Origin of the sequence: Pseudomonas faucium (assembly GCF_021602585.1) — a bacterium.
Taxonomy (GTDB): domain Bacteria; phylum Pseudomonadota; class Gammaproteobacteria; order Pseudomonadales; family Pseudomonadaceae; genus Aquipseudomonas; species Aquipseudomonas faucium.
The window spans coordinates 115,344-173,014 of record NZ_BQIP01000011.1 but is presented as its reverse complement, the minus strand read 5'-3'; the positions used below and the strand labels follow the sequence as shown (position 1 = coordinate 173,014).

At 65.2% G+C, this 57,671-nt stretch carries 44 protein-coding genes (2 of these 44 cut by a window edge); 18 read left to right on the top strand and 26 right to left on the bottom strand.

What is annotated here, in order from left to right; all coding sequences use genetic code 11:
• The 5 genes in view from L6D75_RS15360 to L6D75_RS15340 are tightly spaced (at most 36 nt apart) and all read right to left on the bottom strand, a layout consistent with a single transcriptional unit that may run on beyond the window.
• A protein-coding gene (locus L6D75_RS15360; RefSeq protein ID WP_176517703.1) for a pyridoxal phosphate-dependent aminotransferase crosses the window boundary here: on the bottom strand, positions 1 to 749 show its 5' portion. 442 nt of this gene lie to the left of the window's left edge; 749 of the gene's 1,191 nt are visible here — the first part of the coding sequence; the start codon lies at positions 747 to 749; its stop codon lies off the left edge, out of view.
• 28 nt (positions 750 to 777) lie between these two features.
• The gene (locus tag L6D75_RS15355) at positions 778 to 2,385 is read right to left on the bottom strand and encodes a 5-guanidino-2-oxopentanoate decarboxylase (protein WP_176517702.1); all 1,608 of its coding nucleotides are present in this window, start codon (positions 2,383 to 2,385) and stop codon (positions 778 to 780) included.
• Positions 2,378 to 4,495: an acetate--CoA ligase family protein gene (locus tag L6D75_RS15350; protein WP_176517701.1), complete on the bottom strand. Its 2,118-nt coding sequence runs from the start codon at positions 4,493 to 4,495 to the stop codon at positions 2,378 to 2,380. Before L6D75_RS15350 ends, L6D75_RS15355 begins: the two co-directional genes overlap by 8 nt.
• Positions 4,496 to 4,508: 13 nt before the next feature.
• Positions 4,509 to 5,669 (bottom strand): acyl-CoA dehydrogenase family protein, encoded by a 1,161-nt coding sequence (locus tag L6D75_RS15345; protein WP_176517700.1) that lies wholly within the window; start codon positions 5,667 to 5,669, stop codon positions 4,509 to 4,511.
• Between the two features lie 36 nt (positions 5,670 to 5,705).
• Positions 5,706 to 6,497, bottom strand: coding sequence for an enoyl-CoA hydratase/isomerase family protein (locus L6D75_RS15340; protein ID WP_176517699.1), 792 nt, complete (start codon positions 6,495 to 6,497; stop codon positions 5,706 to 5,708).
• Between the two features lie 713 nt (positions 6,498 to 7,210).
• Between L6D75_RS15340 and L6D75_RS15335 the strand changes: the two genes are divergently transcribed.
• Together L6D75_RS15335 and L6D75_RS15330 are read left to right on the top strand one after the other, a co-directional pair.
• Positions 7,211 to 9,247: a lipase family protein gene (locus tag L6D75_RS15335; protein ID WP_176517698.1), complete on the top strand. Its 2,037-nt coding sequence runs from the start codon at positions 7,211 to 7,213 to the stop codon at positions 9,245 to 9,247.
• A gap of 25 nt (positions 9,248 to 9,272) precedes the next feature.
• Positions 9,273 to 10,046: a hypothetical protein gene (locus tag L6D75_RS15330; RefSeq protein ID WP_176517697.1), complete on the top strand. Its 774-nt coding sequence runs from the start codon at positions 9,273 to 9,275 to the stop codon at positions 10,044 to 10,046.
• Positions 10,047 to 10,980: 934 nt separating this feature from the next.
• On the opposite strand, the gene L6D75_RS15325 is transcribed toward L6D75_RS15330, so the two are convergent.
• From L6D75_RS15325 to L6D75_RS15305, 5 genes are all read right to left on the bottom strand, one after another.
• Positions 10,981 to 12,393, bottom strand: coding sequence for an amino acid permease (locus L6D75_RS15325; protein ID WP_176517696.1), 1,413 nt, complete (start codon positions 12,391 to 12,393; stop codon positions 10,981 to 10,983).
• Positions 12,394 to 12,514: 121 nt separating this feature from the next.
• Positions 12,515 to 14,767 carry an ATP-binding protein gene (locus L6D75_RS15320; RefSeq protein ID WP_176517695.1) on the bottom strand — a complete coding sequence of 751 codons (2,253 nt, stop codon included), beginning with the start codon at positions 14,765 to 14,767 and terminating at the stop codon, positions 12,515 to 12,517.
• Entirely contained in the window at positions 14,764 to 15,528 is a 765-nt protein-coding gene (locus L6D75_RS15315; protein WP_176517694.1) for a substrate-binding periplasmic protein, read from the bottom strand. The genes L6D75_RS15320 and L6D75_RS15315 overlap by 4 nt, the downstream gene beginning before the upstream one ends.
• Complete coding sequence (locus L6D75_RS15310; RefSeq protein WP_176517693.1) at positions 15,525 to 16,241, bottom strand: response regulator; 717 nt, start codon at positions 16,239 to 16,241, stop codon at positions 15,525 to 15,527. Before L6D75_RS15310 ends, L6D75_RS15315 begins: the two co-directional genes overlap by 4 nt.
• 76 nt (positions 16,242 to 16,317) lie before the next feature.
• The gene (locus L6D75_RS15305) at positions 16,318 to 16,965 is read right to left on the bottom strand and encodes a TetR family transcriptional regulator C-terminal domain-containing protein (RefSeq protein WP_176517692.1); all 648 of its coding nucleotides are present in this window, start codon (positions 16,963 to 16,965) and stop codon (positions 16,318 to 16,320) included.
• Positions 16,966 to 17,081: 116 nt separating this feature from the next.
• Between L6D75_RS15305 and L6D75_RS15300 the strand changes: the two genes are divergently transcribed.
• The 3 genes from L6D75_RS15300 (at position 17,082) to L6D75_RS15290 (ending at position 23,228) form a co-directional block, all read left to right on the top strand.
• Entirely contained in the window at positions 17,082 to 17,828 is a 747-nt protein-coding gene (locus tag L6D75_RS15300; RefSeq protein WP_176517691.1) for an enoyl-CoA hydratase-related protein, read from the top strand.
• A 354-nt stretch (positions 17,829 to 18,182) separates the two neighbouring features.
• Complete coding sequence (locus tag L6D75_RS15295) at positions 18,183 to 21,653, top strand: hypothetical protein (RefSeq protein ID WP_176517690.1); 3,471 nt, start codon at positions 18,183 to 18,185, stop codon at positions 21,651 to 21,653.
• 54 nt (positions 21,654 to 21,707) lie between these two features.
• Positions 21,708 to 23,228, top strand: a complete 1,521-nt coding sequence (locus L6D75_RS15290) for a DUF2235 domain-containing protein (RefSeq protein WP_176517689.1) — start codon at positions 21,708 to 21,710, stop codon at positions 23,226 to 23,228.
• A 5-nt stretch (positions 23,229 to 23,233) separates the two neighbouring features.
• On the opposite strand, the gene L6D75_RS15285 is transcribed toward L6D75_RS15290, so the two are convergent.
• From L6D75_RS15285 to L6D75_RS15275, 3 genes are all read right to left on the bottom strand, one after another.
• Positions 23,234 to 24,004 carry an N-acetylmuramidase domain-containing protein gene (locus L6D75_RS15285; RefSeq protein ID WP_176517688.1) on the bottom strand — a complete coding sequence of 257 codons (771 nt, stop codon included), beginning with the start codon at positions 24,002 to 24,004 and terminating at the stop codon, positions 23,234 to 23,236.
• 147 nt (positions 24,005 to 24,151) lie between these two features.
• Positions 24,152 to 25,753 (bottom strand): GMC family oxidoreductase, encoded by a 1,602-nt coding sequence (locus tag L6D75_RS15280; protein ID WP_176517687.1) that lies wholly within the window; start codon positions 25,751 to 25,753, stop codon positions 24,152 to 24,154.
• 17 nt (positions 25,754 to 25,770) lie between these two features.
• Positions 25,771 to 26,661 carry a sugar phosphate isomerase/epimerase family protein gene (locus L6D75_RS15275; protein ID WP_176517686.1) on the bottom strand — a complete coding sequence of 297 codons (891 nt, stop codon included), beginning with the start codon at positions 26,659 to 26,661 and terminating at the stop codon, positions 25,771 to 25,773.
• A gap of 211 nt (positions 26,662 to 26,872) precedes the next feature.
• Between L6D75_RS15275 and L6D75_RS15270 the strand changes: the two genes are divergently transcribed.
• Complete coding sequence (locus tag L6D75_RS15270; protein WP_176517685.1) at positions 26,873 to 27,685, top strand: helix-turn-helix transcriptional regulator; 813 nt, start codon at positions 26,873 to 26,875, stop codon at positions 27,683 to 27,685.
• Positions 27,686 to 27,876: 191 nt separating this feature from the next.
• On the top strand, positions 27,877 to 29,184 hold the full coding sequence (gene hisD, locus L6D75_RS15265; protein ID WP_176517684.1) for a histidinol dehydrogenase: 1,308 nt from the start codon (positions 27,877 to 27,879) through the stop codon (positions 29,182 to 29,184).
• A 60-nt stretch (positions 29,185 to 29,244) separates the two neighbouring features.
• Here hisD and L6D75_RS15260 read toward each other — a convergent pair whose 3' ends face one another.
• Entirely contained in the window at positions 29,245 to 30,399 is a 1,155-nt protein-coding gene (locus tag L6D75_RS15260) for an MFS transporter (protein ID WP_176516504.1), read from the bottom strand.
• A 145-nt stretch (positions 30,400 to 30,544) separates the two neighbouring features.
• Complete coding sequence (locus L6D75_RS15255; RefSeq protein WP_176516506.1) at positions 30,545 to 31,618, bottom strand: LacI family DNA-binding transcriptional regulator; 1,074 nt, start codon at positions 31,616 to 31,618, stop codon at positions 30,545 to 30,547.
• A 465-nt stretch (positions 31,619 to 32,083) separates the two neighbouring features.
• Between L6D75_RS15255 and L6D75_RS15250 the strand changes: the two genes are divergently transcribed.
• The 6 genes from L6D75_RS15250 (at position 32,084) to L6D75_RS15225 (ending at position 39,720) form a co-directional block, all read left to right on the top strand.
• Positions 32,084 to 32,743, top strand: coding sequence for a ThuA domain-containing protein (locus tag L6D75_RS15250; protein ID WP_176516508.1), 660 nt, complete (start codon positions 32,084 to 32,086; stop codon positions 32,741 to 32,743).
• A gap of 56 nt (positions 32,744 to 32,799) precedes the next feature.
• Positions 32,800 to 34,587, top strand: a complete 1,788-nt coding sequence (locus L6D75_RS15245) for a thiamine pyrophosphate-binding protein (protein ID WP_176516510.1) — start codon at positions 32,800 to 32,802, stop codon at positions 34,585 to 34,587.
• Positions 34,588 to 34,609: 22 nt separating this feature from the next.
• On the top strand, positions 34,610 to 36,202 hold the full coding sequence (locus L6D75_RS15240) for a GMC oxidoreductase (RefSeq protein WP_176516512.1): 1,593 nt from the start codon (positions 34,610 to 34,612) through the stop codon (positions 36,200 to 36,202).
• A gap of 53 nt (positions 36,203 to 36,255) precedes the next feature.
• A complete protein-coding gene (locus tag L6D75_RS15235; RefSeq protein WP_176516514.1) occupies positions 36,256 to 37,503 on the top strand; it encodes an MFS transporter in 1,248 nt (415 codons plus the stop codon).
• A 235-nt stretch (positions 37,504 to 37,738) separates the two neighbouring features.
• Positions 37,739 to 38,527 carry a formate/nitrite transporter family protein gene (locus tag L6D75_RS15230; RefSeq protein ID WP_176516516.1) on the top strand — a complete coding sequence of 263 codons (789 nt, stop codon included), beginning with the start codon at positions 37,739 to 37,741 and terminating at the stop codon, positions 38,525 to 38,527.
• 239 nt (positions 38,528 to 38,766) lie between these two features.
• The gene (locus L6D75_RS15225) at positions 38,767 to 39,720 is read left to right on the top strand and encodes a Dyp-type peroxidase (protein WP_176516517.1); all 954 of its coding nucleotides are present in this window, start codon (positions 38,767 to 38,769) and stop codon (positions 39,718 to 39,720) included.
• Positions 39,721 to 39,726: 6 nt separating this feature from the next.
• On the opposite strand, the gene L6D75_RS15220 is transcribed toward L6D75_RS15225, so the two are convergent.
• The 9 genes from L6D75_RS15220 to L6D75_RS15180 form a co-directional block, all read right to left on the bottom strand.
• A complete protein-coding gene (locus tag L6D75_RS15220; RefSeq protein WP_176516519.1) occupies positions 39,727 to 41,085 on the bottom strand; it encodes a carbohydrate porin in 1,359 nt (452 codons plus the stop codon).
• Positions 41,086 to 41,189: 104 nt separating this feature from the next.
• On the bottom strand, positions 41,190 to 42,131 hold the full coding sequence (locus L6D75_RS15215) for an electron transfer flavoprotein subunit alpha/FixB family protein (protein ID WP_176516521.1): 942 nt from the start codon (positions 42,129 to 42,131) through the stop codon (positions 41,190 to 41,192).
• A complete protein-coding gene (locus L6D75_RS15210) occupies positions 42,132 to 42,881 on the bottom strand; it encodes an electron transfer flavoprotein subunit beta/FixA family protein (RefSeq protein ID WP_176516523.1) in 750 nt (249 codons plus the stop codon).
• Positions 42,882 to 42,907: 26 nt separating this feature from the next.
• Positions 42,908 to 43,855, bottom strand: coding sequence for an ABC transporter permease (locus L6D75_RS15205; RefSeq protein WP_176516525.1), 948 nt, complete (start codon positions 43,853 to 43,855; stop codon positions 42,908 to 42,910).
• Positions 43,856 to 43,865: 10 nt separating this feature from the next.
• The gene (locus L6D75_RS15200; RefSeq protein WP_176516527.1) at positions 43,866 to 45,368 is read right to left on the bottom strand and encodes a sugar ABC transporter ATP-binding protein; all 1,503 of its coding nucleotides are present in this window, start codon (positions 45,366 to 45,368) and stop codon (positions 43,866 to 43,868) included.
• Between the two features lie 11 nt (positions 45,369 to 45,379).
• The gene (locus tag L6D75_RS15195) at positions 45,380 to 46,324 is read right to left on the bottom strand and encodes an ABC transporter permease (RefSeq protein WP_176516529.1); all 945 of its coding nucleotides are present in this window, start codon (positions 46,322 to 46,324) and stop codon (positions 45,380 to 45,382) included.
• A gap of 82 nt (positions 46,325 to 46,406) precedes the next feature.
• Complete coding sequence (locus L6D75_RS15190; protein WP_176516531.1) at positions 46,407 to 47,510, bottom strand: sugar ABC transporter substrate-binding protein; 1,104 nt, start codon at positions 47,508 to 47,510, stop codon at positions 46,407 to 46,409.
• A gap of 185 nt (positions 47,511 to 47,695) precedes the next feature.
• Entirely contained in the window at positions 47,696 to 49,348 is a 1,653-nt protein-coding gene (locus tag L6D75_RS15185) for a GMC family oxidoreductase (RefSeq protein WP_176516533.1), read from the bottom strand.
• Between the two features lie 38 nt (positions 49,349 to 49,386).
• Positions 49,387 to 50,904 (bottom strand): aldehyde dehydrogenase family protein, encoded by a 1,518-nt coding sequence (locus L6D75_RS15180; protein WP_176516536.1) that lies wholly within the window; start codon positions 50,902 to 50,904, stop codon positions 49,387 to 49,389.
• A gap of 224 nt (positions 50,905 to 51,128) precedes the next feature.
• Between L6D75_RS15180 and L6D75_RS15175 the strand changes: the two genes are divergently transcribed.
• Entirely contained in the window at positions 51,129 to 51,785 is a 657-nt protein-coding gene (locus L6D75_RS15175) for a TetR/AcrR family transcriptional regulator (RefSeq protein WP_176516539.1), read from the top strand.
• Positions 51,786 to 51,844: 59 nt separating this feature from the next.
• Here the strand turns inward: L6D75_RS15175 and L6D75_RS15170 are convergent, their stop codons facing one another.
• Positions 51,845 to 53,356: a CoA-transferase gene (locus tag L6D75_RS15170; protein ID WP_176516541.1), complete on the bottom strand. Its 1,512-nt coding sequence runs from the start codon at positions 53,354 to 53,356 to the stop codon at positions 51,845 to 51,847.
• 188 nt (positions 53,357 to 53,544) lie between these two features.
• On the opposite strand from L6D75_RS15170, the gene L6D75_RS15165 reads away from it, so the two are divergent.
• The 4 genes from L6D75_RS15165 (at position 53,545) to L6D75_RS15150 (ending at position 57,570) form a co-directional block, all read left to right on the top strand.
• Complete coding sequence (locus L6D75_RS15165) at positions 53,545 to 54,690, top strand: acyl-CoA dehydrogenase family protein (RefSeq protein WP_176516543.1); 1,146 nt, start codon at positions 53,545 to 53,547, stop codon at positions 54,688 to 54,690.
• The gene (locus L6D75_RS15160) at positions 54,687 to 55,457 is read left to right on the top strand and encodes a 3-ketoacyl-ACP reductase (protein WP_176516546.1); all 771 of its coding nucleotides are present in this window, start codon (positions 54,687 to 54,689) and stop codon (positions 55,455 to 55,457) included. Before L6D75_RS15165 ends, L6D75_RS15160 begins: the two co-directional genes overlap by 4 nt.
• 14 nt (positions 55,458 to 55,471) lie before the next feature.
• The gene (locus L6D75_RS15155) at positions 55,472 to 56,647 is read left to right on the top strand and encodes a dihydrodipicolinate synthase family protein (RefSeq protein WP_176516548.1); all 1,176 of its coding nucleotides are present in this window, start codon (positions 55,472 to 55,474) and stop codon (positions 56,645 to 56,647) included.
• Positions 56,648 to 56,712: 65 nt separating this feature from the next.
• The gene (locus L6D75_RS15150; RefSeq protein WP_176516550.1) at positions 56,713 to 57,570 is read left to right on the top strand and encodes a sugar phosphate isomerase/epimerase family protein; all 858 of its coding nucleotides are present in this window, start codon (positions 56,713 to 56,715) and stop codon (positions 57,568 to 57,570) included.
• Between the two features lie 80 nt (positions 57,571 to 57,650).
• Here the strand turns inward: L6D75_RS15150 and L6D75_RS15145 are convergent, their stop codons facing one another.
• A protein-coding gene (locus L6D75_RS15145) for a 5-oxoprolinase subunit C family protein (RefSeq protein WP_176516552.1) crosses the window boundary here: on the bottom strand, positions 57,651 to 57,671 show its 3' end. Its footprint extends 951 nt past the window's final position; only the last 21 of its 972 coding nucleotides appear in the window; the start codon falls outside the window, past its right edge — the gene reads right to left on this strand; the stop codon is at positions 57,651 to 57,653.

The window sequence follows — 57,671 nt, the reverse complement described above, 5'->3', positions numbered from 1 at the left end:
ACCACCCAGCCGACCCGCCAGCCAGTCATGGCGTGCGACTTGGACAGGCTGTTGAGCGTCGCCGTGCGCTCGGCCATGCCCGGCAGGCTGGCCGGGCTGATGTGCTCGCCGTCGAACAGCAGCTCGCTGTACACCTCGTCGCTGATCAGCCACAGGTCATGGGCGATGCACAGCTCGGCCAGGGCCTCCCAGGTGCTGCGCGGCAGGCTGGCGCCGGAGGGGTTGTGCGGGCTGTTCAGCGCCAGGGCGCGGGTGCGCGGGGTGATGCGCGCGGCAACGTCTTCGGCCTGCACGCGAAAACCATGCTCCGAGCGCACCGGCACCGGCACCACCTTGGCGCCGCAGGCACCGAACACTGCCTCGTAGGTGACGTACATCGGCTCGGCGACGATCACCTCATCGCCCGGCTCCAGCACGCACTGCGCGACGCAGAACAGCGCGCACTGGGCGCCGGCCAGCACCGTCACCTGGTCGGCCGTCACCGCCTGGCCGCTGCGCTGCTGATGGCGACGGGCGATGGCCTCGCGCAGGCTGCGCTTGCCGCGCACGTCGGCGTAGTGGGTGTGGCCGGCCTGCAGGCTGTCCACCGCCGCCTGGACGATCGGCGCCGGGGTGTCGAAGTCTGGGTCGCCGACCGACAGCAACAGCACGTCGCGGCCCTGTTCGAGCATGGCCAGGGCGCGGTAGTGGATCTCCCAGGCGGCCGCGCCGTCGCCGGCGATACGTTGGGTCAAAGAAGAAAAGCGCATGGCTAGTATCCTGTTGTGCGGGATGGGCTCAGCGCGCGCAGGCGTGCTTGAGCTCGATCAGGGTCACGCCGTTGCGGGCGAAGCCGCCGCGCAAGTCCCGTTGCAGTTCGTCGAGGCTCTGCGGCTGGGCCACCGTGCAGCCGAATGCGCGGGCCAGGCCTGCGAAGTCCGGGTTGCGCGGCAGCACGCCGATGGGCTCGATGTCCAGGTTGAGCATGTCGTCGCGGATCTGGCCGAGTGCGTCGTTGTTCCACAGCAGCACCACCAGCGGGCGGTCCAGCTCCTCGACGGCGGTGGCCAGCTCCTGCGCGGTGTAGAGGAAGCCGCCGTCGCCCACCAGCACCAGGCCCGGGCGGTCGTCGCTGCCGAACATCCCGCCGATACCGGCCGGCAGGCCGTAGCCGAGGGTGCCGTAGCCGGTCGGGTGCAGCCAGCTGCGCGGCGCGCGGCTGTTGAACACGTAGTTGCCGGTGTAGGCCAGCTGGGTCATGTCGGTGCTGATGAAGGCATTGTCCGGCAGCGCTGCCGCGATGCGCGCGAGGATCGCCTGGTGGATCGACTGCAACGGGCCGTGGCTTGCCTTCACCGCAGTGCGCAGGCGCGCCACGGCGGCACTGGCCTGGGTGGCATCGCGCGAGGAATCGGGCAGGTGCTCGAGCAGCGCTGCCACGGTCTGCTTGGCATCGCCCTGCAACGCCACCGCGCAGGGGTAGAAGTCGTTGAACTTGCGCGGGTCGATGTCCACCCGCAGCAACTCGCCGTTCAGCGGCAAACGCTCGCGCCAGAAGTCGGTGTCGGCCATCTCGGTGCCGACCGCCAGCACCACATCGGCCTCGGCGATCAACTCCCAGCCCGGCTCCACGCACAGAGTGGAGCCGGCATTGAGTGGCGAGTCCAGCGGCGCCAGCCCTTTGCCAGCGACGCTGGTGAAGAACGCCGCGGCCAGGCGCTTGCTCAACAGTTGCAGCTCGGCAGCCGCCTGCAACGCGCCACCGCCGGCGATGATCATCGGGCGCTTGGCCGCCGCCAGCTTGCTGGCGGCCAGCTCCAGGCTCTCGGTATTGGCCGGGCCGCGACCGGGGCGGCGCACCACTTCATGGCTCCAGTCCCGCGCCACCGGCGCTGCCAGCACGTCCAGCGGCACCGAGATGTGCACCGGGCGCGGGCGTTCGCTGTCGAACACGGCGTAGGCACGGGCGACCAGCTCGGGCAGGTCCTCGGCCTTCAGGGCCACGGCCGAGAAGGCGGTGATCGGCGCGGTCATGGCGCGCTGGTCCTGGGTTTCGTGCAGGCAGCCCCAGCCTTTGCCCAGGCTCGCGGTGTGGTTGACGCTGGAAATCACCAGCATCGGGATCGAGTCGGCATAGGCCTGGCCGATGGCGGTGGCCGCGTTGGTCACGCCGGGGCCGGTGATGATGAAACACACCCCCGGCTTGCCGCTGACCCGCGCATAACCATCGGCCATGAAGCCTGCGCCCTGCTCGTGGCGGGTGAGCACGTGGCGGATGCCGCTGCCGGGCAGGCCGCGGTAGAGCTCCAGGGTGTGCACGCCGGGGATGCCGAACACGGTGTCGACGCCGTAGTTGGCCAACAGGCGCACCAGCGCCTGGCCGCCCGTCAATGTGGGGTTAGTCATGTTCATGTCCTTGCACCTGGCCGAGACGGATCAAGGCATCGACCGCGGTGGTGCCGCTGGCACCGACCATCAATGGGTTCACATCCAGCTCCAGGAGCTGGCTGGCGTTTTCGCAGGCGTAGTCGGCCACCGCGCGGATGGCGCTGACCAGGGCGTCCAGGTCGGCCGCAGGCTTGCCACGAAAGCCCTGCAGCAAGGCCGCGCTGCGCAGGCCGAGCACGGCGTTGCGGATGGCGCCGTCGGTGGTCGGCAGCAGCAGGCTCTTGCTGTCCTTGAGCAGCTCGACGAGGATGCCGCCCGCACCGATCACCAGCGCCAGGCCGAAGTCCGCCTCGCGCTTGATGCCGACGATCAGCTCGGCCAAGGGCGCGCCGGCCATGGGCTCGAGCAGCACCTGGTCGAAGCCGACGCCCGGGGCGTAGGCGCCGATGCGTGCGCGCATCTGCCCCAGGGCGGCGCCGAGGGCGGCCTCGTCACCCAGGTTCAGCGCCACGGCGCCGGCCTCGGTCTTGTGCGGCAACTGCGCGCTGACCGCCTTGAGCACCAGCGGGAAACCGACCTTGCGGGCATCGGCGAGGGCGTGCTGCGGGCTGCTCAGCACGCCCTCCGGAACCGGCAGGCCGAAGCCGCGCAGGGCCTGTTTCGATTCCCATTCGTTGAGCAGCGTGCCGTCGCCTGCAAGCGCCTGCGGGCACAGCGGCACCAGCGCCGACTCGCCCAGGGCCAGCAAGGCCTGGCGCTGCTGCGCGTAGCGGGCCACTCGGCCCCAGGCGGCCAGGCCATCCTCCACCCCTTGCAGCGCCGGCACGCCGGCAGCATGCAAGCGCTCGCGGGCGCTGGCCGGCAGCAGCTCGGGGAAGGCCGAGGTAACGAAGCCGGTCTTGCCATGGCGCTGGAGCGCGGCGCAGTACAGCTCCAGCAGCAGGTCGCATTCCTTGCGCTCGCCCGTGAATTCGGCCGGGTAGTCCAGCACCAGCATCGCCGCGTCGGCGTCGCTGCGCAGGGCGCTGTCGAGCATGCGTTGCTTGGCCGGGCCGTCGCCCCAGATCGCGGTGGTGAAGTCCAGCGGGTTGACCAGGTTGGCGTAGGCCGGCAGCACCTGGGCCAGTTCCTCGACCTGGCTGCCGTCCAGGGCCGGCAGGCGCAGGTGGTTGCTTTCCGAATAGTCGGCGATCAGCCCGGCATCGCCGCCCGAGCAGGCCAGCGCGATCAGGCTGTCGCCCTTGGGCAGGTTGCCGCAGGCGGCGGCCTTGAGGGTTTCGACGAAGCTCACCGGGCCGCTGACGCGGATCACCCCCAGGCGTTCGAACAAGCTGTCGTACAGGGCATCGGAGCCGGACAGCGAGCTGGTGTGGCTCAGCGCAAGCTCGGCGCCGATCTGCGACACACCGGTTTTCAGCGCGATGATCGGGATGCCCTTCTCCAAAGCCTTGTGGGCGGCGCGGGCGAAGCCTGGCACGTTCTTCAGGCCTTCCAGGTGCAGGCCGATGGCGGTGACGCGTGGCTCGTCGAGCAACACGTCCATCAGTTCGGCGATGCCCAGCTGCGCCTGGTTGCCGACCGAGGCCATGTAGGCCACCGGCAGCGAGCGGTCGCTCATCGACAGGTTGTAGGCAAAGTTGCCGCTCTGGGTCAGCACCGCAACGCCCTTCTCCACCGCCTTGCCGCCGTGGGCCACGGGCCACAGGGCCGCACTGTGCAGGTAGTCGAGCAGGCCGTAGCAGTTGGGCCCGAGCAGCGCCATGTCGCCGGCGGCGGCGAGCAGCTGCTGTTGCAGGGCCTGGCCCTGGGCGCCGCTTTCGGCGAAGCCCGAGGCGTAGCAGATCGCCCCGCCCGCGCCTTTGGCGGCGAGCTCGCCGACACAGGCCAGGGTCAGTTCGCGGTTGGTGGCGATGAACACCGCATCCGGCGCGCAGGGCAGCTCGGCCACGCTGCCCACGCACGGCACGCCGTCGATGCTGGCGTGCTGCGGGTTCACCAGCCACATCTGGCCGGCGTAGCCGCCGTCGGCGCAGCGCTTGAGCGCGCGGGCCATGCTGCGCCCACCGATGAAGGCCAGGTGCCGGGGCGCCAGCAGGCGTTTGAGGTTGTCACGAATGGCTTGCGACATGGCGATTCTCCGGTCAGCGCAACAGCGGGCGCAGCAGTTCGCGGGAGATGATGTGCCGCTGGATCTCCGAGGTGCCTTCCCAGATCCGCTCGATCCGCGCGTTGCGCCAGATGCGCTCGACCGGGCCTTCGTCCATCAGGCCCATGCCGCCGTAGATCTGCACCGCCTCGTCGGCGACCTTGCCCAGCACTTCACTGGCGAACAACTTGGCCATGCCGGCCTCGCCGTCGGTCATGCTGCCCTGGTCCATCTTCCAGGCGGTGTGCAGGGTCAGCAGTTCGGCGGCGCGAATCTGCGTGGCCATGTCGGCGAGCTTGAACGACACACCCTGGTAGGTGCCGATCGGCTGGCCGAACTGCTTGCGGTCGGCCGCCCATTGCAGCGACGCATCCAGCGCGCGCTGGGCCTGGCCGACGCAGTTGGCGGCGACCATCACCCGGCCTGCGGTGAGCCAGGCGTTGGCCACTTCCCAGCCCTTGCCGACTTCGCCGAGCACCTTGCTGGCCGGCACCTTGCAGTCGTCGAAGAACAGCTCGTAGGTGTGGTAGCCGCGGTTGCTCACGCATTTGGGGCCGCGGCGGATGGTCATGCCCGGGGTGCCGCGGTCGACCAGCAAGGCGGTGACGGCGTTGCGCTTCTTGCCGTTGTGCTCGTAGGTGTCGGTGACGGCGAAGACGATGGCGAAATCGGCGTGCCCGGCATGGCTGATGAAGTGCTTGCTGCCGTTGATGACGAAGTCGTCGCCTTCGCGCACGGCGCGGGTCTTGATCGAGTTGGCATCGGAGCCTGCGCCCGGCTCGGTCAGGGCGAAGCAGTCGGTCTTCTCGCCGCGGATGCACGGCAGCAGGTAGTCCTCGACCTGCTGGCCGGTGCAGGCCATGAGGATTTTCGACGGCCGCGCGACGAACACGTGCAGGGCCCAGGAAACTTTCGACAGCTCGCGCTCGATCAGTGCCTGGGACAGGTAGTCGAGGCCGCCGCCCCCCACTTCCTCGGGCATGTTGAAGGCATAGAAGCCGGCGGCGATGGCCTTGCCACGGATCTGCGCGGCGAGCTCCGGGGACACTTCATCGGCGCGGTCCACGGCTTCTTCATGGGGCAACAGCTCCTTGGCGACGAAGCTGCGTACGGCATCCACCAACATTTCTTGTTCTTGGGTCAGTTGGAAATTCATGGCCTGTTCCTGGGTAACCGGGGAATGAGTGAGTGCTTACTTGCCGGTGAAGCGTGGTGCGCGTTTTTCGCTGGCCGCGCGCAGGGCTTCGGCGCCATCGTCGCTGCGCCCGCAGAGCAGGCCGGCGGCGAGCTCTGCGCTGAGCTGTTCGCCGAGGCTGCGCGCGGCGCCCTCGCGGATCAGCCGTTTGGTCTGGGTGAAGGCGAAGGTCGGCCCCTGGGCCAGGCGTGCGGCAAGCTCGGCGGTGGCGCCGGGCAACTGCTCGTCGGCGACCACTTCACCGACCAGGCCGGCGGCCAGTGCGCGCTCGGCGCCCCAGAGCTCGTCGAGGAACAGCAGGCGCTTGGCCTGCTCGCTGCCGATCAGGCGTGGCAAGTGCCAGCTGGCGCCGGCATCCGGCGAGTAGGCCATGCTGGTGTAGCCGGCCTTGAAGCGCGCCGACTGGGCGGCCAGGCGCAGGTCGCAGCACAGCGACAGGTCCATGCCGGCGCCGACGGCGGTGCCGTTGATGGCGGCGATGGTGGGTTTGTCCAGATTGTGCAGGCACTGCATCAAGGCGTGGGCGGTTTCGGTCCAGCCATAGGTTTCCAGGGCGCCACGGGCTTCGGCCTCGGCCCATTCGGCAAGGTCGGCGCCGGCGCAGAAGCTGCGGCCGCTGCCGGTCAGCACCACCACGCGCACGGCCGGGTCGCTGTTGTACGCCTCGAGGGTGGCGTGCAGCGTCTTCAGGGTGGGGATGTCCAGCGCGTTGCGCTGCTCGGGGCGGTTCAGGGTGATCCAGGCGACGCCGGCTTCAACCTGCGTGAGTAGGGACGACGGAGCGGTCATGACGGGCCTCGAATTATTGTGATTGGGGGTAAGACCTGAGGCTCATGCTAAACGAGTGTTCAGTAAGGAGGCAATTGCCGGGGTGGTTGGCGTGTAACAGCCGAGAAATCTATTTATCTCATTGTTTTATATGGATTTATTTTGCGATTCAGCGATGCGTCGGCGGGCGCTGTTACAACTTTGTACAACTGCCCATGAGCGCCCTGCCTGTGGGAGCGGGCTTGCCCCGCGAAGGGGCCCGCCCGGATCATGTAAATATTTGTAGGAGAAATTTCAGCTAAATGTAGGAAACATCTATATTCCCCCGGAAGGCTGGCCTGTTCAGAAAATGTGCGCCAAGTTCAAAACTTCATTGCAGTGGAGTTTTGAAAAATGCCCAGGGCATCGTTGACCCCAGCCTGTACAAACCCGTCTTCGACAGCACTCAAAGTAAGCTCGGCGCCCATGTGCGCCTACTGGTGTTGCCAGCCCTGCAGATTGAGCCTCAACGAACCGTGCTCGGCGCTTTCATTGGCTTTGATAGTTCTGCGCACCCCTGATAGTCGTCCTGATTATCACCTCAGCGGAACAGCACACTTCCTTCATGGAATGAGAATCTTCTCTCGAAAGTACGTGATCGAGCAGTCAATTTCGCCATAACCCCACCCTTTGGCGACGCACTTAAAACTTCACCCTGCGCTTAATACCAACGCTTTGGAATAGATAATAAATTTATGAATGAATTCCTTCATCGCACGGACACGCTGGGCTCGAGCAAAGTGGTTATTTGTGGCAAACAGAAAACACACTGGCTGGAGTTTCAGCTGCTCGACGAACGGGGCGAACCGCTGGTGAACATACCCTATCGCGCCGAAAATGACGCCACGCGCGCCGCCTGCGCACCTGTATACACCGGGGTAAGCGATGCCCAAGGCGTGATTCGCCTGGAGGGTCTGCATCCGATCCGCATCAGCCTGAAGTTGTCGGCCGACCCCTTGGCTGAGCAATTGTCGACAAGGCGCCTGCGTGCTGAAAGACCCGAGCCTGCACGGCCTGCAATTGGCAACCCTACACCGCTGCATGGGCCTCAGCGTTCAGGGTTTTCACCGATTGAAGACGAGGCGCAGGCGGCAGGGCATGGTTACCACCACCTGCGTATTGGGCAACTGTGCGATCAGTTGCCTAATTTCGACCCTCCGCTGGCGAATCCGGATTCACCGCCGGCTTTCCACTTCCCGGATCCGGACTATGAAGGTTTTAGCGTTTGCTACGAGGACTTGAACCGCCGTCATGTGCTGGAGGTATGTCCGTTACGTGCATGGTCTCTAGTGCTTCACCATCAGCGTGATTACAGCCTCGCGAACGCTTACAACTTAGGTTTGATGAGTATCTTGTCTTACAGTAAGTCGCCCGGTTTAGATAAGGGATCGGTCAAGGAGTTCTTCGAACGGCAATGCACGGATCTTTCACGTACACCGCGGGTATGGGATAACGGCCAAGCTTGGCCCTGCCTGGTGACAGATGTTCCCTTCGATGAGCGCTACGCCGTGGCTGAGTTGTTGGACACCAGCAGAGCTGAGCCACCGGAAGGTCATACTCAGCTGTTTTACGCTATCAGTGCAACTCAGGTACTGGTAGCTTGGCGGGGTACTGAGACAGATGGGGTTGGCGATTTAATTACCGATCTGTCCTTTCGGCCGGTTCAACCGCAGGTTACAGGTAGTTGCGAACCAAGTGTGCCTTGCCCCGAATTGACGGATCAAGGTCGTGTACACCTAGGATTTCGTGATGGATTCCAGCTAGCAAGCAGACTGTACCCCAGAGAATTGGGGAGGCTGATCCCGCAGGGTGCAAGAGATAGGCAACTATTTATATGTGGCCACAGTTTGGGGGGTGCACTGGGACTGATCCACGCAGCCTCACTCAGACACCTTAACCCTCTGCTGCACACCTATGGAATGCCGCGCACCTTTACAATCAAGGCTGTTTGGAGCTTAAGTGGTCTACTCCACTTTCGCCACGTCAACGACTCCGATCTAGTCCCGCGCGTTCCGCCGGAAGCGGACTTGGACAGTCATTTGTATAAATTATACGGCCCGCTGGGGACCACGTTGGGTTTTGCCTGGTCGATAATAAAATTATCTGCTAGCGCAGTGGTCAAACACGGCGATCCTTTTAGCCATCACGGCGAGATTGCATTGTTTTATGTGGCTGATCAGCATATCCAGCGCAGAGGATCGCAGTATCCGGCCTATCTAAACAAGGAGGGGTTGGGTGCGCCCTACCACACAACCATCTCGCACAGACTTCAAGAAAAAGCCAAGCTTTATCTAGTGCCTAGCCTAGATGAGGCGGACAGTTTGAACGCTGAAAAGGCACAGAAGCGCCTGATCAACTCTTTGGACAAGGACGGCAAGGACAGATTTTTCAAACCCTATGGCAACGCGAGCATAGGAGTGCGAGTAAGTATCACCAATCACTTCATGTCAGAGTATCAACCCTATCTACATAACCAACTGCTGGAATCGATCAACCCGCAACGGGTGCAGGCGCGACAGCTACAGCGGAAAAAATTCGAAAAGCAAATGGAAGATAATAGTGCGCGAATACCTGCGGATGAATTATCCCGTAATCGCAGATTTCTCGATATGCACAATCGTCTGGAACTGGCTTTGCAGGTAACACGAAGAACTGAGGATGGAGAGGATGCTCTACAGCGCTTCAACCTTGTAACGGACCCAGAAGCCTACTATGAAAAACTTTACTCATAGACATTGAAGCGCGAGTGAAAAAAAGATGATCAGGAAAGACTATATTATGCTTTCATGCATGTTTGTGAGCACTTATGGCTGCGCTACGGATCGAAGCCTTGTTCCGAATCTGAGTGGGGAACAAATTACGGTAACTGTTAAAGTACCTGAAGCGCTGATCGCAGAAGAGATGCAGATCGTGTATCGATCGAAGCTATGCACGTTTACTGACTATACAGCCAGCGGAGTGCCTTATAAGCGTGACGGGTACAAAAGCACAAACATTCAACCTGTGCGTCATGGGCTGACAGATCTGTATGAAGCTAAGTTGGCAATAGACGGTGGCGGTGCGTGTCAATGGCGCCTGAGCAATGTCACCTTCGGTGTGATGTATAAAGACCCCACCCAGTTTGGCGATGGCGTTGTTTACGGCACAGGCGGTGGGATAGTCGTTATTTTTGATCACAATGATTCGGGGCGCGGCGGCGCGGATAGAAAAGTTGAAGGCGATCTGATTATGCGCAAAGACTACTACCCTTGGACGCACGAAAGCTTTATCGGGGGCTACGAGAAAAGTGTGAGCTTGACCGGAGATGGCCATATATATAGCAAATACCAGGCAACGCAGGCACGAAAGGTATATTTCGAACCCGTCCTGCATTCTGCTTTTATTGCGCGCTCCGTGGGACCGAAGGTAAAGCGCGAAGGCAATCGAACCCTTTACTACTATCCCGACGGCAGTAGCTCCCCGGAGCCTCAATTTAGGCCGAGCTTTCGAAAATTACAGTCCATCCGCCTAGCTGCTGAAGCGAAAGAATGAGCGTGCTCTCCTTTTAGCTTCTTGGCACTGCTGCAGGTCTATTCGGTTGCACCTCACAGTGACTATGAGAATACCCGTGTGAGAGCCGGCGATAGAGCCGAGCCGGATGCACAGCTGCCGGAGTGGTGAATGTCGCTTTTGATTAATCGCGGTGCTCGGAAATCATTTCCGGAGTTGACGAAATCACCATCACACATATCGAAACACTCATTCTGCGCCCTCTGCCATTAAACATCGACTCATCATCCATAGCTTGTGAACCCCGCACCTCACAAAACCAAGAGGATTCGGGGCAGATGAATGATTTTTCTTACATTTAAAGCAGATACCTCCTGCACGTACACCCTAAAAAACATAGTCAACGACACAGCACTATCCCTACGTAGGAAATTACTGAGCCGCATTCCCACAAAAAAGAACTTCGACTAAACAACTTAAAAACCTACCCCCTTCATTCAAACAATTGACACCCGCTTCTCAAACCCCTAAACCTCTAGACACCCGCAAATACTGGGCAATCACAAAACCAGGAGTCATGATGAAAAACCAATATGGTACCCGCCCCAAAAAGCTCTCTTCCGAAACCAACTTCAATAGGGCGCCGGAGTTTTTCGAAACAAGAAATCCTACTCGGCGATGGCCGCACCCGAACTCTACAGAGCGAACCAGTGAAAACACTTAGAACTTACAACTACGAAATACTCAATTTCGATACTGACCCTCTGACCCCCCATTTGAACAGACCGTCAACAGCTATCGAACAAAAAACAATAGAAGCCTTGGGACAAATTAACAAAACCAAATCCACACCACTCAGCACAGCACACTGGAGAACACTTACTTCACTCTTTTCCTCAATGAAGCCAAGCAAGCTGCGTAGACCCTGAGCCCCGCCCCAACAAAAAACGCGGCCCTCAGGCCGCGTTCATTCGCTTCACGCCACCGGCATATCCGGCTCCAGCCCTACCCCCTGGCGCTTACGCTGCACCACGAAGTACGCCACATAACACAGCGCAATAAACCCAAAGCCCCAGTACAACGAAGGCCGCTGGGTCTCATCCATCGCCAGAAACACGAACAGCGAACTGCACAGGGTAATACACAGCAACGGCACCAGCGGATACAGCGGTGCCCGGTACTTCAGCTCACTCAACTGCCCGCCGTCACGCAGGAACTGCTGGCGGAAGCGGTACTGCGCCAGGGCAATCACGATCCAGGTCACCGTGCCCGACATCCCGCTCACTGCCATCAGCACCATGAACAAGGTGTCGGCGGCGACGAAGCTGGTCATCAGCGACACCAGCGCAAAGCACAGGGTGATGAACAGCGCCCGCAGCGGCACGCCGCGGCTGCTCAGCGGCGACAGGCTGCGGGGCGCCATGCCGGTCTTGGACATGGCCCAGAGGATGCGGGTGGAGGCATAGAGGCCGGAGTTGCCCACCGAGAGAATCGCGGTGAGGATCACGAAGTTCATCAGGTCCGCGGCAAAGGGAATGCCGACCATGTCGAACACCTGCACGAACGGGCTTTCCATCAGCCCGGCCTGCTGCCACGGCACGATCGCCGACAGCACCACGATCGCCAGCACATAGAAGATCAGCACGCGGAACACCACGTTGCGCACCGCGCGCGGGATGCTTTTTTCCGGCTGGTCGGTCTCGCCCGCCGCCACGCCCATGATCTCGCAGCCCTGGAAGGCGTAGACCACGGTCATCATCACCGCGAACACGGCCGACAGGCCATTGGGGAACAGCGACTCGCCGATCAGGTTGCTCATCATCGGCGCCGGCGCCCCGCTGGTCAGCGGGATCGCGCCGAAGATCACCAGCACGCCGACGATGATGAAGCCCAGGATCGCCGCCACCTTGATGCCGGCAAACCAGTACTCCGCCTCGCCGAAGGCGCGGGTGGCCAGGGCGTTGATGCCGAACAGCACGGCGACGAACAGCGCCGACCAGTACCAGATCGGCACCCCGGGGAACCAGCGCTCCATCAGCATGCCGGCAGCGGTGAACTCCAGGCCCACGGTGGTGGCCCAGCTCATCCAGTACACCCAACCGATCATGAAGCCCGTGGCCGGGCCGATGAATTTCGTCGCGTGGGCCTGGAACGAGCCGGACACCGGCATCTGCACCGACAACTCGCCCAGGCAGACCATGACCAGGTACATCAGGAAACCGGCCACCAGGTAGGCCAGGATCGCGCCCACCGGCCCGCCCTGGTTGATGGTCACGCCCGAGCCCATGAACAGCCCGGTGCCGATCACGCCACCGAGCGAGAGCATGAAGATGTGCCGGCTCTTCAATGCCCGTGTGAGGTGGATACCTTCAGCTTTACGGCCTTTCATTATTATTATCTCCAATAAGCGTCGAAGACCGCGTGCCGCGGTTGAGGCGATTATTGGAAAGCGATGTAAGGCGCGGTTGATCGTAAAGATCGAAGATGTAAAAAGTCGTAAGGTTTTTGTCTCAGGCCGCCAGCAGTTGCGCCAGGCTGTCTTCGGCGCGCAAGAGCTGCTCGCGCAGCGCCCCGGCCATGGCCCGCACCGCGGCCTTGTCGCGTGCCAGGGCGCTTTCTTCCAGTTGCCGCAAGCTCGCTGCCAGGCCGCACAAGCCCAGGGAATCGCTGCTGCCGGCCAGGCGGTGGGCCAGGTGCATGACCTCGGTGCAGTCCCCCGCCTCCACCGCTTCGAGCAACGGCTGGCGGTGTTGCGCCAGGGCGTCGCGCAAACCGGCCAGCAGGCCCTGCAGCTTCTGCTCGCCCAGCAGCGTGCGGTGCGTGCCGAGCAGTGCGTGGTCGAGCCAGGCAGAAGTGGCAGGCTGCTGCGCCTGGCCCTGCCCGGCCAGGGCCAGGCGCAGGTTGGCCAGCTTCAGCGGCTTGCCCAGCACGCCTTGCATGCCGGCATCCAGGTAGGCGCGCACCAGCCCCGGCTGGACGCTGGCGGTCAGCGCCAGGATGCGCGTGGCGCGGTTGGGCGTGGCGCCAGCGCGCACCTGCCGGCACAGCTCCACGCCACTGCTGCCCGGCAGGTGCACATCCAGCAGCAGCAGGTCGAAGCGCCGCTGGGCGCACAGCTGCAGGCCCTGCTCGGCATCCTCGGCCAGCCACACCCGGTGCCCGTCACGCTCCAGCAGCCCGCGCACCACGTCGCGGTTCAAGGCCACGTCTTCCACCACCAGGATGTCCAGCGGCGCCACGTTGGCAGCCGTATCGGCCACGGCCTGCAACCCTTGCCCCGTTTCGAGCTCAAGCTCGAACCAGAAGCAGCTGCCCTGCCCTTCGCGGCTGCGCACGCCAATCTGCCCGCCCATCTGCTCCACCAGGTGCTTGCTGATGGCCAGGCCCAAACCGGTGCCGCCGTAGCGCCGGGCCACGGCCTCGCTGGCCTGGACGAAGCGGTCGAAGATCTTCGGCTGCATCGCCTCGCAGATGCCGATGCCATCGTCGGTGACGCTCACCCGCAGCTGCTGGCGACCGGGCGCCTGGCGCAGCACCTGGACCTCGACCAGGATCTCGCCGCCCTCGGTGAACTTGATGGCATTGGCCAGCAGGTTGCTCAGCACCTGGCGCAGGTACTGCTCGGCGCCATGCTGGTGGCCGGCCAGCTGCGGGTCGATGCGGCACAGCACCAGGCTGTCGTTGGCCAGCGCACGGGGTTCGAGCAGGGTCAGCACCTCGTCACACAGCTGGCGCAGGGAAAACGCCACGGCCTCCGGGCGGCTTTCGCCTTCTTCGAGGCGGGCGAAGTAAAGCACTTCGTTGAGGATGCCCAGCAGCCCTTCGCCGGCCTTGTACAGCGCCTCCAGGCGGGTGCGGTCCTGCGCCGCCAGCCCGGCGCCGCGCAGCAGCTCGGCCATGCCGAGGATGCCGTTCAAAGGCGTGCGCAATTCATGGCTCATGGTGGCCAGGAAGCGCGACTTGGCAAGGTTGGCGGCCTCGGCGTCGTCCTTGGCACGCATCAGGCTCGCGGTGCGGCGCTCGACCTGCTTCTGCAGCTCGTCACGCTTGCCCTGCAGGGCCAGGCGGTCGCGCTCGCGGCGCTCGATGTCGCTGAGGATCGCCCGGCGCATGTCATCCAGCGCCAGCGCCACGCTGTCGATCTCGTCCGGGTGCGGCGAGCGGCGCTTGCGCAGGCGCAAGGGCTCGTGCCACTGGCCGGCCCCTATGCGCCGGGCAAAGTCGGCCATCACCTGCAGGTGGCGGGTGACCAGGCGGTAGAACAACCCGGACAGCGCAAGGGCCAGGCCGCAGAGGAACACGCTCATCCACAGCAGGCTGGTCAGCCCCGTGGCGAACAGGCGCCGATGCACCGCGCCCAGGTCGATGCTCACTTCCAGCTCGCCCAGGTGGCGCACCGGGCCTGAGGGCGGCTGGTAATCCAGGGCGAAGCGCTCGACCCGCAGCGGCCCCTGCGGCGCCGCATCACCCTGCTGCAAGGTGAAGTCGGGGCTGTTCAGGCGCACCCGTGCCACATCGGAGAAATCCACCAGCCCGCGCAGCTGCACGTTGAGCTGCTCCTGGTTCAAGTCCCACAGGCTGCGCTCCAGGCTCTCCAGGTAACCGGCACGGATCAGCGCCATGCGCGCATCGATCTCGCGCATCTCGCGGCGGTATTCGAAATACAGCTGCACGCTGCTGGCCAGCACCGTGAAACACAGGCTGAACAGCAGGATGAACAGCAGCAGCCGGCGCAGCAGGCCCCCCGGTTGCAGGCGGCTCATGGCTGGCTGACCATGTCGCGGTAGGTGACCTCGCTCTCGTGCAGCCAGCGCTCGAGCTCGCCGGCATCGGTCATCTGCTGCAGTTGCTGGTCGATCTCGGCCATGCGCCTGCTCAGTGGCGAGCGGCGCGACACCGCCACGCGCAGGTAGTCGACGCTGAGCGCCGGCGGCAGCGCGACGATGTCGCCGGCGCCGGCCAGGTGCTCGACGAACAGCTGGCCGGTGCGCCGCTCCTGGATCACGAAGTCGATGCGCCCGCGCATCAGCTTGCCGAAATTCTGCCCGCTATCCGACACCCACTCGATGTTCTGGTGCTGCGCCACGAAACGGTCGAACTCGGGGCCGTAGCTTTCGCCGAACAGCAGCCCGCCGCGGTAATGGGCCAGGTCTTCGAGCTTGTCGAACTTCAGCGGCCGCTGGCGGTTGGCGAACACCGCCACCTCCTCACGCAGCACCGGCACCCGGGAAAACAGCATGGTCTGGGCGCGCTGCTCGGAGGTGTAGGCCAGCACCACATCCACCCGCCCTTCGGCGGCATCGAGCAGGCAGCGCTGCCAGTTGCCCAGCACCACCATTTCGACCTGGTAGCCCAGCCGCCCGAACAGCTCGCGCACGACCGTCGGCGCCAGGCCGCGCGGCTGCCTGCCGTCGCTCCAGGACACCGGCGGGTAGACCGGGTAGTCGCAGTAGCGAATGCTTTCGCCGGCCTGCAGCGCTGCGCTTGCCAGCAACGCCAGCAGGCCGAGCAGGTAGCGGTTCACGCCGCCACGCTGGCGGTGAACAGGTAGCCGGCGCCGTGGATGGTGATGATCAGTTCAGGCTCGGCGGGGTCGTCGTGCAGCTTGCGCCGCAAGCGGCCGACCAGCACGTCGATGGAGCGGTCGTTGGGCACCCACTCGCGGTTGCGGATCTGGTCCATCAGCTGGTCGCGGCTCAGGGTATGGCCGCTGTTGCGCAGGAACACGCTGAGCAGCTGGAATTCGCCGTGGGTCAGCAGGGTTTCGCCGCCTTGCGCATCGACCAGGCGGCGGCGGTCGCAGTCCAGCGACCAGTCGCCGAACTGCTTGAGCGAGGCATTGGCCGGCGCGGCCGGGCGCGTGCCCTGGGCGTGGCGCACGCGGCGGATCAGGTTCTTGGCGCGCGACACCAGCTCGCGGGGGTTGAGCGGTTTGCTGACGTAGTCGTCGGCGCCGCATTCCAGGCCGACGATGCGGTCGATCTCGTCGTTGCGCCCGGTGATCAGGATGATCCCCACTTCCGAGCGCACCCGCAGCTCGCGGGTCAGGGTCAGGCCGTCCTTGCCGGGCAGGCGGATGTCCAGCATCACCAGTTCCACCGGCTGCTCGGCCAGCAGCGTTTCGGCCTGCTCGGCGGTGGCGGCGCAGTGCACGACGTAGCCTTCCTGGGCGAGGTAGGCCTGGAGCAAGTCACGAATCAGCGGATCGTCGTCGACGATCAGTACGCGAGAGGTCATTGCGTAGGGTCCTGAGTCGCCCGAAGGCGCGTTTCTTATTAGAGTGGGCCAAGACTAGCGACTGCTGAACGGCCGATCAACAGGCCTCGATGGGGGTGGTGAAGCGTTGCCGACCACCGGCCTGCAGGCCATCGACCCAGGCCTCGCAGATCTGCACGCCCTGGGCCGGGGTGAAGGTGCCCGGGTTCAGCCCCGACTCCAGCCACAGGCCGTCGAGCAGCGCGCTGAGGCTGATGGCGGCGAGGTCGGCGTCGAACTGCGCCCAGCCCTCCTCCCGCGCCAGCTCACTGAGCAAGGTGCGCAGCTCGCGGCGGTACTCGCCATAGGAATGGTCGTGCACCTGGTTGATCGCTTCGGCGGTCTTCACCGCGCCCCAGAACGCCAGCCAGGCGTCGAGCAGCTGCGGGTCGAGCAGCTCGGCACTGAACGAGCCACGGAAGAATGCCGACAGCCGTTCGCGGGCGTTGGGCGCCACCTGGGCCATGGCCTCGCGCAGCAGTTGCATGACCCGCCCGGTGACTGCCATGTAGGCCTCGGCCACCAGCTCGTCCTTGCCCGAGTAGTGGTGGCTGATCAGCCCCACCGACACACCGGCCTCGGCGGAGATCTTGCGGATCGAGGCGCCCTGGAAGCCATGGCGCTTGAGGCAAGCCAAGGTGGCCTCGACCAGATTGGCCTTGCGCAGTTCGGGCAGCATGCGGCTGAAGCGGGCTTCCTGGGTCATCTGTCGTCCTCAAGCTCGGCTAGTCCAGTTGAACGACTGTACAGTAAGTCGCGTAAAACGCGATACTCCGGCGACACCTGCTTCAGCATCCACGACAAGAACAACAGAGGTTCCTGATGACCGACCTGATCCAGCACCATTACGACGAAGGCCTTCTGACCCTGCGCCTGAACCGCCCAGACAAGCTCAATGCCCTGACCAACGCCATGTATACGCGCCTGGCCGAGCTGTTCGAGGCGGCCAACAGCGACCCCGCCGTCGAGGTCATCGTGCTCACCGGCAGCGCCGAGTGCTTCACCGCCGGCAACGACCTGCCGGACTTCCTCGACCAGCCACCAACCGACCTGCAGAGCCCGGTGTTTCGCATGATGTGGGCGGTGCTGGCCCTGGACAAGCCGCTGATCGCCGCGGTCGCAGGCCCTGCAATCGGCATCGGCACCACCTTGCTGCTGCATTGCGACCAGGTGTTGGTGAGCCGCGACGCCAAGCTGCGCACCCCGTTCGTGCCATTGGGCGTGTGCCCGGAATTTGGCGCGAGCCTGTTGCTGCCAAGGCTGCTGGGGCACGCGCGGGCAGCGCAGTTGCTGCTGTGCAGCCAGTTGATCGATGGCGAGCAGGCGCTGAACTGGGGGTTGGCCACCGAGCTGTTCGACGATGGCGCTCAGTGCCAGGCTGGGGCCGTGAAGCTGGCGCGCCGCCTGCAGCAACTGCCGGCCGAGGCGCTGCGCATCAGCAAGCAGTTGCTCAAGGACGCGCACCGCGAAGAGCTGGCGGCGACGGTGGCCAAGGAAGGGTTGCTGTTCATCGAACGGCTCAACAGCGACGAGGCGAAGGTTGCGATGGCGGCCATGGCCAAGCGCTAGGGGCTTTGAGCAGGTCGCTGCGGCGGGCCTCATCGCCGGCAAGCCGGCTCCCACAGGTGTGGGCTGCCCCCAATAAATTGGACGCCAATGTGGGAGCCGGCTTGCCGGCGATGAGGCCAGGCCAGGCAGCGCAGTGATCTTGCACTGCCCAGTACCGAACATCCGAAAGCAAGCCGATAACTTGCCGCCCTGCCGGGTTTCTCTACAATTCAACTTGCCCAATGGGTATACAAAGTCCAATGCTCGCCGCTCTGCACGTTCGACCCCATCGACGTAGTGCAAGCCCCCGTAGTTCGTGGCTCCTGGATCCGGTCCCGCACCTGTGCAAAGGGCGACCTGATCCGGTGATGCACCATGGACGCAAACAAGGATTCAACAGGCAACTATGCCGTGTGGCTGCCTGGCAGTGCATTGATACTGAGCCTTGTCGTTTCCGCGTTTGCCCTGACCCGCGCGCCCTTCATGGAAACGCGCCCGGAGGGTGCGCAGTTCCAGCCGCAAATGCCGATCGAAGCACGCCTGTGGCAGGACCCTTTCGATGCGCTGGAGCGGTACCGCAAGCGCATCAAGGACTTGAACCTCTCACCCGCGACAGCGCCGTGCACCAGCGGCCAACCCGAAGGCAAAGCGCAACTCGTCGTGGCCTTGGTGGAAGATGGCGCCTATGCCGAAGCGGTCGAGCTTCGCCGCCGCATGCGCTACGCCATCCTGGCAGGCTTCAAGGGCGCTCGCCTGGTACCGGATGACGAGCAACATATTCGCTGCCTGGCCATTCCCCTGAAGGCGTTGAACATCGCCGATACGCAGGAAGTGGCACTGCAAGAGGGCCAGGCGCCAATCAGTGAGCCGACGCTGGACGTGCCCTACGAGGACTTCGTCGCCGACCCTCTGGTCCCTGACCCGACCAGCGACGAAGAACAGCCACCGGCAGCCCGCGTCAGGCTGTTGTGGCTCAAGCAGGATGCGATAAAGCAGGACCCGTTGGGCCAACTGAGTCGTTTCAGAGACACGTTGTTAGGCAGCATGTCCACCCACACGCTGAAAGTCATCGGGCCTGCCGATTCGACGATGCTGCGCAGCTTGTATCAACGTGAGGCGCAAGTACGCTACAGGCTCACCGACAACGGAGAAGTCTCCGACTTCCCGACAAAACCCAAGGCAGAAATCCCGCCGAACATCGAAATCTATTCCCCCTTGGCCACGGCCGACAAGAAACTGTTGTTAGGCGACTTCGACAGCCGGGGCCAAAAGCCAGACCCTTCGTTCAAAGGCCTGCCACTGATACGCACGGTCAGCGACGACACCACCCTGGCCCGCCTGCTGCTCGAAGAACTGAAACTGCGCCATGTCGACCCAACGGCCGGGGCCCAGTGCGCCACGCCGCAGGAAGAAAGCCGCTGCTTCCCGGGCGCCGAGTGGCGCAGCGCCAATCGCATCGCACTGATCTCCGAATGGGACAGCTTCTACAGCCGCGCGCTGATCGAAAGCTTCCGCAACAGGATCGGCGAACGCCCGGCCTTGCCGCCCCTGGACGCCGCCCGGGTCGATCCCTGGGTGCTGCGCTACAGCTACCTGCGCGGCCTGGACGGGCGGCTGCCGGAAGACAGCATCGCCAAGACCGAGCAGAAACCGGATAAAGACCCCCGCAGCGTCGACCTCAGCCCGCTGGAAAAGTCCGACGGCAACTCCCAGCTCGATTACCTGCGGCGCCTGGCCGACCACATCATGCTGCAGGACGAGGCCTACCGCGACGCCGGCCAAAGCGGCATCGGCGCCATCGGGGTGCTGGGCCTGGATACCTACGACAAGCTGCTGGTGCTGCAGGCGCTCAAGAGCCGCATGCCGAACAAGCTGTATTTTTCCACCGAACTGGATGCGCGCATGCTCCAGCGCGGGCAAGCCCAGGTCACGCGCAACCTGGTGCTGGCATCGCCCTATGGCCTGACCCTGACCCGCGCCCTGCAGCAGGAGATGCCACCGTTTCGCGACAGCCAGCAAAGCGCGGTGTTCGTCGCGGTACTGGCCGCACTGGCCCCCGAGCCCTTCGACGCCAAGCGCTGGAAGTTCGATTATTCCAAGGCCGGCATCCTCTCTCCGAGCATCTACGAAGTGGGCATCAGCGGCTTCATACCGCTGGAGAGCAGCCTGACCAAACGGCGCTCCCCCGATTGCGCACCGATCAACAATCGCTCGGGCCAGGGCACCTACATCCGCCCGCAGGACATCATGGCCCTGCGCTGCCTGCAGGACCCTTCCCCGCCCATCTACCCGGAGCCTTCCGAAGCCCTCAAGTTCCGCCTGCATGGCATCCAGTCGTTCTTCCTCGCCGGCCCCCTGGCCCTGGTGCTGGTCACCCTTGGCCTGCTGCTGAGTTGGCGCAGCGGCAACCACCGTGAAAGCCGCACGGGCTTCAGTGTCTGGGTGCCCTCGGCACTCTATGGCGTGGCGGCCCTCACTGCCTGGATCGCCACGCGCACCTGGCGGGTCGAGTTGCTGTGGGTGACCTTCGGCCTGATCCTGATCGGCCTGATCGCCTCGGGCCTGAACCGCCGCGAGCTGGACAGAAGCGAGAGCAGCGACGACCGGCCGCCGGCGCGTGGCTTGTTCGACGCCAGCGCCTGGTACGTGCTGGTGCCGCTGGTGATATTCATCCTGGTGCTGCTACGCGCCTACCAGCAACGCGAGGAACTGACCGAAGGCGGCCTGGGCGAGCCGATGTTCCTGTTCGAGGGCATCAGTGCCTGGCCGACCATTGCCCTGCGCGTGCTCGCCGTGATCATTTCGCTTGCCGCCCTGGCCTGGGGCGCACGCAACCTGCGCCTGAACCATCAGGAAATCGAGCGCAAGTACCACCTGCGCAGCAGCAAAGGTGATGATCACGCTGTCGGCTTGTGGCGCCAGCTGCAGCCTTTCGAGGATGGCAAGCTGCGGCCCCTGAAGCGCCTGGCCGCGGCATTTGGCAATTGGCTCAATCATGTGTTTCTGCCGCTGTCGCCGCACACCCCTCGCGACCCCCGAGACGCCGGGCAACTGCTGGCGTACTGGAGCGAGCACCGCATCTGCGGCAGCTTCGGCGCCAGGCTGCTGCGGGCGATGCTCACCTCCTGGATCTTCGTGGTACTGACCAGCCTGCTCTACGTGCTGTGGCCCATGGATGGCGACCCGATGCGCGGCAACCTGGCGCTGCGCAACTGGAGCTGGCTGCCGCCGTTGCTGGCTTTCAACCTGCTGGTGTTCTGGGTGGTGGATGCCAACCAACTGTTGATCCGCTTCATCCGTCGGCTCAGCGAGGAACACTGGCAGTGGCCCAAAAGCTTGCAGCGTGAGCAGAAAGCGCTGTACGGCGATGCCCTGAACCCGGTGCCCAAGGCCGCCTACGCCAGCATCGACGAGTGGTTCGGCCTGACCTTGATCGCCAAGCGCACCGCCGCCGTCAGTCGCCTGATCTACGCCCCGACCGTGGTGCTGCTGATCCTGATCATTTCGCGCAGCAGCTACTTCGACAACTGGCCGACCCCGCCGGGGATGATCATCACCTTCACCCTGACCGGGCTGATCCTGCTGTATTCGGCGCTGTCCCTGCGCCGCGCCGCGGAAAAGGCCAGGACCCTCGGCCTGCAGCGCATCGACCAGTACCTGCTGGAAATCGCCGGCAACGAGACACTGTCGGCCAAGTTCCGCCTGCTGCGCGAACGCATCGTGGCGCTCAACACCGGGGCGTTCTCCCGCTATGCCGACGAGCCGGTGGTGCGCGCCCTGCTGCTGTCGCTCACCGGCATCGGCGGCTCGGCCCTGGTCGATGCGCTGAACTACGCGAAGTTCTGAGTACGCAAGCCAAGCGGAGTCATCACGACGTCAACACCAAAGGAGCACGCGCTCATGGCCAACCTAGTGATTTGCTGCGACGGCACCTGGAACACCCCCGAGCAACTCGACAAGGGCGTGCCGGCCCCCACCAACGTGGTCAGGCTGCATAACGCCGTGGCAGACCAGGACGCCGCCGGTGTCCACCAGGAAAAGTACTACCACCCAGGCGTCGGCACCTCCGGCAAATGGTGGGACAAGGCGCTCGGCGGCGGCACAGGCTCGGGGCTCGACGACAACATCAAGAGCGCCTACCAGAAGCTGTGCTACTGCTATGAGCCGGGCATGGACATCTACCTGTTCGGCTTCAGCCGCGGTGCCTACACCGTGCGCAGCCTCAGTGGGCTGATCAACAGCTGCGGCTTGCTGAAGATTGCCGACCTTGAGGCCGCCGAGGTCTGGCAGCGCCTCGACCGGCTGATGAAACTCGGCTACCGGCGCAAGCTGGAAGACCGCGACGACTGGGACAAGCTGGGCTGGGCCTTCCATAACGCCAAGGGCGCCAGCATTGCCCTGCGCTTCATCGGCGTGTGGGATACCGTTGGCGCACTGGGCATCCCCGACGACATGGCATTACTCAACCTGCTCGACGACCGCAACCGCTACACCTTCCACGACACTGCCTTCCACCGTTCGGTCAAAACCGGCCGGCATGCCCTGGCGATGGATGAGCGCCGTGCCTCCTTCCAGCCCACCCTGTGGACCGACGTGCCCGCCGGCTGCGATGTGCAGCAGTTGTGGTTCCCCGGTGTGCATTGCGATGTGGGCGGTGGCTATCGGGAAAGCGGGTTGGCCGATGGCGCGCTGCAATGGATGATCGAACAAGCCGAGCAGTGTGGCCTGGCGTTCAACCAGAAGACCCTCAAGCAGATTCGCCCGAACTACCACGACATGATGCACGACTCCTGCGACGGCGTTTTCGGCCTGCTGCCGACGCAGCCGCGCAGCATCCCCGACCTCAAGACGCAAACCGCGCAGTTCCATCAAACCGCCCTCGACCGCCAGGACGACCCGCCCATCACCCAACACCCCTACCGCCAGGCCCGCCTGCTCGCGCCCTCTCCCCCGCTGGTGATCGACATCTCCGCCCGCCTGCCGTGGAATGAAACGGGCCTGTGGCTGGAGGCCGGCCGCGCCTACCACCTGCGCGCCACCGGGGAATGGCTGGACAGTTCGGTCAGCTGCGGCCCGGGGGGTACCCACGACGGCAATTTCCAGCCGGCGGAAGTCGCCCACCTGGTGGGCAGCGCGCTCGGCCAGATGGAAACCTGGTACAGCAAGCTGTTCAGGAACAACGACGCCAACTTCAACTTCACCAAGCGCCATGAACAGTTCAACTGGTTCAGCCTGATCGGGGCGATCACCAACGGCGATGGGGTGGACGCCAAAGGCTACCTGATCAAGCCGGAGGTGTTCGAGATCGGCCAAGGCTGTACCTATACGCCCAAGCGCTCGGGGTACCTGTACGCCTATGCCAACGACGCGTGGAACTGCTATGGCAACAACCGCGGGCATGTTGCCTTGTGGGTGACCTGAAAGCCCTAGGCGAAGGCTTTGGCCAGCAACCGCTCGAGGGTGTCCTGGTCCAAAAGGCCGGTTTCGGCGAGGCCTTCTTGCGCCTGGAAGCCGATCAACGCTGAAAAGGTGCGGCGCCCGCGGATGCCATCGATCGGGCCAGGGTCCATGCCCAGGTACTGCAGCGCCGCCTGGGCGGTGCGCAGGCTGAGGTCGGGCAAGGTCACCTGGAACTTGGCATGGGCTGCGGCAAGGCGCGTGTCGTACTCGTTGCGCTTGAATTCCTCGCCGTTGTAGCCGCGGGCAAAGGACACCCAGTTGCCACGCTGCAAGGCGCCGGCCAGGTTGTTGCCCTTGATGAAGTTGGCCATGGCCTGCAGCTGCGCATTCTCGTCCTTGACCATGCCTGCGACCAGCTTGTCGGTGGAGGTGAACCCGGCCACCTTGAAGTTGAAGCCCATCACCTGCCCAATGCCCCAGGACGCGCTCTGCAGCGCCGCGCTCTTGTCCAGCGCCATGGCCTTCTCCAGCCGTGCGTACTCGGCGGCGCCGCCAAGGTAGCCGCCGGCCTTGGGCTTGCTGATGTCGTCATTGCCATTGTCATGGGCGCCTTGGGTCAGGCGGTGAAAGACATGGCGCTCGAAGAGAATCTGCGGGCGCCGGTCGGGCAAAAAGCCAAAGCCGCGCGTCTCGACCGTCAACACCGCCCACACCTGCGAGTCAGGCACGCCCAGCGTGGCGCAGACTTCGTCCATGCCTTCGTCGTTCAATGGATTGCCTTTGCCCTGGAAGTTCATGTCAGCCTCCTGTCGATCAGCGTCGGAGGTGACACGTGCGCATCCATGTCCTGCGTCTCGAACCTCGCCGGCCGGGGCAAGCCAAGCGACTTCCCCAGCTACCAGTCCTTAGTCAAGAGCCAGATGTGAACAATTTCAAAGTCGTGGCTAGACGATTTCGCTATGCCGGTTGCAGCGGATCATATCGGCCAGTTTCTCGCCGATCATGATGCACACCGCGTTGGGGTTGCCCGAAACCAGGGTCGGCATGATCGAGGCATCGGCCACCCGCAGGCGTTCGACGCCGCGCACGCGCAGCTCGGGGCAGACCACCGCCTGCTCGTCAGTGCCCATGCGGCAGGTGCCCGCCGGGTGCAGCGCGGCATGGGCGATCTGCTCGCAGAAACGGGCGATCTGCTCGCGGCTCTGCACCTGCGGCGCCGGCACATGGCGCCGGGCGATGTAGGGCTTGAACACCGGTTGCTGCATGATCTGCTCGGCCACGCGAAAGCCTTCGACCAGGGCATCCAGGTCGTAGGGGTCGGCGAAGTAATTCGGCACGATCCTCGGCGCCTGGTCCATCGTGTTGCCATCGAGTTCGACATAGCCGCGCGAGCGCGGGCGGATCTGCCCGAAGTTGATGGTGCAGCCGTTGCCGCCGGGCACTGTATCCACGCCTTCCTCGATCCCCGCGCCGACCACCATGAAGTACTGGATATCCGGCGTCTGCTCCTCCTCCTGCCCCCACCAGAACGCCCCCGCCTCGATCAGGTTGGAGGCCGCCGGGCCATTGCGGAACAGCCCGTATTGCAGGCCGGCGGCGGCTTTCCAGAGCGGCTTCTTGTACTTGTCGTAGCTGTGCGGGCCGGTCAGCTCATAGACCATCGAGATTTCGATGTGGTCCTGCAGGTTACGGCCTACCCCTGGCAGGTCCATCACCAGCGGTACGCCCTGCGCCTGCAGGTGCTCGGCAGGGCCGATGCCCGAGACCATCAGCAGCTGCGGCGTGGCGATGGCGCCTGCCGACAGGATGATCTCCTTGTTCGCGTACAGCTCGCGGCGCACGCCCTTCTCGGTGTAGACCACGCCCTTGGCGACCTTGCCGTCGAAGAGGATCTTCTCGACCTTGCACCCGGTCCTGACCGACAGGTTGCCGCGCCCCCGGGCCGGCCGCACATAGGCCGCCGCCGCGCTGCTGCGCAGGCCATTGCGCGCGGTGATCTGGTAAAGGCCGCAGCCCTCGGGCCTGCCGCTGTTGAAGTCGGCGTTGTAAGGCAGGCCCTGCGCCTGGCAGGCCTGCAGCCACACCCGCGACAGCGGATGCACATAGGGCGGGAACGACACCCCCAGCGGGCCGCCGGTGCCATGCACCTCATTGTTGAAGGTGTCGTTGTCTTCGGCCTTTTTGAAATACGCCAGCACCTCGGCATACGACCAGCCCGTGGCGCCCATCGCCGCCCAGCCATCGTAGTCCTGGGGCACGCCGCGGATGTAGATCATCGCGTTCACCGAGCTGCCGCCGCCGAGCACCTTGGCCTGGACCATGGTCGGTGCCTCACTGCGCGCCTGGGCCTGGGTGGGCTCCCAGCGGTAGCGCTTGAGCAGGCCGCCCTGGGCGGTCTTGTAGTAGGCACCGGGGATATGGATGTATGGGCTCAGGTCACGCGGCCCTTCTTCGAGCAGCACCACCGTGGCCGTGCTGTCTTCACTCAGGCGGCCGGCCAGGGTGCACCCCGTGGAGCCGCCGCCAACCACTATGTAATCGACCATGTTGGTTTCCACCTGGCTTAACCGTTGACCAGTTCGTCGAGCAACCTGTAGTGCTCGCGGGCAATGGCGAAGCTGTCGCCCTGGTGCTGTTTGCGGCAGAACAGCTCGCAGCTCCACCAGCCCTGGTAACCGCTGGCCTTTACCGCCTGGGCCCAGGTTTTAAGGTTGAGCACGCCGGCGCCGATGGGCACATCGCGCAGCACATCTTCATCGGGGATGCCGCCGTCGAACGGCAGCGAGTCGCACACATGCACGCCGTAGAGGTAGTCCTTGTGCAGCCGCGCGATGTCGTCCGGGGTATCGCCGCTGGTGTGGCAATGCCAGAAGTCGATCACCATCTTCAGGTTGGCGCGCTCGGCCCGGTCGATCAGCTCGGCCTGCCGGGCGACGCCAGCCATGGGCGTCCAGGCCAGGGCCTCGAGGTAGAGGGTGAGGTCGAACTGCGCCGCCAGGTCTGCCAGGGCCTGCAGGTTGCTGGCGGTGGTGCGCATCTGCGCGTGCAGGTCCTGCGCCAGCAGGCCGGCGTAGTGCCGGGGCGCACGGCCCTGGCGGTGGTCGATCACCGCTTGCACGTCGAGCGGGCCAGTCAGTACCTGCACGCCCTTGGCCCCGGCTGCGGCGGCCAGGGCAAACAGCTGCCGGGCTTCGGCCATCAACGCTGGGTACAGCGCAGCGCTGCGCTCGATGTCGCGCAGGTAGCCGACACCGGGTAGCGACAGGCCGCCCAGCAGCGTGCGCAGGTCTTGCTGGGTGTGGCCTGCGTCGAGGTACTGCTGCACTTTCGCTGCCGACACTTCCAGCGCCGCAAAGCCGGCGGCCCTGGCGATGCTCACATCCAGCGCCAGCGTGCCGTGGCGCGCCACGGTGCAGTGAAAGGCCAATTCATTTACAGACTGTCTACTGGGCATCGCACCCTCCCGGACTGTGGTGGGCCGAGTATCGGGGCGTGCCTGCGGGCGCTCAATTTCGCAAGGCTGCAGCAGATGACGCACAGTGACGCATGATTTGCCTGTGGGATCGTGCATTGCCTGCGGTTTGGCGAGGCCCTGGGCGCTGCCTTGCCGCCCCCAGAAAATGCCCATAGACTGCCGCACCGCCGAAAATCACTGAACAGATGCCATGCACAACCAAGAGAATTTTCAAGAAAACCTGAAAATGCTATGCGAGCAGGTTGGCACCGTTTCCGAGCTGTGCCGGCGGGTTGGCATCAATCGCCAGCAGTTCAACAAATACCTGGCCGGCACCCACCAGCCGTCGAAATCCAACCTGCGCGCCATCGCCGGTTTCTTCGGGCTCAGCAGCGACGTGCTCTACACCAGCCCCAACGATTTTCGTTCGATGATCGAGGGCGGCCACTTCCACCTGTTCAGAAGCCTGGTGCAGTCGCCGAAGATGCTGCAGTTCATCAACGAGCGGGTGCTGGAAAGCGATGCCGACCTGGGCGACTTCACCGGCGTCTACGAGCGCTACCACTACTCCTCGATCTACAAGGGCAAGGTGGTCAGGTCGGTGTTCTGCCTCTACGAGAAGGACGGCATGCTCATGCACTACTACCTGGAGCGCTTCCCCAACCAGGATGGCAGCGGCAAGATCGACTACCACTTCAAGTACCACGGCCTGAGCTTCATTATCGCCAATCGCATCTTCTGCATCGACTTCGAAACCATCCAGCGCAACGAGATGACCTTCACCAACCTGGCCGCGGTCAGCCGCAACAGCAAGAAGTACATCTTCGGCGTGTCCAGCGGCATCGCCGCCACCATGGTGCGCCAGCCGGTGGCGGCCAAGGTGGCGATGAACTTCGTCGGCAAGGGGCTGATCAACAAGGCCCATATCAAGCGGGCCACGGTGCTGTCGCCGAACGACCCCTCGATCCCCAAGGAAGTGGTGGACTACCTGGGCGCAGGCACGGCCTCGATCGACCCGGTGTGAGCTGCCGGCAAATCGAAAGCGGCCTGGGTGCCGCTTTTTTTGCATCAGGCAAACGCCAAATGTGCGTCACTTTGCGTCATCCGTCGCACGGGTGAGAAATTGTTCGGCCCTCCCCTCGCCTGTAGGTTTTCCCCCAGCACAGTGCTGCTGACAAACCCTATGAAACGTATGCGCCCGACCGAGGTGATGGCATGGCTGAGTGGATCAAGAAAGCGAAACCTACCGAACAACAGGTAGCTCGCAATGAGCAAGTCAAACACGATGTTTCCCGCATCCTGCTGGACATCGAACGGCGCGGCGATGCCGCGGTGCGTGAGCTGTCCGTGCGCTTCGATGGCTGGGAGCGCACCGACTACCGGCTGAGCGAGGCCGAAATCAAAGCCTGCGTGGCGCGCCTGAGCGAGCGCGAATACGACGACATCCTGTTCGCCCAGGCCCAGGTGCGGCGCTTTGCCGATGCCCAGCGCCAATCGATGCTGAACGTGGAAATCGAAAGCATCCCCGGGGTCATCCTCGGCCACCGGCATATCCCGGTGAATGCCGCCGGCTGCTATGTGCCGGGTGGCAAGTACCCGCTGCTGGCGTCGGCGCACATGTCGATCGTCACCGCCAAATCCGCAGGCGTCAAAAACATCACCACCGCCGCCCCGCCCTTCCAGGGCAAGCCTGCGCCCTACATCGTCGCGGCCCAGGCCCTCGGCGGCGCCGATGCGATCTACAGCCTGGGCGGTATCCAGGCGGTGGCGGCCATGGCCATCGGCACCGAGTCGATCAGCCCGGTGGACATCATCGTCGGCCCGGGCAACGCCTATGTGGCCGAAGCCAAGCGCCAGCTGTTCGGCCGCGTCGGCATCGACCTGTTCGCTGGGCCCACCGAAACCTTGCTGATCACCGACGACTCGGTGGACGGCGAGCTGTGCGCCACCGACCTGCTGGGCCAGGCCGAGCACGGCGTGGACTCCCCGGCGGTGATGCTGACCACCTCCCGCGCGCTGGCCCTGGACACCCTCAAGGAAATCGAGCGCCTGCTGGTCAAGCTGCCGACCGAGAAGATCGCCCGCGAGGCCTGGGACAACTTCGGCGAAATCATCCTCTGCGAGGACTACCAGGAGATGGTCCGCCTCTCGGACGAATACGCTTCCGAGCACGTGCAGATCATGACCCACGACGACGACTACTTCATGCAGCAGCTGAGCAACTATGGCGCGCTGTTCGTCGGCGCGCGCACCAACGTGTCCTATGGCGACAAGGTGATCGGCACCAACCACACCCTGCCAACCAACAAGGCGGCGCGCTACACCGGTGGCCTGTGGGTGGGCAAGTACATCAAGACCTGCACCTACCAGCGCATCCTCACCGATCAAGCCTCTGCGCAGATCGGCGAATACTGCTCGCGCCTGTGCCTGATGGAAGGCTTCGTCGGCCACGCCGAACAGGCCAACATCCGCGTGCGCCGTTACGGCAACAAGCACGTCGGCTTCGGCGAACCGGCGTTCTGACCCGGCCATGAAAAAAGCCGGCACCTGTGAAGGTGCCGGCTTTTTTCATGGCGGTGTGGTTCAGCTGCCGCGCACGACCGTGGCCGCGCTGGCCATGATGAACAGCAGCAAGGCGCCGGTCAGCAGCAAGGCGATGCTCAACGTCGACAGGTGCGCCACGAAACCGATGATCGCCGGCCCCATCAGGATCCCCAGGTAGCCGATCGCATTGACCGTCGACAGCGCCTGCGCCACCGGCATCACGCGCTGTTTGCCCACCGCCGAGCAGAACACCGGCACCAGGTTGGCAGCGCCTGCGCCAACCAGAACAAAACCGGCCAGGGTCACCCACTGGCTGTCCACCAGTACCGCAACCAGCATGCCGAACAGGGCCAGGGCGCTGCCGCCCAGCAGCACCACGCGCTCGCCCAGGCGCGGCACCACCCAGTCGCCGCTGAGCCTGCCGATGGCCATGGTCACCGAGAACAGCGCGTAGCCGATGCCGGCCTGGCTGATATCGACGCCACGCACGGTGGTCAGGAACACCGCGCTCCAGTCCAGCATCGAGCCTTCGACCAGAAAGGCGATCAGGCACAACACCCCCACCAGCAGCACGAACCGGCTTGGCCGGGTGAACATCGGCGCGCCCGCGCCTTCGCCATACGCCAGCATCTGCCGGCCAAGGGCGAGCAGCAGCAACAGCACCAGCGCAACCAGCACCGCCACCGCAGGCAACGGCGAAAAGCCAACGCCCAGCAACACCGATATCAACAAGGCGCTGACGATGGTGCCAACGCTGAACAGGCCGTGAAACCCGGACATCATCGTGCGCCCCAGGCCCCGCTCGACCATCGAGCCCTGCAGGTTCATGGTCACATCGGCAGTGCCCACGCAGGCGCCGAAGCCCAGCAGAAAGATCACCAGCGCCGAAAACTGCGACACCACCGCCAGCGCCAGCAGGCAGGCCATCGCCCCGCAGACGGCGGCCACCATCGCGGCGCGGCAGCCCACCTTGCTCACCAGCCGGGCCACGAACGGCATCATCAGCATCGAGCCGCTGCCCAGGCACAACAGCAACAGGCCCAGCTGGCCATCGCCGATCCCGGCGCGCTCGCGGGCATAGGGCACCAGCGGCGCCCAGGCGCCCATGGCGACGCCAGACAGCAAAAAGGCGGCGCGACAGGCCGCCAGGTTCTTACGCGTGATCGCGAACGGTCGGTTGCTCAAGTCATTCATCAGGTATTCAGCCATTAACAAAAAGCCCATCCGAAGATGGGCAACTTGCGGTGAGAAAAGATTCAACAACAAGCAGGATACGTTCAGCGCTCAAGGGCGCTCAATTTCTCACCGCTTATAAAACTGACGCAGCGTGACGCAGCCGTCAGACCGCCGGGGCCGCCGTGGAGCCACGCACCACCAGGCTGGTTTCGAAAATCTTCACCCGCGGTGCCAGCGGCTCGCCGGCTTCGAGCTCTTCGAGCAGCAGCCGCGCGGCCCACTCGCCCTTGCCGATCAGCGACTGGCGAATGGTGGTCAGGTCGCGCAGGCCAGCTTCGGGGATATCGTCGAAGCCGATCACCGACAGCTGGGCTGGTACCGCCACGCCTTGTTCACGGGCCTGGGACAGCGTGGCCAGGGCCATGACATCGGAGCTGGCGATGATCGCGCTGACGGCGCCGTCGCGCAGCAGGGTCGCCGCCGCTTCCCGGCCCAGCGCATCACTGAAGCCGCCCGCCTCGACGATCAGCAGATCCTCGAAGCCGATGCCATGGGCCTGGGCGGCATCGATGTAGGCAGCCAAGCGCTCACGGGCGATCATTTCCGTCGATGCCTTGAAGCGGGCCTTGCTCACCGGGCCCTTCTGGCCGTCCGGCAGCAGGCGCTCGACCAGCACGCCGATGCGGCGATGGCCGAGGCCGACGATGTGTTCCAGCTGGTCGATCGCCGCCTGGCGGTCGTCGATGCCGACGTAGTGCACGCCGTCAAGGCGTGGCGAGTCGATGATCACCGCCGGCAGCGTGCGCTTGGCGATGAACTGCACGATCGGATGATCGTCCGGCAAGGTCGAGACGATCAGCCCATCGACCAAGCCGCGCACCGCCAGGTTGGCGTCGCCCGCACCCTCGCCTTCGAGCTTCTTGCTGCGCATGGGGAACAGGGTCAGGGCGACGTTGGCCAGCTCGTTGACCTTGGCGATGCCCTTGAGCAGCGACATCGCCCAGGGGTCGTCGAAGGCATACGACAGCTGGTCCATCACCGCCAGGCCGATGGCCCCGACCCTGCCCGAGCGCAGGCTGCGCCCACGCACGTTGGGCCCGGGGTAACCCAGCTGCGCGGCCACCGCCAGGATGTGCTCGCGCTGGCTCGCCGAGACCTTGCTCGAGCCACTGTAGGCATAGGAAACCGCCGGCTGGGACACCCCTGCGGCCTTGGCCACGTCCTTCATCGAAACCATCTGAACCCTGTCCTTTTTCTTGCTTGCCACAGCGGCGCGCGTTGCTGCGCCGCCACCGCGAAAGGCGCCCAGCATACCGGCTCCACCGCGCTTCAGCGAGCCACACAGCCGTGCCACGCCGCCTGGCCATTTGTCTGCCAGGGGTATTGACAAGGGCAATGCGCGTGTTAATTTGTGCCTCAGGTTATACGTATAACCGATCACCATCACCCAACAAGAAAAGAGGCCCGATCATGTCAGGCGCCCATCAGCCGAAGCCCTGCGCCCGGCACCTTCATCCCCCGCCCAAGCAGCGCTGAATCACCCCGTTTCACGCCAACCGCACAGTGACTGCGGCGCTCGCCTGCAGCCTGAAAAAAGTTCCAGCCAGAACGTTCAGGCGCAGTTGAAACATCGGCAGGCCAACCCTCGAAGTTGCTTCGAGCGCTGCCTGCCGCCTGAAAAACAGCAAGTGGAGAAATAACCGTGACCCGTGTTCTTTACCTGTACGGCGGCTGGCCTGGCCACTCCCCCTACGAAATCGCCGGTTGGGCGCGCGAGCTGTTCAAGGAGCTGGACTTCGACGTCGAGGAATCGACCGATATCTTCACCCTGGACCGCGACCTCAAGGGCTACGACCTGATCGTGATCGGCTGGAACAACGCCGTCACCACCGAAACCCTCACCGCCGCCCAGGAGCGGCACCTGTCCGAGGCCATCGAAAGCGGCGTCGGCCTGGTCGGCTGGCATGGCGCCGGCGCGGCCTTTCGCGCCAGCCTCAAGTACCACTTCATCCTTGGCGGCTCGTTCCTCGAACACCCGGCCGGCGAAGGCTACCCGCACCCCTACCAGGTCAACCTGATCGACCGCGGGCACCCGGTGACCGAGGGCGTCGAGGACTTCGAAGTACGCTCCGAGCAGTACTACATGCAGGTCGACCCCAACCTGCACGTGCTCGCCGAAACCACCTTCGACGGCAACCCCATGCCCTGGCTCAAGGGCCACCGCAGCCCGGTGGCCTGGGTGCGCAACTGGGGCCAGGGCCGGGTCTTCTACCACTCCATCGGCCACGACACCGGCAACCTCGCCGACCCCAACATCCGCCGCCTGACCAAACAGGGCCTGCGCTGGGCCGCACGCCACTAGATACCTGACCGCTCGCCCCTGGGCGCTAATAAATCGACAACAAGGAGCGCAGTAACATGGCAAAACTCACAGGCAGCCAGGTGGTTGCCCAGACCCTCAAGAACTATGGCGTGGAATATGTGGCCGGGATTCCGGGCCACGGCATCTGGACCTTGATGGACGCCTTCATGGAAGAGGAGTCCAAACTCAAGTTCATCCAGGTGTTCCATGAACAGAGCGCCGTGCACCTGGCCGACGGCTACTACCGCGTCGCCGGCAAGCCGATGGCCGCCGTCACCTCGATCGGCGCCGGCGCCAGCAACACGGTGATCGGCATGGCCACCGCCTACACCGACTCCACCAGTTGCATGCTGATCACCGGCGGCCCGCCCACCCACATGCGTGGCCACGGCCTGCTGCAGGAGCTGGAGCGCTACACCGACAACGACTTCCCGAAAATCGCCGAAGCGGTGTCCAAGCGCCACTGGGTCGCCACCCGTACCGAAGAAATGCCGTTCATCATGCACCGCGCCTTCAGCGCCATGCTGACCGGCCGCCCGGGGCCGGTGCACATCGAGATCCCGATGGACGTCCAGGCCGAAGCGGCAGAAGTCACCCTGCACGACCTGCACGAGCGCATCCCGGTCGGCAAGGTGTACCCCGACCCGCAGGCCATCGCCCGTGCCGCCGAGGTGCTGCGCGAAGCCCGGCGGCCGATGATCGTCATCGGCGGCGGGGTGATCACCGCCGAAGCCTCGGCCCAAGTGCTGGCCCTGGCCGAGCACTGGAAAATGCCGGTGGTCACCACCTGGAACGGCAAGGGCGGCTTCCCCGAAGACCACCCGCTGTTCTCCGGCAGCGTCGGCCAGACCGGCACCCTGTGCGGCAACCACATGGCCTCCAATGCCGACGTCATCCTCGCCGTGGGCTGCCGCTTCACCGACTGGTCGTCGTCCAGCTATGCCCAGGGCGTGACCTTCTCGATTCCGCCGGGGCGCCTGATCCATATCGACATCGACCCGCACGAGATCGGCAAGAACTACCCGGTGGCAGTCGGCATCGTGGCCGACGCCAAGCACGCCCTCGCCCACCTGGTCCAGGCCCTGCAAGACAGCAGCGTGGACCGCCACGACTACCTGGCGGACCTCAAGCACCACCAGGACCTGTGGGAAGCCAAGCTGGCCGGCCGGCGCGACTCCGAGCGTTTCCCGTTCACCTCCCAGCGCCCGCTCGGTGCCCTGCGCAAGATCTTCCCGCGCGACACCATCGTCGTGGTCGGCTCGGGCAACGCCCAGGGCGCGGTCAAGCAGACCTTCCCGGTCTACACCCCACGCACCCACCTGACCTCGGGCGGCTTCTCGTCCATGGGCTGGGCCGTGCCGGCCGCCATCGGCGCCAAGCTGGCCGCGCCGAACCAGCCGGTGGTGTGCATCCTTGGTGACGGCGACTTCCTGATGAACCCGCAGGAAATCGCGGTGTGCGTGACCAACAACATCCCCGTGGTGTTCCTGATCCAGAACAACGCCGGCTACATGTCGATCCGCGGTGGCCAGCGCAAGCAGACCAGCCGCCACCTGGGCAGCGAGTTCAACCTGCCCAACGGCGAGCCCTATTCGCCGGACTACGCAGCGCTGGGCAAGTCGTTCGGCATCCAGTCCTACTGCGTGCAGAGCAACGAGGAGCTCGAACCCATCCTGCAGAAGGCCCTGGAGGCCAACGCCCCGGTGCTGATCGAGGTGCCCACCGACCGCGACGCCGCAGGGCCGTGGGTGCCGGGCTGGTGGGACTTCCCGGTGCCGGAGTACATCACCGACGAGCGCCAGGACGAGTACTGGGCACTGCGCAACAAAGAACAACACCTGTAACCACCGCGAAGGCCTGCAAGCGATGAGTAACCAAGCCAACACTCATTCAGCGCACGCCCTGTCGCAAGGAGCGCCGGTTCGCCGGCGCGCCACCTCGACAGTCGAGCCTGATGAAAACGCCACCCTGACCTGCGACGTGCTGATCATAGGATCGGGCATGGGCGGGTCGACCTTCGCCCATGCCCTGGTCGCCAAGGGGCTGGACGTACTGATTGTCGAACGCGGCGATTTCCTGCCCCGCGAGACCGAGAACTGGAGCCCCGAGGCGGTGTTCGGCCAGGGCCGCTACCGCAATGCCGAACCCTGGCTGGACCGCCACGACCAGCCGTTCAGCCCCGGCGTGTTCTATTACGTGGGCGGCAACACCAAGTTCTATGGCGCCATGCTGCCGCGCTTTCGCGAGGTGGACTTCGCCGCCGTGCAGCACGCCGAGGGCATCGCCCCGGCCTGGCCGATCAGCTACGCCGAACTGGAGCCGTTCTACTGCCAGGCCGAGGCGCTGTACAAGGTGCATGGCAATGCCGGGCAAGACCCGACCGACCCCTGGCGCTCCCAGCCCTACCCGTGGCCCGGCCTGCAGCACGACGCCGCGCTGCTGCCCTTGGAGGCGGCGATGAGGCGCGCCGGCCTGTCACCTTTCGTAATGCCCGCCGCGGTGGATTACGGCACCGACCGCGCCTGCGTGCTGTGCGCCACCTGCGACGGCTACCCGTGCCTGCTGGATGCCAAGGGCGATGCCGAGGTGTCGGCCCTGCGCCCGGCGCTGCAAGGCGGTGCAAGGCTGCTGGTTGGCACGAAGGTTGATACATTGCACACCTCGAGCGACGGCACCCGGGTCACCGAGGCGCACGCCACGAAAAACGGCAAGCCGGTCAGGATCGTCGCGCAGCGCATCGCCCTCGCCTGCGGCGCGGTCAACAGCGCCGCCCTGCTGCTGCGCTCGCGCAACCCCCATCACCCCAATGGACTGGGCAACCGCTCGGACCAGCTGGGACGAAACTACATGGTGCACAACAGTACCTTCATGCTTGCCGTGGACCCGCGCCGGCGCAACCCGGTGAAGTTCCAGAAGACCCTGGCGATCAACGACTGGTACTCGGCAGGTGCCGGCAATAGCTTCCCGCTGGGCAACGTGCAGATGCTCGGCAAGATCCGCGAGCCGATGATCAGCCCGATGCGCCCGTGGCTGCCGAAAATCGTCTCGCGCTACATCACCGGGCACAGCGTGGACCTGTACCTGACCTCCGAAGACATCCCCACCCGCGACAACCGCATCGAATACGACGCCGAGCGCGATGCCATCAAGGTGCACTGGACCCCCAACAACCTCAGTGCCCACCAGCGCCTGGTCGAACGCACCCGCGCGCTGATGAAGCAGGCCGGCTACCCGCTGGTGCTGACCGAACGCATGGGCATCGCCACCAACTCGCACCAGTGCGGCACCGCGGTGATGGGCCACGACCCGGCCAGCAGCGTGGTGGATGCCCACTGCAAGATGCATGACCTGGACAACGTGTGGATCGTCGACAGCTCGTCGTTCCCCTCCTCGGCCGCGGTCAACCCAGCCCTGACCATCGCTGCCAACGCCTTGCGCGTCGCCGCCCACTTCCACTGACCCGGCATCCCCATGGGGATGCCGCCCTTGCGCTGACAGGAATTTGTTAAAACATGAACAACATCGACAATAGCCTCGTCACTCCACGGATCCGCAGAGCCAGAATCGCCACCTTCGCGGGTTTCATGATGATCGGCGCCATGCTGTACATCTGGTCCACCGGCGTTTCCGCCTTCCGCCACCACATGGGCCTGAGCGGCGACCTGGGCGATGCCAACTTCGGCATGATCGCCTTCGGCATCGGCGTGGGCAGCGCCGCCGGCTCGTTTCTGGTGGGCCTGTTTCTCGACCGCTTTGGTGCCAAGCGGGTGATCCTCGCCACCGCCATCGCCTACCCGCTGTCGATCATCCCCCTGGGCTTTACCACCGACTTCAACTTCGCGCTGTGCTTCGGCGTGCTGCTGGGGTTGCTGCGCGGGGCCACCGACACGGCCTTCAACACCCACGGGGTGCAGGTCGAGCGCTTCTACCAGCGCTCGATCATGACCTCCTTCCACGCCGCCTACGCGCTGGGCGGTTTCCTGCTGGGCATGGTCGGCAGCCTGTTCGCCGCCAGGTACAGCGAAAGCGCCACCGTGCCTTTCGCAGTGCTGGGCGGCCTGGCCGTGATCATCGGCATCGCGGTCGGTTACTTCATGCTGGAAAAGCATGAAGTGGTGGAACACAGCCAGGCCGAACGGCAGGCATCGGCCAGTGGCCGTTCGTCCAGCGCGGTGGTGCTGCTGATGATCGGCTTCGGCGTGCTGTTGCTGGGCAGCATGGTCGGTGAAGGCACGGTGGCCGACTGGGGCCAGGAGTACGGGCGCCGGGTGCTGGGCAGCAGCGCGGCGAATGCCGGCTTTGCCGTGTCGGTGTTCACGGGCGCTGAGTTCTTCGCCCGCCTGGTCGGTGACCGCTTCGCCGCGTGGGTGGGGCCTGCGCGCATGGTGTTCATCAGCGCATGCCTGGCCATCACCGGCCTTGCCATCACCGTGCTGTTCCAGACCCAGGCGGCGGGCATCGTCGGCTTCGCCCTGTTCGGCCTCGGCCTTGCCTGCGTGGCGCCGCTGATGCTCTCCAGCGCCGGGCGCAAGGACCCGGCCAATGCCGGGCGCAACATCGGCATCGTCAACTGCATCGGCTACTCGGGCATGTTGCTCGGCCCGGCGGCGATCGCCTACGTGGTCAGCACCTTCGGCATCGACATGCTGCTGTACTTCCCGATGCTGCTGCTCGTGCCGCTGGCCATCTTCGGCCCGGCGCTGATGCGCCAACCGCGCGCGCCGAAGCCTGCGGCGGCAACCGCGACACAGATGACCTAACGGCGAAATCACCGCAGCCTGCCAGGCTTCCCGTATTGGCCTGATACGCTTTTCGGGAAGCCTGCTGAAATAGTGCGTCTCGCTTGATTAAAGCACCTTCATAGATGTCATCTATCAGATCATCCAGCCTATCGATTTGACTGCGTCAAATTGCCTCATTAACGTGCCGCCCCTTCTTGAAATTGCCTTGCCCCTCCCACGGCGTTGCCGCCGTCCTTGCGTTAGAGTTGTCGAGATGTCCGTAAATACCCCCTCCCGCATCACCGAGCTGGCCATCGAAGCCGGCAGCAAAAAAGCCCACCTGCCCATCCGCGCCACCTTGATCCTCGGCTTTCTGGCCGGGGCGTTCATTTCGCTGGGCTTTCTCCTGGCCATCCACGTCAGCACCATGATCCCGGCGCAGTGGGCCTCGTTTGGCACGTTGCTGGGGGCGGCGGTGTTTCCCATCGGCCTGATCCTGGTGATCCTGGCCGGCGGCGAGCTGCTCACCGGCAACATGATGAGCCTGCCGCTGGCGATGTTCGCCGGGCGTATCCGGCCCTGGGCGGTGGCGCGCAACTGGGCCTGGGTGACGCTGGCCAACCTGCTCGGTGCGCTGTTCGTCGCCTACTTTTTCGGCCACCTGCTCGGGCTGACCGAAGGGCCGTACCTGGGCAAGACCCTGGCGGGCGCCACCAGCAAGGTCAACGCCAGCTTCCTGCAGGCGTTCGTGTCCGGCATCGGCTGCAACTGGCTGGTGTGCCTGGCGGTGTGGCTGTCGTATGCCAGCCGGGAAATGAGCGGCAAGATCCTCGGCATCTGGTTCCCGATCATGGCCTTCGTCGCCATTGGTTTTCAGCACGTGGTGGCGAACATGTTCCTGATCCCGGCGGCGATCTTTGCCGGGTACCTGAGCGTGGGGCAGCTGCTTGAGAACCTGTCGGCGGTGTTTCTGGGGAATGCGGTCGGTGGGGCGATTTTCGTGGGGTTGGCGTATTACGCCTCCTATGGTGCTGTGGCCACGGAACAACCTACCGCCCAGTGATTGAAGGCCAGGGCTGCGCCCTGGATCGCCGGCAAGCCGGCTCCCACAGGGATGGAGTGCCTCCAAGAAGTTGGACACCGATCCCAACCCTTGGGGCAGTCCAGGGAAGGTGCCCGGCCTGTGGGAGCCGACTGGCCGGCGATGGGCCCACAGCGGCCCCCGGGCTGACAGCCTGCGCATTCGCTCCTATTCTCTGTGGCTGTCAGCGTTCACGCACGCATCGCAACCAAGGAGCCAAGGTGACCTCCATAACGCCCCAGGCTGTCGAAGCCCAACTCACGTCTGCCGCCATCTTCCTGGTGGTCTCGATCAACCCCGAAATGCCCTGCGAAACCACCGTGCGCGGGGTGTGTGCCGACCTTTCCTCCCTCGTGCGCGGCGTGGGTTTTCGCACCCCCGATGGCGGGCTGTCGTGCGTCATGGGCGTGGGCTCGCAAGCCTGGGACCGCCTGTTCGGCGCCCCGCGGCCGCAAGCGCTGCATCCTTTTCGCGAAATCAGCGGGGTGCACCATGCGCCGGCAACGCCTGGCGATTTGCTCTTCCACATCCGCGCCACACGCCTGGACCTGTGCTTCGAACTGGCCACCCACATCATGGCGCGCCTGCGCGACGCCGTGACCGTGGTCGACTCGGTGCAGGGCTTCAAGTTCTACGATAACCGCGACCTGCTGGGCTTCGTCGACGGCACCGAAAACCCCGTGGCCAAAGCCGCAGCCCAAGCCACCCTGGTTGGCGACGAAGACCCCGCCTTCAAGGGCGGCAGTTATGTGATCGTGCAGAAATACCTGCACGACATGGACAAGTGGAATGCGATCCCCGTCGAACAGCAGGAAAAGATCATCGGCCGGAAAAAGCTCTCCGACATCGAGCTGACCGACGACGAAAAACCCAGCTACGCCCACAACGCCCTGACCAGCATCGAAGAAAACGGCGAAGACCTGGAAATCCTGCGCGACAACATGCCGTTCGGTGACGTTGGCAAAGGCGAGTTCGGTACCTACTTCATCGGCTACGCGCGCTCGCCTGCGCGCACCGAGCGCATGCTGCAGAACATGTTCGTGGGCAACCCGCCAGGCAACTATGACCGTTTGCTGGATGTCAGCCGCGCGGTCACGGGCAGCCTGTTTTTCGTGCCCACCACCACGTTCCTCGATGCGGTGGCGGCCGAAGCTGACGCCGCACCCGGCCACTGAGCCTCACTAGAAGCTGCTCTGCACCTTCACCCCCAGCACCCATGCATCATCCACCTGGCTGACCCCGCCCGGATCGCGCACATACTGCAGGTTCGGGCGGATCACCAGCCAGCGGGTGGCGTGGATGCCGTAGTACAGCTCGGCGTCGTATTCGTTGCCCTGCAGGGGTTGATAGCCGGGGTTGTCGTAGTCGCTCTGCTGGTTGGCCGCGTTGACCAGGCGCTGGTTGTCGCGGTAGCGCGAGTTGGTATGGATACGCGCCACGCCAACGCCGATATCGTCCTGCGGGCGGGCGTCGAACAGGCCCTTGTAGGTGAGCCCGGCCTGAATGAAGTGCCCGACCTGGCTGGTTTCCCGGTCCGGCACGGTGACGTTGGCGAACAGCGACAGGCCGCGCTGCGGGTCACCTGCATGGGCTGTCACCTGCTGCTGGGCGACCAACCAGTAACCATACTTGCTGTCGCGGCTGCGCAGCGGGCTGTTCACATCGCCCGGGGTTTCGCGGCTGTGCACGTCGGCGGCGTCGGCGCTGCTGTAGTAGGCGCCGACCCGGTACTCGCCCGGCAACTGCCTGAAGGTGGGCTGCCAGACCAGCTCCACAGGCAGGATCACGCCCTTGCCGCCACTGAAGTTGAGCTTGAAGCCGTTGCCGGTTTCCAGCAGCGACGGGTTGTGCTCGAACACCCCGACCTGGGCGAACAGCTGCGGCGTCAGCTGGTACTTGACCCGCGCGCCCCACTGCGCGATCGGCCAGTTGTACCAGGTGTTGGCGCCGGCCCAGTTGCCCATCTGCGAGCCGCACAGGGCCAGGTTCTGGAAATCGCAGGGGAAGCTGTTGAAGTCCTCGCCTTCACCGAAGCGGCCGAACTTGAGGTCGAGCTTGCGCGCCAGGAACGACTTGCTGATCCACATCTGGGTCAACCGCCAGGTCTGCCCTCGCCCCCAGACTTCCTGGTTGGACGAGTACATCGGCGCGCGCGGGTCGCTGATGCGGTCGTTGGAGATATTGCGGCCTTCGCGCTCGGTGATGGCCAGCTTGAAGGTGGCGTCTTCCCAGCCCAGGATCTTCTGCAGGTCGAGCTTGGCGCCGAGGGTGAACTGGCCGCTCCAGCGCGCGGTGTGATCCTGGTCGTAACCGCCATGGGCGTTGTAGCCCAGCTCGCCGACGTAATCGAGGGTGAGGTCGTAGCCCTGCTCCAGCAGTTCGTTGCGAACGCCGCCCCAGTCACCGGTCATGCCCGCTGCGTTCGGGTCGAACACCCCCGCCGCCTGGGCAGCCTGGCTCCCCGCCAGGGCCAGGCTGGAAAACGCAATGCCTTTGAGCCAGGTGCAGCGGTGCCCGCCGCGCAAATCAGCGTGTTTCATGGTGTGTGGCCTCTTGTTGTTATTGTGTGGGTTGCCCCATCGCAGGTTTTGAAATCGGTCCTATCCCTGTGGGAGCCGGCTTGCCGGCGATGGGGCCAGTTGCGTCAAAGCAGCTCTTGCAACTGCGGCACAGCCTCGAACAGATCACCCACCAGCCCGTAATCCGCCACCTGGAAGATCGGCGCCTCTTCATCCTTGTTGATCGCAACGATCACCTTGGAGTCCTTCATGCCGGCCAGATGCTGGATCGCGCCGGAGATACCGACGGCGATGTACAGCTGTGGCGCAACGATCTTGCCGGTCTGGCCGACCTGCATGTCGTTGGGCACGAAGCCTGCGTCGACCGCAGCGCGCGAGGCACCCACGGCAGCGCCGAGCTTGTCGGCCAGGCTGTACAGGTGCTTGAAGTTGTCACCGTTGCCCAGGCCACGGCCGCCGGAAACGACGACCTTGGCGGCGCTCAGATCCGGGCGGTCGGACTGGGCCAGCTGTTCGGCGACGAACGCCGATTGGCCCGCGTCATGGGCAGCCGCGATGGCTTCGACCGCAGCCGCTCCCCCTTCTGCGGGCACGGCATCGAAGCCGGTGGTACGCACGGTGATGACCTTGACCGCAGCGCTCGATTGCACGGTGGCAATGGCGTTACCGGCGTAGATCGGGCGCTTGAAGGTGTCGGCCGATTCCACCGAGATGATCTCGGAGATCTGGTCGACGTCCAGCAGTGCGGCAACGCGCGGCAAGATGTTCTTGCCGTTGCTGGTAGCCGGTGCCAGCACGTGGCTGTAACCCTTGGCCAGCTCGACGATCAGCGGGGCGACGTTTTCCGGCAGGGCGTGGGCGTAGGCAGCATTATCGGCCACCAGCACCTTGGCCACGCCCGCGATCTTGGCTGCGGATTCGGCGACGCCACCGACGTTCTGGCCTGCGACCAGCACGTGGATATCGCCACCGATCTTGGCGGCTGCGGCAACAGTGTTCAGGGTAGCCGGGGCAACGGCGGCGTTTTCAGGACCTTGTAGAAGGTCAGCGACAACCAGGACAGTCATTCAGATCACCTTCGCTTCGTTCTTCAGCTTCTCGACCAGTTCGGCCACCGACTTGACCTTGATACCCGCGCTGCGGGCAGCTGGCGCTTCGACCTTCAAGGTCTTGTTGGTGGACGTGAGCGATACGCCCAGCGCATCCGCAGTCAGCGTTTCCAGCGGCTTCTTCTTGGCCTTCATGATGTTCGGCAGCGACGCGTAGCGTGGCTCGTTCAGGCGCAGGTCGGTGGTGACGATCGCCGGCAGGTTCAGCGCAACAGTCTGCAGGCCGCCATCGATTTCACGGGTGACGTTCAGCTTGTCGCCCGCTACCTCGACCTTGGAGGCGAAGGTGCCCTGGGCGAAGCCGGTCAGCGCCGCCAGCATCTGGCCGGTCTGGTTGTTGTCACTGTCGATGGCCTGCTTGCCGAGGATGACCAGCTGCGGCTGTTCCTTGTCGACAACGGCCTTGAGCGCCTTGGCCACGGCCAGGGCGTTCAGTTCATCGGCGGCCTCGACCAGGATGGCGCGGTCGGCACCCAGTGCCAGCGCGGTACGCAGCTGTTCCTGGGCGGTGGTCGGGCCGACGGAGACGACCACGATCTCGGTCGCAACGCCTTTCTCTTTCAGGCGCACGGCTTCTTCCACGGCGATTTCGCAGAAGGGGTTCATGGCCATCTTGACGTTTGCCAGGTCGACGCCGGAGTGGTCCGCCTTGACGCGAACCTTGACGTTGTAGTCGACCACTCGCTTGATTGACACAAGGACTTTCATTGCAGTGTTTTCACCTTTGCGATGGGTTACTTGACGATGGGAAGCTTGGAACGGTCCAGGGTGAAGGCCACGGCGATGATCAGGATCACGCCGAAGACGATCTGCTGGGCGAACACGCTGATGCCGACGAAGGTCATGCCGATGCGCACCACCGACACCAGCAACGCGCCGACCAGGGTGCGCCACACGCTGCCGACGCCGCCGGTCAGTGCGGTGCCGCCGACCAGCACGGCGGCAATCGCCGGCAGCAGGAACTCGTTGGCCAGGGTCGGCGAGCCGCTGGACAGGCGCCCGGCCATGAGCACGCCGGACAACGCCGCCAGCCCCGCCGACAGGGCGAAGGTCAGCACCTTGATGCGGTTGACGTTGATTCCCGAGGCCCAGGCCGCAGGCTCACCGGCGCCCACGGCATTGCCGAAGCGGCCGAACGGCGTCTTGCGCTGCAGGAAGATGCACAGCCCCAGTACCACACTTGCGACCAGCACTTCGTTGGGGATACCCGCCGTCTGCCCGGTGACCCAGCCGAACCAGGCATCGCGCTGCGCGCCATCGATGTTGATGGTGCGATTGCTCGACACCAGCATGGTCAGGCTGGTGACCACCCCGCCGATGGCCAGGGTGACGATGAACGACGGGATGCGCAGCCAGGTGTGCAGCACCCCGCTCAGCGCCCCTGCGGCAATGCCCGCCAGCAGGCCGATGGCGAAGGCCCACGGGCCGAAGCCTGGCAGCAGCAGCGCGACCAGCACGCTGGCCATGGAAGCCACCGCCTGGGACGACAGGTCGATGCCGCCGATCAGCAGCACGAAGGTGATGCCGGTGGCCATGATGAACAGCGTGGCGGTGTCGGCAAGCAGCCCGAACACGGCACCGGGGTGGATGAAGCCGGGGTCGTAGCCGGCGATCAGGGCAACCAGCACGATCAGCGCCAGCAGCGGCGCCTGGGTGCGAAAACCATTGAGCAGGATAGGCATCGTTGTTCTCTCAGACCATGTACTGGATCAGGTCGACCTGCTGGGGCTTGGCCCCCGGCAGGCAGGCGAAGGATTGCGCCACGTCGCCATCGCGCATCACCAGGATGCGGTGGCTCAGGCCGATCATTTCTTCCAGGGTGTCGGCGGTGAGGATCACCGACACGCCCTGTTCGGTGATCTCGCGGATCAACTGGTAGACGTCTTCCTTGGCACCCACGTCCAGCCCACGGGTGGGGTGGTCGAGGATGAGGATGCTGGAGCCGGCGTTGCGCCATTTGGCCAGCACCACCTTCTGCTGGTTGCCGCCGCTGAGGTTGAGCAGCAAGGCATCCGGGCCTGGGGTCTTGATGCTCAGCCGCTTGATCCAGCTCTCGGCGAGGCTGCGCTCGCGCTTCTCGTCGAGCAGGCCGGCGCGGGTGACCTGGCCGATCCGCGCCAGGGTCATGTTCTGCGCCACGCTGAGCATCGAGACGATGCCCTCGACCTTGCGCTCGCGCGGGATGTAGCCGATCCCGGCGCGGATCGCCGCCGCCGGGCCGCCGCCGGCCAGGCGCTTGCCGTGCACCTTGAGCTCGCCGCTGCTTCGGGGCAGCAACCCGGCCAGCACCCGGCACAGCTCCTCGCGGCCCGAGCCGATTACCCCGGCGATGCCGAGGATCTCGCCGCGGTGCAGGTCGAAGTCGAGGCTGGCGAAATGGCCGTGCAAGGCCAGCCCGCGTGCCGACAGCACCACCTCGGGCAAGCACGGCTTCTGCAGCGACTCGCGGTAGAACTCGGCCTGCAGCGAACGGCCCACCATCAGGCTGTGCAGGCGCTCCTTGGAGGCTTCGCCAGCGGGCATCTGCGCCACCACCTCGCCGTCCTTCATCACGTACACCCGGTCGCTGAGTTCGAGCAGTTCGTCCAGCCGGTGCGAGACGAAGATGAACGAGGCGCGCGACTTGAGCTGGCGCACCAGGCGGAACAGCGTGTCGATCTCGCGCTGCTCCAGCACCGAGGTGGGCTCGTCGAGCAAGATCACCAGGTGGCCCTGGCAGCGTTCTTCCAGCGCCAGCGCCTTGGCCAGCTCGATCATCTGCCGCTGGCCGAAGCTCAGCTCGCTGCACAGCATGCCCGGGTCGATATCGAGGTTGACCTTGGCCAGCTGCTGGCGCGCCGCGCGGTGCAGTTTTTTCCAGTTCAGCCAGCCAAAGCGCGAGAATTCGTCTTCGCGGCCCATGAACAGGTTCTCGGCCACCGACAGGTTGGGCAGGATCGACTGCTCCTGGTAGACCATGGCGATGCCCTGCGCGGTGGCACCGCGAGGGCCGTCGAGGACGATGGGCTGGCCGTCGAGCTCCAGGTGCCCTTCATCGGGCTGGTGCACGCCGGTGAGGATTTTCATCAGGGTCGATTTGCCGGCACCGTTCTCGCCGATCAGGCCGACCACTTCATGCTTGCGTACCTCAAGGTCGATGCCCTTGAGCACGGTGACGCCGTTGAAGCGCTTGGTGACATTGTTCAGGGTGAGCATGGCGGCTTTCCTCACTTGACGACCCGTGCCTTGGCACGGTCGAGGGCAATGGCGACGGCAGCGATGATCAACACCCCCTGCACACCTTGCTGGACATACGGCGCAACCCCCATCAGGACCATGCCGTTGCTCACCACCACCACGATCAGCACGCCCAGCAAGGTGACCAGCGGGCTGCCGTTGCCGCCGGCCAGCGAGGCGCCGCCGACCACGATGGCGGTGATCGCGGTGAACAGCTGGCCCTGGGCGATCAGCGCGTGCCCCTGGCCGAACTGCGCCACCGCAAGGATTGCCGCCAGGCCATAGAAGCCCCCGGCCAGGGCGAAGATGCCGATGCGTATGCGGTTGACGTTGACGCCATTGAGCCGCGCCAGGTCCTCGCCACCGCCGATCGCCAGGGCGTGGCGCCCGAGCACGGTATGGCGCGAGATGAAGTGCGCGACGCCCAGCGCCAGCACCACGATCCACACCGACAACGGCAGGCCGAGCAGGCGGTGCAAGGCGATGGCGCGCACGTCCATGTCCAGCACCCGCACGGTGTTGCCCTGCAGCAAGGCCGTGGCCAGGCCGATGCCGACGAAGCCCAGGCCCAGGGTGGCCATGAACGACGGGATGCGCAGTTTCACCTGCAGCAGGCCGTTGAGCAGGCCGGTGCCGGCGCCAACCGCAATGGCCACCGGCAAGGCCCACAGGCCAAGGGCGTGGGCATTGAGGTTGTTGCCCACCAGCAGGGCGAAGCACACGGCGGCGACCGCCACCACGCCTTCCACGGACAGGTCGATGCTGCCCATCTGGATCACGAACATCCCGCCCAGTGCCATCAGCAGTGGGATCGAACAGGCGGTGGCAATGCGCACCAGGTTCATCGGGTCGAAGAAGTTGCTGTTGATCGAACCGATGAGCAGGCCGATCAGCAGCAGGACAAGCAGTGACGAAAACCGTCGCAGGCGGGCCATGACGATAACTCCGGAAAACAGGCAGTAGAAAACCCTCGGCGTGCAGCCTGGCAGGCTGGCCGAATGAAAAAGGCGCTAGGGGTCAGGAGGTGTAGCGGATAGGCCCGGCCACGCGCCCCCAGAAATCATTCACGTCCACCACCGGGGTGGCCTTGAAGTTGCTCGCGTAGAACGCCTCGACATTGGCCTTGGTGACCAGTTGCGGGCGCACGTAGAACTCACGGTGCTCGTGCGGCTCCTGGGCCGGGTCGATGCGCCCGGTCTTGGCCGCGTGGCCCAGGGCCAGGCCCATGCTGCCGAGCCAGTAAGGGTCGAGGCTGGTGGTGGCGATGTATTCGCCGGTGCGAATGGCTTCGACGGCCTGCTCGATGCCATCGATGCCCACCACCGGGATCATCCCCGCCAGGCCTTCGCCACGCAGCGCTTCGAGCGCGCCCATGCCCATGTCGTCGTTGGCGCACCAGATGCCCTTGATGTCGCTGTTGAAGCGGGTCAGCCACGACTGCACGATGGGGAACGCCTTGTTCGCGCTCCAGTCGGCTGGCTGGAAGTCCAGCAGGGTGATGCCGGGGTACTTCTTCAGCGCGGCCTCCAGGCCACTGCGCCGGCCGATGGCCGCCACGTTGCTGAGGATACCGCCCAGGGCGACGATGCCGCCGCTGCCGCCCATGGCTTCGAACAGCTCGGTGGCCACCGCCTCGCCCACCGCCTGGCCGTCTTCGGAGATGTGCGCCACCCAGTAGGGGCTGTAGTCCCAGGGGTGCATGTCGTCGGGCTTGTTCCACACGGTGGTGACGTAGACCCCGGCCTTGACGCACTGCTCGATGATGGCGCGGGCGTCGGCGGAGTCGTTGGGCTCGATGTTGAGGATCAGGTTGCCTTCGGTCTTGGCGATCAGCGCGCGGATATCGGCGATGCCCTTCTGGCTGTTGCCTTCGGTGACCAGCGGCGAGTACGGCAGGCCCAGGCTGGCCGCGTAGGCCTGGCCGCCGCGGTTGAAGATGGCGTGGTAGGGGTTGGTCAGGGAGCGGAAGGAATTGGAAAACGTCAGTGTGGTCTGCGCCCAGAGCGCGGTGGGCATCAGCGCGGCCACGGCACCGACGCCGGCAAGGCCTGCGGCACCGACCAGCAGCAGCTTGCGCCGGGTGATGTCCAGCAGTTGGGTGGAATCATTGTTGTTATTCATTTGGCCTCCGGGTGCAGGGCACCGGGTGAGTACTGCCTGTTGTTTTTATGTAACCAACTAGTTATTTATAAATCTAACGCAGCGAGGATGCAATCTTTAATGTTTGTCAGGTCTGGCCCTATCGCCGGCAAGCCGGCTCCCACAGAGGACGGTGAGGCTTGCCGGCGATAGGGCCCTGGCAGGGTTCAGACTGCCTTGTGCAGCTCCCCACGCTCACTGCGCACCAGCACCTGCGAAGGCGCCAGGCTGCGCCCCAGGATCAGGTCGGCGCCCTTCTCGGCAATCATGATCGACGGCGCATTGGTATTGGAGCTGACCAACCTCGGCATCACCGAAGAGTCAACCACCCGCAAGCGCCGCACGCCCCGCACCCGCAACTGCGGATCGACCACGGCCATGGCGTCGATGCCCATCTTGCAGGTACCCACCGGGTGATACCCGGTGCGCCCGCAGCGCCGTGCGTAGTCTTCGTAGTCCGCCTGGGTACGCACGCTGTCGCCGGGGAAATGCTCGGCCTTGATGTAGCGGCTCAAGGACTGCTGGGCCATGATCTCGCGGCTGAGCTTGATGCCTTCGACCGACACGTGCAGGTCATACGGGTTGCTGATGTAGTTGGGGTCGATCAGCGGTGGCTGCAGCGGGTCGGCGCTGCGCAGGCGCACGCTGCCGCGGCTGCGCGGGCGCAGGAAGTACGAGTTGAGGGTACAGCCGGCGCCGGAGGGCACCGGCGGGATGCCCGCCTCCACCCCGGCACCGGGCAGGAAATGGAACTGCAGGTCTGGCACGCTGGCGCGCGAATCGCCGTACCAGAAGGCACCGGCCTCGGCGATGTTGGAGGTGACCGGGCCCTTGTTGAACAGCTTGTACTCCAGCCCCGCCAGCAACATCATGTGCGGCTTGGCGTACTTGTCCAGGCTCTGCGACCCCTTGAGCTCGTAGACGATGTCGATGTCGAAGTGATCCTGCAGGTTCTGCCCCACCCCGGGCAGGTCCTGCTTGACCTCGATGCCCAGGCGCTGCAGCTCCTCGGCCGGGCCGACGCCGGAGAGCATGAGGGTCTTCGGCGAGCCGATGGCGCCGGCCGCCAGCACCACCTCACGCTCGGCGGCCACGAAGCGCACCTCGCGCGAGCCGCTGCCCTGGACGTACTCGACACCCGTGGCCTGGCCGTTGTCGATGCGGATGCGGGTTACCAGGCAGTCGGTCTGGATGGTCAAGTTGGGCCGCTGGCGGGCCTTGCTCAGGTAGCCCTGGGCGGCACTGCAGCGGCGCCCGCCGCGCTGGGTGACCTGGTAGGCGCCGCAGCCTTCCTGGCGGGCGCCGTTGAAGTCGGCGTTGTAAGGGATGCCGGCTTCCTGGGCCGAGCGGATGAAGGCCTTGGTCACCTCGTTCACGCTGATCAGGTCGGACACCCCCAGCGGGCCTTCGGTGCCGTGGTATTCGTTGCTCAGGCGCTCGTTGTCCTCGGCCTTGCGAAAATACGGCAGCACCTCGCGGAAGGACCAGCCACGGCAGCCCTCCTCCTGCTCCCAGTCGTCATAGTCCTTGGCGTTGCCGCGGGTATAGACCATGGCATTGATCGAACCGCCACCGCCCAGCACCCGCCCTTGCGGGTACAGCACCGAACGGTTGTTCATGGTGCCTTGGGCCACGGTATCGAAGCCCCAGGTCAGCGGGCCGCCGGTCATCTTGAAAAAACCCACCGGCATATGGATGTAGGGGTTGGTATCGGCAGGCCCGGCCTCGAGCAGCAACACCCGCACATCCGCCTGCTCGCTCAGGCGCGCCGCCAGCACACAACCGGCGGAACCCCCACCGATAACGACGTAATCGTACATGCTTGTTTTCTCCGATCTTGTTGTTCTGCTGCCTGGATTCAGGCGCTGACCCACGGCGTGCGGGCACCCAGCTGCACATGCACGGACTTGAGCTCAGTGTACTCCTCCACCCCGTAGCGCCCGGCCTCGCGGCCAATGCCCGACTGCTTGAAGCCACCAGAGGGCAGCTCCGGCCCACCGGCAATGGTGGTGTTGACCCAGACCCGGCCAGCCTTGATCTGCCGCGTGGCCTGCAGCGCAGTTTCCAGGTTGCGGCTCCAGAGGCTGGCGGCCAGCCCGAAGGGCGTGTCGTTGGCCAGCGCCATGGCTTGCTCGAAGCTGTCGAAGGCAGTGATGGTCAGCACCGGGCCGAAGATTTCTTCGCGGGCGATGACCATCTGCGGGGTGACGTCGGCGAACACGGTGGGCTGCAGGTACATGCCCGTCGGCGATTCGATGCGCTGCCCGCCGCGCAGCAAGCGCGCGCCTTCGCGCCGCCCCTGCTCGATGTAGCCCAGCACCCGCTCCAGATGACGAGCCTCGGTGATCGAGCCGACCTGGGTGCCCGCGTGCAACGGGTCACCGATGCGCACCTTGTCGAGCAAGACGCAGATCTTCTCGGTCAGCGCCTGCTCCACCGAGCGCTCGACGATCAGGCGGCTGCCGCTGACGCAGCATTGGCCGGCATTGAAGCAGATGCCGAAGACGATGGCGTCGGCGGCCGCGTCCAGGTCGGCGTCGGCAAACACCACCTGCGGGTTCTTGCCGCCCAGTTCCAGGCCGACCTTCTTCATGTTGCCGGTGGCCGCGGCCATGGTCAGGCGGCCGACTTCGGTGGAGCCGGTGAACGACACCATGTCGATATCGGCATGCGCACTGATCGCCTGGCCGAGCACCGCACCCGGGCCGGTGAGCACATTGAGCACGCCGTCGGGCAGGCCGGCTTCCTGCATCAGCCCGGCCAGCATCAGGGTGGTACCTGAGGTCAGTTCGCTGGGCTTGGCCACCACGGTGCAGCCGGACGCCAGGATGAACGGCAGGCGCTCGGCGAGGATGAAGAACGGGAAGTTCCACGGCGTGATCAGCCCGACCACACCCACCGGCTCGCGCGTGACCAGCCCGAGCAGGCTGTCACCGAGGTTGTTGAAGCTGTCGCCGTGCAGGGCCTGGGCTTGCCCTGCGGCATATTCCCAGATGCCCGCGGCGCCCAGCACCTCACCGCGCGCCTGGCTGATCGGCTTGCCGGTCTCGAAAGTTTCCTGCAGCGCCAGCGCTTCGCTGTGCTGGCGGATCAGGGCGGCGGTGCGCAGCAGCACACCTGCCCGCAACGCACCACTGGAGCGGGCCCAGGTGCCGTGGTCGAAGGCCCGGCGGGCCGCCGCCACCGCCTGCTGCACGTCGTCGACGCCGGCAGCGGGGTAGACACTCACCGGCACCTCGTGGGACGGGCTGTAGCGCGTGACCTGGGTGGTCGCCGAACCCTGCGTCCAGCGGCCGTCGATGAACATTTCGAAGCGCCGCGGCTGCAGCGGCGGCGCCAGGCGTGGCGTGTTGTCGTTGTTATTCACGGGAAACATCCTCAGTACAGCGTTGTTGTTGTTCTGGCAAACCACCCGCACAGCGCATATCGAGCGGCTGCCGGTTGCCTACGTATAACTAACCGGTTGTTTACATACAAGCAGCGGGCTAAGCTTTGTTTGTCAGCCTTATGCCCCCGCGGCTAAGCTCATCGCCCCTACACCGCAGGCCATTGATTTCTGCGTCAGGAAGTACAGCACTCAAGCTCTGGAGAGCGTTCCACATGCCCAGCAAAGCCACCGAAGCGGTCAGCGCCCGCCCCACCCGGGATTCCGAAGCGACGCGCCTGAGAATCCTCAACGCCGCCAAGGTCGAATTCGCCAAACTGGGCTTGGCCGGCGCACGCATCGACAGCATCGCGCTGCGCGCCAAGTCCAACAAACGGATGATCTACGAGTACTTCGGCAACAAGGAGGGGCTGTTCGAAGCGGTCCTGGAGTCGGCCTACCAGGACATCCGCCAGGCCGAACGCAAGCTCAATCTCGAAGCGCTGGAGCCGGTCGAGGCGATCACCCAACTGGTGACCTTCACCTGGAAGTACTACCTGAAGAACCCGCACTTCCTGACCCTGGTCAACAGCGAGAACCTGCACAAGGCCGTGCACCTCAAGCGCTCCCAGGAAAAGATGCAGCAGATGCACGCGCCGATGGTGTCGATGGTCGCCCAGATCCTCGCCCGTGGCGTGGCCCAGGGCGTGTTCCGCGAAGGTGTCGACCCGGTGCAGCTGAACATCACGATCGCCGCGATCAACTACTACTACCTGAACAACCGCTTCACCGGCGAGATCATCTACGGCTTCGACCTGATGTCGCCCGAAGCCCTGCAGGCGCGCATCGACTTCAACGTGCAGACCATCCTCGGCATGCTGCGCCCCGCCTGACGCCCACGCTGCACGCAGCCCCTCCCGGCCACACCGCACGCCGCGAGGGGCTGCCCGGCTCATGCCAACCCCGCCACTTTCACGTCGCGCACGATCGGCGTGAACGCCATGCGCGTCAGCACGTCGCGCTCGATATCCACGCCTCGCGCCACCTCGATGAGCTCGATGCCTTCGGCCAGCAGGCGGAACACTGCGCGCTCGGTCACGTACAGCACCTCCTGGCCTGCACGAACCGCTTGCGGGCCGCTGAAAGTGATGTGGCGCACCTGCTCGACCAGCTTGGGCACCTCGCCACGGCGCTCGATCTGCAAGGCAGCGCCGACCTTCGCCACCTCCAGCCCCTTGGCCTCGAAGGCGCCGCAGAACACCACCTTGCGCGCCCCCTGGGTGATGTCGACGAAGCCACCGGGGCCGACCAGCGTGCCGCCCAGGTTGGACACGTTGACGTTGCCCTGCCCGTCCATCTCGCCCATGCCGAGGAACGCCAGGTCGACACCGCCGCCGCTGTAGAAGTCGAACTGGTCCAGCGAGGTGACGATCGCCTGCGGGTACTGCGCCGCGCCGAACATCGCACCGCCCATCATGCGGCCGTTGTGGATGCCCTGCTCGATGCTGCCCCAGTAGCTGTCCTGCAGGCCGCGCTCGGCGAGCAGCGAGGGGATGCCGCCGGGGATGCCGAAGCCAAAGTTCAGCGACATGCCCGGGACGAATTCATCGGCCGCACGCGCGGCGATGATGCGGCGGATATCGTCGGCCATCGGCGCCTCGCTGCGCGCCGCCTGGGGCAGGCACTCGCCGCTGATGGCCGGGTCGTAGTCGGCGGCCACGCACTGGCGCTGGTCCTCGACCACCACCACTTCATCCACCAGCACGCCAGGGATGCGCACCAGGCGTGCCGGCACGAAGGCGCTGTCGCTCAGGCCGCGGACCTGGGCGTAGACCTTGCCGCCGCTGTTGTGCGCCGCCAGCGCCAGGGCGTAGGCGTCCAGGTCGGCCGCCTCGTGGCACAGGCTGATATTGCCGCTGGGGTCGGCCAGGCTGCCGCGCACGATCGCCACATCGACCTTGAACGGCTTGTAGCGCAGGTAGTCCTGGCCATCGATGCTCAGCCGCTCGACCAGCGCTTGGCTGGCACTGGCGTTGCACTTGCCGCCGGCCACCTGCGGGTCGGCGAAGGTGCCCAGGCCAATGTGGGTGATCAGCCCCGGGCGGCCGGCGCCGATCTCGCGCATCAGGCTCATGATCACCCCGGCCGGCAGGCTGTAGGCCTGGATCTGCTCGTTGCGTGCCAGCGCCTGCATCTTCGCCGACCAGCTCCAGTGGCCACCGATCACCTTGCGCACCAGGCCCGGGTGGGCCAGGCGCTCCAGGCCGCTGCCGCGCCCGTCGCCGATGCCCAGGGCGTGCACCAGGGTCAGGTCGCGCGGGTGGCCGGTGCTCAGGAAGCGGGCTTCGATGGCCGCCAGCAAGGCGTCCGGCTCCAGCAAGGTGCCCGAGCCACAGATGGCCACGGTCGCGCCATCGGCTATCCGGCTGGCGACATCCGCTGCTGATGTACAGCTTCTTTTCATTGTTGTTTTCCTCATCGATCGCCCGGCCCCGGGCGACTCCAGGTGTGCAATTGAGTGCTTGACGGCCTGCCAAAGGGCGCTTTAAATAAATAACCAGTTGGTTACTTAAAAACACTTTAGAGCAGCCCGGAACAGAACACAACCCACGCGATGAACCCCCTCGTCGCCTCCCGGAAAGGAAAACAACAATGCCGCTTTCTGAAACACACCTGATGATCCAGGACGTTGCCCGGCGCTTTGCCGACCAGACCATCCGCCCGCTGGCCGAGCGCCTGGACCACGAAGAAAGCTTCCCCGCGCCGCTGTACCGGCAGATGGGCGAGCTCGGCCTGTTCGGCATCACCGTGCCCGAAGCCTTCGGCGGCGCCGGCCTGGACACCCTCGCCTATGCCCTGGTGATGGAAGAGCTGTCGCGCGGCTACGCCTCGGTCGCCGACCAGTGCGGCCTGCTGGAGCTGATCGGCACCCTGCTCGCGGTGCACGGCACCGCCGAGCAGCGCCAGCGCTATCTGCCGCCCTTGCTGCGCGCCGAGAAGCACCCGGCCTACTGCATCACCGAAGCCGAGGCCGGCTCCGATGTGTCGGGCATCCGCACCAGCGCCGTGCGCACCGAAACCGGCTGGCTGCTCAACGGCTCGAAGCTGTGGATTCACAACGCCCCGGTGGCCGACCTGGCGTTCGTCCTGGCGCGCACCGACCCTGCCGCCGGCAAGCGCGGCATGAGCATCTTCATCGTCGACTGCCACCTGGCGGGTGTGACCAAGGGCCCCAAGGAGCACAAGATGGGCCAGCGCGCCTCGCAGGTCGGCGGGCTGAACTTCGACAACGTCGAGCTGCCAGCCGATGCCCTGCTGGGCGTCGAGGGCCGTGGCTTCCACATCATGATGAGCGCCCTGGACAAGGGCCGTGTCGGCATCGCCTCGCTGGCCGTGGGCATCGCCCAGGCAGGGCTTGAGGCGGCGCTGGAATACGTGCCCCAGCGCAAGCAGTTCGGCAAGCCGATCGCCGACAACCAGGGCGTGCAATGGATGCTCGCCGACATGGCCAAGGACATCCGTGCCGCCCGCCTGCTGGTGCGCGACGCCGCCGAGCGCCTGGACCGCGCCGACAACGCCACCATCGCCTGCTCCATGGCCAAGTGCTTCGCCGCCGACATCGCCGTGGCGCAGACCGCCAATGCCGTGCAGCTGTTCGGCGGCAGCGGCTTCATCCGCGGCTTCGAGGTCGAGCGCCTGTACCGCGACGCCAAGATCACCCAGATCTACGAAGGCACCAACCAGATCCAGCGCACGATCATCGCCCGTGAGCTGCTCAACCAGGGAGCACGCGCATGACCACCCGCCCCGTTGCCTTGGTCACCGGCGCCCGCGCCGGCATTGGCCGGGCCATCGCCCTGGGCCTGGCGCAAGCCGGGTTCGACCTGGCCCTGGTCGACCTGCAGGCCGATGCCGCCCTGCAGGAGACGGCCGAACTGGCCAGCCGCCACGGCGCCCGCGCCGTGGCCCTGGCAGCAGACATCGCCGCCATCGACGGCCATGACGCCTTGCTCGATGCCGCCGAACAGGCGCTTGGCGCGCTGAGCTGCCTGGTCAACAACGCCGGCGTCTCGGTGCTGTCGCGCGGCGACCTGCTGGAGGTGACGCCGCAGAGCTACGACCGCTGCCAGCAGGTCAACACCCGCGGCACCTTCTTCCTGACCCAGGCCTTCGCCCGCCGCCTGGTGCGGCGCGAGGCCGGCCAGGCCCTGCGCAGCATCATCACCATCACCTCATCCAACGCCCAGGCGGTGTCGGTGCTGCGCGGCGAGTACGGCATTTCCAAGGCCGCTCTGTCGATGGCCTCGCGGCTGTTCGCGGTGCGCCTGGCCGAGGCCGGCATCGGCGTCTACGAGGTGCAGCCCGGGCTGATCGCCACCGAGATGACCGCCCCCTCCAAGGCCCGTTACGACGCCGAGATCGAACGTGGCCTGACCGCCATCAAGCGCTGGGGCCAGCCCGAAGATGTCGCCCGGGTGGTGGTCAGCATGGCCACCGGCGCCCTGCCCTACACCGTCGGCCACGCCGTGCCGGTGGACGGCGGCCTGCTGCTTCCCAAATTCTGACTGGAGTGACACGCATGTCCTTGAGCATCAACCTGCCCAGCGCCCAGGCCGGCCACCCGCTGCAGCGCTACACCCTGGTTGGCGAGCCGCTGCTGCCGCCGGCCAGCCCCCTGCCCGCCAACCGCATCGCCCTCTCGGCGGCCCATGTCGTCGCCGACCCGTTCAGCGCCAGCGCCCCCGGTGGCAAGGCGGCGATCGACTGGCGGCGGACGATGGATTACCGCCGCTACCTGCTGCAGCAAGGCCTGGGCATCGCCGAGGCGATGGACACCGCGCAACGCGGCATGGGCCTGGACTGGCCGACCGCGCTGGAGCTGATCGAGCGCACCCTGAGCGAAACCCGCGACATCCGCCATGCGGTGATCTTCTCCGGTTGCGGCACCGACCAGTTGCCAGCGGACCAGGCCCGCGACCTCGATGACGTGGTGCGTGCCTATGCCCAGCAGCGCGACGCCATCGCCAAGCTCGGCGGCCGCATGATCCTGATGGCCAGCCGCGCCCTGGCGCGGGTGGCGAAGACCCCGTTCGACTACCGCCTGGTGTACCGCAAGGTGCTGGCCGAGGCCGACCAGCCGGTGATCCTGCACTGGCTGGGCGAGATGTTCGACCCCGCGCTGCAGGGCTACTGGGGCGCCGAGCGCTTCGAGCAGGCGCTGGACACCTGCCTGGAGGTGATCCACGAGAACGTGGGCAAGGTCGATGGCATCAAGATTTCCCTGCTCGACAAGGACAAGGAGATCCTCATGCGCCGTCGCCTGCCGGCCTCGGTGAAGATGTACACCGGCGACGACTTCAACTACCCGCAGCTGATCGCCGGCGACGCGCACGGCTACTCCCACGCGCTGCTGGGCATCTTCGACGCCATCGCCCCGGCCGCCGCCCACGCCCTGGCCGCGCTGGCCGAAGATGACCTGGCGCGCTACCAGCGGCTGCTCGAACCGACCCTGCCGCTGGCCCGGTTGATCTTCAGCAGCCCGACCCAGTACTACAAGACCGGCGTGGTGTTTCTGGCCTACCTCAACGGCCACCAGGAGCACTTCGTGATGCTCGGCGGGCACCAGGCCATGCGCCCGCTGCCGTACTTCTGCGAAATCTTCCGCCTGGCCGACCAGGCCGGCCTGCTCGCCGACCCGGTGCTGGCCGTTGCCCGCATGAAGCGCCTGCTGGCGCTCTACGGCGTCGACGCCTAGCCCCTTGCGCAACGCCGCGGCCTGCGGCGTTGCGCCCTCTGCCACCTGCCCACGGTGATTGCCCCATGAACGTTTCATCCCTGGCGCAGCGCCTCGACCGCTGCTCGATCAACACCGCCACCCTCGGCCACCGCCTGCCCCTCGGCCAAACCCTGGAGCTGATCGCCCGCGCCGGCTTCGGCCAGGTCGCGCCCTGGCGCCGCGACCTGCAAGGCCAGGACCTGAAACAGGTGCGCCGGCAGCTGCGCGACTGCGGGCTGACGGTCAATGCCTACTGCCGCTCCACCTACCTGCCGGCGGCCAGCCGAGAGGCCTTCGCCGCCGCCGTGGCCGACAACCGCAAAGCCCTCGAAGAAGCCGCCGAGCTGCAGGCCGAGTGTTTCATCATGGTGGTCGGCGGCCTGGCGCAAGGTTCACGCGACCTCGCCGATGCCCGCCAGCAGGTGAGCGAAGGTATCGGCTGGCTGCTGGAAGATGCCCGCCGGCACGGGGTGGCCCTGGCCCTGGAGCCGCTGCACCCGATGTATGCGGCCGACCGCTCGTGCCTGTCGACCCTGGAACAGGCCCTGGACCTGTGCGAGGCCCTTGAGCCGGGGGGCTTCCAGAGCCTGGGCGTGGCCATCGATGCCTACCACTGCTGGTGGGACCCCAAGCTTGCCCAGCAGGTGCAACGCGCCGGTCAGCAGCAGCGCATCCTCGGCCTGCACCTGTCCGACTGGCTGGTGCCGACCCGCGACCTGCTGCTCGACCGCGGCATGATGGGCGATGGCGTCATCGACCTGCGTGGGTTGCGCCAGGGGGTGGAAGCGGCCGGGTATCAGGGCGCTATCGAGGTGGAGATCTTCTCGCGTGACAACTGGTGGCAGCGCCCGGCCGAGGAGGTGCTGCGCACCTGTGCCGAGCGCCTGCAGCAAAACTGCTGATTGGGGGGGACGAAAGCCAATCCTGTGGGAAAGCATTAATCGTACCGTACCGTACCACGCAGTACGGTACGGATGGATGATCAGCCGAACAGCTTGGCCAG

What these genes read in the sequence shown, in the direction of transcription:
- L6D75_RS15355 (WP_176517702.1), bottom strand. Translation starts at nt 2,385, where the DNA reads ATGACTAACCCCACATTGACGGGCGGCCAGGCGCTGGTGCGCCTGTTG.
- L6D75_RS15350 (WP_176517701.1), bottom strand. Translation starts at nt 4,495, where the DNA reads ATGTCGCAAGCCATTCGTGACAACCTCAAACGCCTGCTGGCGCCCCGG.
- L6D75_RS15345 (WP_176517700.1), bottom strand. Translation starts at nt 5,669, where the DNA reads ATGAATTTCCAACTGACCCAAGAACAAGAAATGTTGGTGGATGCCGTA.
- L6D75_RS15340 (WP_176517699.1), bottom strand. Translation starts at nt 6,497, where the DNA reads ATGACCGCTCCGTCGTCCCTACTCACGCAGGTTGAAGCCGGCGTCGCC.
- L6D75_RS15335 (WP_176517698.1), top strand. Translation starts at nt 7,211, where the DNA reads ATGAATGAATTCCTTCATCGCACGGACACGCTGGGCTCGAGCAAAGTG.
- L6D75_RS15330 (WP_176517697.1), top strand. Translation starts at nt 9,273, where the DNA reads ATGATCAGGAAAGACTATATTATGCTTTCATGCATGTTTGTGAGCACT.
- L6D75_RS15325 (WP_176517696.1), bottom strand. Translation starts at nt 12,393, where the DNA reads ATGAAAGGCCGTAAAGCTGAAGGTATCCACCTCACACGGGCATTGAAG.
- L6D75_RS15320 (WP_176517695.1), bottom strand. Translation starts at nt 14,767, where the DNA reads ATGAGCCGCCTGCAACCGGGGGGCCTGCTGCGCCGGCTGCTGCTGTTC.
- L6D75_RS15310 (WP_176517693.1), bottom strand. Translation starts at nt 16,241, where the DNA reads ATGACCTCTCGCGTACTGATCGTCGACGACGATCCGCTGATTCGTGAC.
- L6D75_RS15305 (WP_176517692.1), bottom strand. Translation starts at nt 16,965, where the DNA reads ATGACCCAGGAAGCCCGCTTCAGCCGCATGCTGCCCGAACTGCGCAAG.
- L6D75_RS15300 (WP_176517691.1), top strand. Translation starts at nt 17,082, where the DNA reads ATGACCGACCTGATCCAGCACCATTACGACGAAGGCCTTCTGACCCTG.
- L6D75_RS15295 (WP_176517690.1), top strand. Translation starts at nt 18,183, where the DNA reads ATGGACGCAAACAAGGATTCAACAGGCAACTATGCCGTGTGGCTGCCT.
- L6D75_RS15290 (WP_176517689.1), top strand. Translation starts at nt 21,708, where the DNA reads ATGGCCAACCTAGTGATTTGCTGCGACGGCACCTGGAACACCCCCGAG.
- L6D75_RS15285 (WP_176517688.1), bottom strand. Translation starts at nt 24,004, where the DNA reads ATGAACTTCCAGGGCAAAGGCAATCCATTGAACGACGAAGGCATGGAC.
- L6D75_RS15280 (WP_176517687.1), bottom strand. Translation starts at nt 25,753, where the DNA reads ATGGTCGATTACATAGTGGTTGGCGGCGGCTCCACGGGGTGCACCCTG.
- L6D75_RS15275 (WP_176517686.1), bottom strand. Translation starts at nt 26,661, where the DNA reads ATGCCCAGTAGACAGTCTGTAAATGAATTGGCCTTTCACTGCACCGTG.
- L6D75_RS15270 (WP_176517685.1), top strand. Translation starts at nt 26,873, where the DNA reads ATGCACAACCAAGAGAATTTTCAAGAAAACCTGAAAATGCTATGCGAG.
- hisD (WP_176517684.1), top strand. Translation starts at nt 27,877, where the DNA reads ATGGCTGAGTGGATCAAGAAAGCGAAACCTACCGAACAACAGGTAGCT.
- L6D75_RS15260 (WP_176516504.1), bottom strand. Translation starts at nt 30,399, where the DNA reads ATGAATGACTTGAGCAACCGACCGTTCGCGATCACGCGTAAGAACCTG.
- L6D75_RS15255 (WP_176516506.1), bottom strand. Translation starts at nt 31,618, where the DNA reads ATGGTTTCGATGAAGGACGTGGCCAAGGCCGCAGGGGTGTCCCAGCCG.
- L6D75_RS15245 (WP_176516510.1), top strand. Translation starts at nt 32,800, where the DNA reads ATGGCAAAACTCACAGGCAGCCAGGTGGTTGCCCAGACCCTCAAGAAC.
- L6D75_RS15240 (WP_176516512.1), top strand. Translation starts at nt 34,610, where the DNA reads ATGAGTAACCAAGCCAACACTCATTCAGCGCACGCCCTGTCGCAAGGA.
- L6D75_RS15235 (WP_176516514.1), top strand. Translation starts at nt 36,256, where the DNA reads ATGAACAACATCGACAATAGCCTCGTCACTCCACGGATCCGCAGAGCC.
- L6D75_RS15230 (WP_176516516.1), top strand. Translation starts at nt 37,739, where the DNA reads ATGTCCGTAAATACCCCCTCCCGCATCACCGAGCTGGCCATCGAAGCC.
- L6D75_RS15220 (WP_176516519.1), bottom strand. Translation starts at nt 41,085, where the DNA reads ATGAAACACGCTGATTTGCGCGGCGGGCACCGCTGCACCTGGCTCAAA.
- L6D75_RS15215 (WP_176516521.1), bottom strand. Translation starts at nt 42,131, where the DNA reads ATGACTGTCCTGGTTGTCGCTGACCTTCTACAAGGTCCTGAAAACGCC.
- L6D75_RS15210 (WP_176516523.1), bottom strand. Translation starts at nt 42,881, where the DNA reads ATGAAAGTCCTTGTGTCAATCAAGCGAGTGGTCGACTACAACGTCAAG.
- L6D75_RS15205 (WP_176516525.1), bottom strand. Translation starts at nt 43,855, where the DNA reads ATGCCTATCCTGCTCAATGGTTTTCGCACCCAGGCGCCGCTGCTGGCG.
- L6D75_RS15200 (WP_176516527.1), bottom strand. Translation starts at nt 45,368, where the DNA reads ATGCTCACCCTGAACAATGTCACCAAGCGCTTCAACGGCGTCACCGTG.
- L6D75_RS15195 (WP_176516529.1), bottom strand. Translation starts at nt 46,324, where the DNA reads ATGGCCCGCCTGCGACGGTTTTCGTCACTGCTTGTCCTGCTGCTGATC.
- L6D75_RS15190 (WP_176516531.1), bottom strand. Translation starts at nt 47,510, where the DNA reads ATGAATAACAACAATGATTCCACCCAACTGCTGGACATCACCCGGCGC.
- L6D75_RS15185 (WP_176516533.1), bottom strand. Translation starts at nt 49,348, where the DNA reads ATGTACGATTACGTCGTTATCGGTGGGGGTTCCGCCGGTTGTGTGCTG.
- L6D75_RS15180 (WP_176516536.1), bottom strand. Translation starts at nt 50,904, where the DNA reads ATGTTTCCCGTGAATAACAACGACAACACGCCACGCCTGGCGCCGCCG.
- L6D75_RS15175 (WP_176516539.1), top strand. Translation starts at nt 51,129, where the DNA reads ATGCCCAGCAAAGCCACCGAAGCGGTCAGCGCCCGCCCCACCCGGGAT.
- L6D75_RS15170 (WP_176516541.1), bottom strand. Translation starts at nt 53,356, where the DNA reads ATGAAAAGAAGCTGTACATCAGCAGCGGATGTCGCCAGCCGGATAGCC.
- L6D75_RS15165 (WP_176516543.1), top strand. Translation starts at nt 53,545, where the DNA reads ATGCCGCTTTCTGAAACACACCTGATGATCCAGGACGTTGCCCGGCGC.
- L6D75_RS15160 (WP_176516546.1), top strand. Translation starts at nt 54,687, where the DNA reads ATGACCACCCGCCCCGTTGCCTTGGTCACCGGCGCCCGCGCCGGCATT.
- L6D75_RS15155 (WP_176516548.1), top strand. Translation starts at nt 55,472, where the DNA reads ATGTCCTTGAGCATCAACCTGCCCAGCGCCCAGGCCGGCCACCCGCTG.
- L6D75_RS15150 (WP_176516550.1), top strand. Translation starts at nt 56,713, where the DNA reads ATGAACGTTTCATCCCTGGCGCAGCGCCTCGACCGCTGCTCGATCAAC.